Source organism: Flavobacterium sp. AED, from assembly GCF_000812945.1.
GTDB lineage: Bacteria > Bacteroidota > Bacteroidia > Flavobacteriales > Flavobacteriaceae > Flavobacterium.
The window spans coordinates 1-57671 of the sequence record NZ_JSYM01000007.1; the positions used below are offsets into that span (position 1 = coordinate 1).

Below are 57671 nucleotides of genomic sequence, written 5' to 3' on the forward strand. Positions count from 1 at the left end.
GAAAACATTTTTAAAGTCTCCAAAAACTTTACTGTTACTCCTGGCTTTCGATTTGAATATTTAAGAAGTACTGCCAAAGGACATAAAGAAGTAGAAGGCGACATTCAAATTACAGATGAAGTTAGAAACAGAACTTTTGCATTAGCGGGGCTTGGATTGGAATTAAAACCTGGAAAAAACACCAGTATCTATGCCAATATTAGTCAAGCTTATCGCCCGATAGATTACAGCCAATTAGAACCTTTTGGAATCAGCTCTAAAATTGACCCCAATCTAAAAGATTCAAAAGGATTTAACAGTGATTTAGGCTACAGGGGTACCATTAGAAACTACCTGAATTTTGACATTGGTGGATTTTATATGGCCTATAACAAACGTATTGGCGTTACTTTGGCGACAGACCCTATCACTGGGGATTATTATTCTGTTAGAAAAAATATTGCCAATAGTGTACACCAAGGTCTCGAAAGTTATATCGAGTTTAATATTCTAAAATACTTCAATTCACAATCTAGTTTTGGTTTAAGTATTTTCAATTCCTTTGCCTACGTAGATGCAAAATACACCACAGGAGAATTTAAAGGAAAAAGAGTCGAAGCCGCCGCTAAAACTATAAATCGTGTGGGTTTAATTTTTAGCACTAGTAAATTATCGACTACTTTACAGGTTAATTCCGTTGGAGATGCTTATGGAGACGCTTCAAATGCAATGAGCAGCGAAGATCCGGTTGCGGGCTATATTCCAGCTTACACTGTTTTAGACTGGAGTGCTTCCTATAAATTAAATAATTTTGCAATCAAGTTAGGTGCCAATAATTTAACTGATAAATCATACTTTACCCGTAGAACAGATGAATATCCTGGACCGGGAATAATCCCTGCGGTAGGAAGAAGTTTTTATTTAGGTTTTACAGCTAAATTTTAATAAAAAAGACACAATTGTCTAGTCCTGAAAAAACCGATAGAGGATTAATAACAAAAAAAAACAATTTTTAAACAGTGGTAAGCAAAAGTTTACTGCTGTTTTTTTTGTTTTATAAGTCCTTATTTTAATTTGGTCTTGTAAATGCATTTGATTAGTGTCATTTAGATTTTATTTAAAAATCAGACTTAATAATAACAAATTAGCAGGTGCTTGCGTAAACTACCGCACCCATAGGTGGGGTAGTTTACGCAAGCACCTGCACCGCTTTCAACCGCCGAGCAATTGTTCTTACGCAGGAAGAACAATTGCTCGGCGGCGGGAGTCAGGCCACCAATATAGGCTGTGACCTGAAGTTGGCAAGATTAAGAAAGAAGCCTCTATATTCCGTCATACCTTCACGAAACAACTTCCATAGCAAAGATGCTCCCATATTGGCAAGAGTGGAATTAATAAACAAGTCCTGCTTTTCCAGTGCTTCAGCAAGGGAGCAACTCGGTTCTCTGTTATCAGTCTGTGCTTCTAATAGTTCCTTAAATTCATTCGTGACCATAGGAAGATTGGATACTGTCCTGTATAGATTGGAATTTGGCTGTTGGATTTCTTCTATTGTGGACAGTATACCTTGTCCTGTATTTCGGGCATTACCAATATCCAACCAGTACAGGGATTTATTGCGTTCCCAATTGCTGTGTACTGCACAATCCTGTAAGGCGGTTGCAATATCGAACCTTGCCGATACGGTATCCACACAGCTGATATAAATGTTTGCCCTGCCTTGGTTAGGCAGGGATTTTAAATTAACTGTGCTAAACTGCTCTGTTACCGCTTTCCAATTCGTTCCAAAAAAGCGATTGTTTCGGTTAATGAGTACCACGGATTTGGGCAGTCCCACCTCAGCATCAGCAAAGAGTTGTCGTCCCTGATTGGCTGTGGTTACAACATCATCATCGAATAGATTGACTTGTAGTCCTGCATGTCCCAAAGCAATAAGACTATGGTTCATTCTCGCAAGTTCCGTAAGCATTCTGCTTCCTGTTCCTCCCGCACCAATAAGGTTCACGGTAACAGGATTGGTTGGATTTATCAGGTAATTATCTGCGTAATGCATGGCTTTTTGCGTGTTCATGACAGTAGTTTTTTAATTGTTAAACTATTTTTAAGTAAGGATTTCATGGGAAACGGTTTTCCGCTACATACAAGGTTCTGCCAAAGTTGAATTATGTTTCCTTTTATGGGACTTGTATCTTCAATCAAATGACTGAAATAACTATTAAAAAAATACTGTTCCCACTCTTGTATGAATTCCTCTAAAAGACAATCCGCCTGTATGTTGACCGATACGGTACCCATGCAAACCTTACCATCAGCATATAAATTAAAAAAAGGCGCATGGTATAAGATAGTTTGTTCGTTTATTTCCATGTCTTTGTCCATTGCATAAATGTATAAGTTGCTTTTGGAGGCTTTCCATAGCAAGGGCGGTACAAATGCTTTGCCGTTTGTGATGGCTAAACTATCCACGAAAAATAAATTGACTTTTTGTGCAGGCGTGTACCAAATGGCATAACCATCATGCTCGGGATTGATGTACAGTACATTTTTAGGAAGCAATCCTGATGGTTTTAAAAATTTGCGCATGAGTTTGTCGGAAGTGTCCAAGGCATTGACGAGCTGATTACTTTCTTTTAGGTTTAAGGGGTGGGCATTTATGGGATAGCTATTTTTATCCATATCATAGGCTTCTACATAAATATTCTTATCAGCGGTATCTTTCTGATAAACTACAAAGGCTTTTATTGGGTGGTATAATGCTCCGAATTGTGTGGTTATATCTTTCATGGTGTATTATTTAAAAGGGTACATAGGTCGTTAATTAAAGGAAAAAGTCTGTATTCAAAATCCAATCCTTTGTTGGATGGTTGGTTTTCGGCATCATAGATTTGTAGTAAAGTCGGCTCTTCCATTTCGGAGCATTCATTGAATTCGTCATTGACCACACGGGCTATATTCTCGTACAGTAATCCATTGCTATCTGCTATGAAAGAAATGTACTGTTCTGCTTTGATGACTGTGTCATCATATTCAAATTCACGATTGGACGTATTCTGAAAAATAGTATAGTCAGGATATTCGAGCAGTAGTGCCAATGCTTTTTCTGCGACTGTAAGACAATCTTTTTCAAAGAAGGTTCTTGGTCTGTAACTCTCAGTTCGCTGTTTGAAATAATTCAGATGATAGAGGTTGTATATTTTACGGAGCATTACATCCCCATAATAAATAGCCTGATTAAATTCTGAAAGTGTACTATTGCTTTCCTCGGTTTCATCATTCTCAAAATCATCGATGAGCCATTCCTCCATACATTCATACTGATAAAAAAGATAACTACTGTTTTCCCTGTAATACGGAATCCCTGCAATATGGTACAAATAGGCAAATACAGATAACAATAGTTCTGCGGTTTGTTTGTGCTTCTTGTTTTGCAACAATCGGTACAACGGCAGTATAGGAATATAATACAATGTATTGCCTGTGTTATAGGTGTGATTGGTTGCTAGTTTTACCATACCGCTATTACCCTGTAAGATGGTGAGTTCAATGTCCTGTCCTGATTTTCTGAGTTGCTTTTGAACGTATGAATGCGTTAACAGGATATTGTACGGATAGGGTTTGTTTTCTACATCCATTATCTCAAAACCATACAACCCTGTCAGGATAGCAAGCGAATTAAAAAATTCCTTTTGTGTCTGTATGCTATTTGGTAATTTTTCGCTCTGTTCAAACAACGGTAAAAACTGCTGTTTTAGAAAACCATCGGTAAGAGTTCCAACGGTGCAGAATTGTTCCTGTACTTTTTTACTTCCTGTGCATCGGGCAATCTGTTTGCATTTTCTGCCCATGTGCCTAACTGCTCGTATAGTTTGCATAGCTTTTTGTTTTTAGGCAATCTGATACTGCCTGTTATAGTTTTCGTTTTCATGGTTTATCCTTTTGTGCCGATCTGTGATACAAATTTGTATTGCACCGCATCGTCATTTATAAAAGGCCCCTCAATGGTTGCCGTAGTTAAAATCGGATAGGTTTGTGCATAAAAGTTCAAAACCGCTTCGGGACTGAATGATGGTGAAGGGTCAGCGAGTTTAATATCCTGCTCCCTGTCCCTGAAAGTAAAAATGCGTACTAATGTGGTAGCTATTAACATGGTTCCTCTGTATTAGGGTCGTTGAAAAGGTCGATGGGAAATTTATCGGAGAGTTCCGCTTTGCGTTTATGAATGATGTCTTTGTATTCGGGATAGACATCCGCCTGTGGCACTTTCATCCACGCTTCCTTAAATTTACCTGCTGTTTCGAGTTCGTCAGCTTTCTTCATGCCTTCCTCATATTTTTTCTGCATTTCGGTTTTTTCTTTGCCTATCTTAAGAGCGTTGCCTTTTTCCATTTGTGAAGCGATTTTTGCTTGTTCCTTTTCTTTAAGGAACTGGTCCATATTGGCAAAAAGTTGTGCCGTTTCTTTAACAGGCTGTTCAATAGCCTCAAAAAATCCCTCGTCGAGTTCCTCTGCCGTACCTTTTAGCAAAATGGGCGGTACTTTTTTTCGGGCATCATCGCCGATGCTGTCATTAAAAAACAATACAGATACAATGAGTTTGTCTGTATCTTCTTTGGCTATGTTTATTTTCCAGTTTCCTGCTACCTGCAAGGTTAGAATAGATTTAAAAAAATTGGTTTCCATTGTTTTACAGTTTAGTTCGTTTTATGTCTAAATCATTAATTTTTACTAACTTCTCATAAAGGTCTTGCCAATACGCTTGCCGTTCTTGGTCAAACCGCTTAAAGGCTTTATCTGTATGGGCGAAATCTCTGAAATAGTCTGCCTGTTGCAAGGCTTCGGGTAAATTGGTAACGGTAATGTTTTTCCCGTATTTATCTGCTACTTGTATCATGGCGCAAGGATTTAAAAGGACAGGCAGGATGTGTGCCTGTCCTGATTGGTTAATTAAGAATTAAAGCGTCCGAACCTTTATTGGCAAACTCCAAACAAAGATTAAAAGCAGACTGTGTGCGGAGTTGTCCCGTGCCACCCATCAAAAGAGAGGTTAGTTTAGCTTCATCATCCTTATAATTTCTAACATTTTGAAAATACCCAGTCACGGAATTATACGCTCCGAACACCGTTCCTTTTGTCGTATCCATCAATTGTGTAGGATCACTCATGGCATATTCAAAAGCACTATCTACCATGTTGGTAAAGCAGGTTGAGAGTTCCTCTTCCCTGCCCTCCTGTATGGATTTCAGTACTTCCTTATTGGGAACTAGAGCAGACCGTATCAGTTTTTTTACTTCGCTGTCCGTAATGCGTACTTTTGTCCAATGGTTGAAAATGGTTTCCATCTGTGCCGATAACATGTCGGATATCCCCATAACTTTATGTGCCTGTTCCAAACGCTGTTTGGCATTGGAGGTATGACGAATGCGTACCGTATTGGTTTTGTTGTTCATTGCAGCATTAAGGGTATTGGCGCATACGATGCGAATTGGTGTAAATGCGGCGGTTATGCTTCCACTTCCATCATGTGAGGTGGTCAGAAACAAGTACTTTTCGATAAGGTCCTCATTTCCGACCCGAATATAGTCAGGCAGTTTTGCGGTTATAAATATGCGTTCCCCTTTGCCCAAAGCCCCTGCAGTTTCGTATAAAATCCCGTCACCGCCCACAATGCTGTCAAAAAAAGAAAAGGCATCCCTGTTCTGCACGATTTGATAGTCTTTACCCACCACACCCAACACGGCATCGTTGTCAGTACGTACGGTGCTGAAATAATTTGGTACTTCAATTTTGTTGTGAATGGTTTCTCCATCAATAATGGTTTCTCTCGAAGGTGTAAACAGTTTGCGTTTTTCTACCTCATAATCCAATCCTGCATGTTTGATTGCTTCTGCGCTCGTGGAATAGTCCTGAATGATTTGCCCCAAATTGTGCCAAGCTTTTTCCTTTACGCTGAAAAAACTGTGTTTTCCTGACTGCTCGTTGTAATTTATATTATGTGCCATGATATTAAAAATTTAAATGATTAGTATATTGTTTGGACTAAAAAGGCAAATCGTCTGCTGTTTCAGATTTATTCCCCTGTGCTATGGAAGACATTACACCGTTTTCTGTTTGCTCCGTTTTTTTTGCAAAAGCCAAAATTTTAATATTATTGGTGTGAAACGTAAGGCTACCTATAGGTTTTCCTTCGTGGTTGTTATACACATTCAACCCGATACGCCCAAATAATTGTACGAGTGCTCCTTTTTTGAGCCACTCAGCTGTCTTTGCATTTAACCAATAGGAACAATTGATATAGGTAACTACTTCCTTTACCTCGGTACTTCCTTTGGGTTTGTAATTGTCATTGATGGCGATACTAAAATTGACCACTTGTTTGTCGTTGCTCACTTTGTGAACGACTGAATTTGCTGTAATTCTGCCTGTGATTTCCATAATTTTAATTTTTAATGATTCCTATTATTTACTTTGTCTTTAACCCTCCATCCCGCAAAAAATATTTTCAAAACGAAAAAACGGGAAAAAAGAAAGCAAGAAATAAGTGGCCTAAGAATGCGGAGCGCTATAAGTCCCGAAGGGTGGCGCAGCCATTATGCGCGTGCAGCATACGACGGACACTATCTTAGCTGCCCTTTTAGTCCGTTTCGAGTGGAAATCTGATTAAATTTTTTTTAATTTTTTAAGCAAAAAAAAATCTGATATTCATAATATCAGATTAAGTGGTAAATGTTTTCGGAATGTGGGAATAAGCAAACTATTATTGATAGTTATCTAATAGCTCTAGTAGAAGAATATATTTTTCAAATTACAATATTTGCTTTGGATTAGGATCTTATCAAGTTTAGTAATTGTAGTGTGAGTTCATCAGGTAATCCATTGAAATATTTTACCAATACCTTCTGAAATACAGGATTGGTATTTTCAACATTTGCAAATAATGTCATGCATGATTGTAATTTCATGTCGTCAGGAGTTCCAAATATCTGTGTTACTGTTTTTCCTTTGAGATTTAATACTTCCTCAGCAATTTCAACCAAATGCTTACCCAGAATGGGATGCTGTAAGTATGCAGTGGCTTCATTCAAATCCTTGATTCCGTAATACTGTGCAGTCTCACTGGAGCCCAATCCTTTGATTTGAGGAAAGATATACCACATCCAATGGGTATCCTTTTTGCCTTTTTTGATTTCTGAAAGGGCTTTTAGGTACACCTGATTTTGTGCGTCTAAAAATTTGATTAATTCGTTGTTATTAGTCATTTTTCTATTTTAGGTGCTAGCGATAAACCCTATCACTAAATTAATACTTTATTTGTTATTTATTCAAGGATATTATATGTAATTTATTACAAATTATTGTTTATTTGCCTGAAAGTAAGGTTAATTCTGGGGAGGACCTGTTTAGCAGTTTTGGGAACCTGGTGCTCCCAGAAGCTATTTGTTGTTCCCGCCATTAGTAGTAAAGAGCCGTGATGCAAAGGGATTTCTATTTGTGGAACATCGTTGCGAAATTTATGACGTAAACGAAACATACGAGTTTCACCGAATGTAACCGATGCAATATTCATATTTTTATTGGTACTACGTGTCTTATCACTGTGCCATGCCACACCGTCTTTGCCATTCCGATAAAGATTAAGTAATACAGCATTAAATTTCATGTGCGTTTCATTTACAACGCGTTGGTTGATTGTACGCAATTCGGAAGGCCAATCTGGACAGTCTGGGTTAATTATATCTTCGTACCATGAGATCATCCGGGGTGCTGTTACCGTTTTGTCATACATAGGCATCTGATATTCATGCCATGGTGTGTTGTTGAGTAGGGTAGTGTAATAGTTATCTGATTCTTCCTTGGTGAAAAAATTATCATATAACATGAGTTCGGTATCTGGAAGGTCAAAGATTTTTTTTCCGCCAGTGCCTGATGTAAATATTTCTGTGTCATTGAAAAGTATCATTTTGAATAAGTGTTACTAGTTATCATGTATTCATTTTCTGCCTTGGTAAATTAATTTCATGCTCCTGAGGATATGGAGCCCGATGTGTCATGCTGATGTCTTCCCGAATATGTTCGTGAACTTTATATTGCCTGTCTTTGGTATTTGAATATCGGGGATCAGGAATAAAAGGCATTTTGGCCATTTTGGTAACAGTAATGGTAGGAAAGTGATAATCTACCTCAACATTTCCCAAGAGTAAATAACAGCCACCGCCTTGGAAAGGGTATTTTTCAAGACTATCCGTAAAGTGAGCAGTGTCGAAATATTCCCCTTCTATGTCTATCCAAGTGCCAAAATACATGGTACCTCTTTTGGTAGGCACGTGTTTTCGGGAAATCAGATAAGCGAGCATTTTTACAGTTTTTTTGTGGTGTTTTACCAAATCCTTTGCCATTACATCACCCTTGTATCTGGTCTGCAACAAATCGAAAGGGGAGCAGGACACAGGAAAACTTAACAATTCTATTTCATCAAAGGCATCTTCAAAAGGAGAGCGTTCCAATACAGGTAGCTTATACTCTTTGACCGGTTCTTGAAGTAACATCATGTTTCGGTTTTCGGGTTTGAAGTTTACCAGAATTAATCGAGCTATCACCAGCAATTGGTTTTTTGTCTTACCGGTAAAGTGAAATGCACCAATGAAAATTAGAATCTGGATTCCTTCAATTCCTATGGGGATTCGATTTATAAAATCTTCTAATGATTTGAATTCGCCATGTTCTTCACGCTCTGTAATTATAGCATGTGCAATTTTAGTTTCCAAACCTTCAAGGTGCATCAAACCTAGGTAGACATCGATACCATAAACTGTAGTTTCGTATTCACTCTTATTGACACATGGATTGTGTACGATAGCTCCAGACATTCGTGCCTCATGAACATAGACTTCAGTACGATAAAAACCACCCTGATTATTGATGACCGCCACCATAAATTCGATAGGATAATATACCTTCAAGTATAGGCTTTGGTAACTCTCCACGGCATAAGATGCGGAATGCGCCTTGCAGAAAGAGTATCCGGCGAAAGATTCAATCTGACGGTATATTTCTTCACTCAATTTTAAAGGATGCCCTTTTTGAACACAGGAGGCAAAGAAATTATCTTTCACTTTTTGCAATGCAGTTTTCGAACGGCCTTTGCCACTCATTGCCCGACGCAGAATATCACCATCAGCAGCTGGAAGTCCTCCATAATGCAAGGCAATCTTAATTACATCTTCCTGATAGACCATAATACCGTAGGTCTCGCCCAGCTGTTCTTTAAAAACATCATGGAAATACTCGAACTTGTCTGGATTATTATGACGGAATATATATTCTTTCATCATTCCTGATTGTGCGACACCCGGACGAATAATTGATGAAGCTGCCACAAGTGTTTTGTAGTTATCGCATTTAAGGCGACGGAGCAGTCCGCGCATGGCTGGGCTTTCAATGTAAAAGCATCCGATTGTTTTTCCGCGTTCTAAAAACGTATTGGCTTTGGCTTCATCTTTGGATAATGACGTATCTCTGATGTCTACTTTAATACCACGGTTCTTTTGAATCAGCTTTACGCTATCATCAATATGCCCAATACCACGCTGACTTAAAATATCGAACTTTTCAAAGCCAATATCCTCTGCAATATGCATATCGAAAAGAACAATAGGGAACCCTTTTGGAGGCATTTCCAGAACTGTATAATTGGTAATGGGCTCCTCCGAAATCAATATACCGCAAGAATGCATACTTCTCTGATTTGGGTATTTTTCGAGCATCATTCCGTATTCCTGAACGTACTTGACTACTGAATTTTTATCATGTAAAGCCATTGGGTTTTTAGCCAGCATATCCAATTCTTCCTTTGGCAAACCAAACACTTTTCCTACTTCCCGAAATATTGATCGGTACTTGAACTCTACATTGGTTCCACAGAAAGCCACATGATCAGCACCGTAGCGATTGAAAATATATTCGAGTATTGTATCGCGTTCTTTCCAGGACCAGTCGATATCAAAATCGGGTGGACTTTTACGATTCAGATTCAGAAAACGCTCAAAATACAAATCCAACTCAATAGGACAGATGTCTGTAATGCCAAGGCAATAACTCACAATACTGTTGGCACCGCTTCCACGACCGATATGTAAAAAACCCTGACTATTGCTGTATCGGATGATATCCCATGTTATTAAAAAATAGCCACTGAATTCCAATTCATCAATCACTTTCAATTCCTTTTCCACTCTGGCTTTTGCCTGAGGGTTATTGTTGCCGTATCTCCAAACAAGTCCTTGGTGTGCAAGGCTAGTAAGTAATGCCATATCACTCTTCCTGCTGTTGGTGTAAAACTTTTTATTTTTTGGGGTTTTGAAATCGAATTCAAAATTACATTCTTGAATTATTTTTTCGGTATTCGCCACTATCTCTGGGTACTCGTTATATTTTGCCAGTAGTTCTTCTAAAGGTTGCATCACTTCAGAAGTTTTGCAGTAGTCCTCTTCAGTAAGTTTGGATAAAATGATATTCGTATCGATAGCCCGAAGGATCTTATGCAGATTGAATTTTTTTTTTGTGCGGAATGTTACCGGTTGCAGAATAACCATTTTACTCTGTTTATTTTTCCATTCCTGTAGGTATAATTTAGTGAGCTGTTCTGGACGAATACCGATATATTCGTTTTCTTTTAAAACAGAGGGTACATTTGCAAATGGATAAATAATAAAAACATCTCTAAATTCAGGTGCTTCTAAAGGTAAAGTTGTATCCTCAAAATTATGTTTGGTCAGGAATCGGTTCATTTCTGCAAGACCTTCAACATTTTTGGCCAGACCTATATAACGTAATTTATGATTGCATCGAAATTCCATACCGACCAATGGTTTTATCCCAACCTCATTGCATGCTTTTATGAAATCGTAAATACCAGTAACCGTGTTGATGTCTGTCAATGCCATAGCTTTGACATTAGATGCAACAGCTTGTTGTATCAAGTCCATCAACGGGATAGTGCCGTAGCGCAGGGAGTGGAAGGAATGGCAGTTGAGATACATTATGAATTAGAATTTGCGTTTTAAAATTTCTGCTTTGTTGTTGGGCTTGAACGTTGCACCAGCGCATCGCATTACAGCATCAAAGCCATAACGGCTTTTCATTTTGTCCATGGCTTGATATAATGACAGCATTTCTTCTGTGTCCTCAAACATATTTATTTGGTATGTGCCTCTGACTAGTCCACTGAAACGAATTCCGATCAATCGGAGGCGCATGCGGCGCTGGTATAATTTATCAAATAAATCGGTAACATTTTTAGTCAGGATGTGATCGGCAGATGTATATTGTATTCGGCATTGTTTGGTTTCCGTATCAAAATTAGAATACCGTATCTTGATGACTACTGTTGAGGTGAGCCATTCTTCGGAACGTAGTTGAAAGGCCAATTTTTCGACCATACCGATAAGTATTGATTTCAGTTTTTGAATATCGATTGTATCCTGTGCAAAAGTATGTTCTGTTGAAATTGATTTCCGTTCCGTGTAGGGCTCCACTGGATTGTTGTCTATTCCGTTGGCTTTTTTCCATATTTCGATACCATTCTTACCAATCATTCGTTGCAGCACTTCCGTTGGCATTTCGGAAAGTGTCTGAATGGTACGAATACCAATTCTTGACAATAATTGAAATGTAACATCGCCCACCATAGGAATTTTTTGGATGGACAGTGGATTTAAGAATGGTTTTACCATGTGTTCCCGTATTTCCAAATTCCCCTTTGGTTTTCCTTCTCCAGTTGCAATTTTAGAAACGGTTTTGTTAACCGATAAAGCAAAACTTATTGGTAAACCAGTTTCATTAGTAACCGATTGTGCCAGCTCATTGGTCCATTTATACCCACCATAAAATTTATCCATGCCGGTAATATCGAGATAGAATTCATCGATGCTGGCTTTCTCCATTATTGGGGCTTTCTCTTCAATAACTTGAGTAACATCATGGGATAATTTAGAGTATAATTCCATATCGCCTTTCATCACTTTTGCCTGCGGGCAAAGCCGAAGCGCCATTTTAATTGGCATAGCGGAACGAACGCCGAACGTTCTTGCTTCATAAGAACATGAAGCCACTACGCCACGGTCACCACCACCAATGATCAAAGGGATACCTTCTAATTTTGAGTTGCCTAACCTTTCACAGGACACAAAAAACGTATCCAAATCCATATGTACAATTGCTCTTTCCATAGTCATCCCATTTTATACACTACAAAATTAGTACAGGTTGTAACAAAATTAATTATATTTGCTGTTACAAATTGTAACAAAATAAATATGTCTTTATTTTCAGACAACATCAGGAGCCTTAGGGTGAATAAAAAAATTTCGCAGGAAAAGCTCGCTGAAAGCCTTTTAATCACTCGGGGTCGGTACGTAAAATACGAAGACGGAAGCTCGGAAGCACCATATGAAATACTGAAGAAAATAGCGCATTATTATCATATCAGTATTGACCTGTTGCTTTCTGTGGACGTGCGGAAAATTCCGATGGATGATTTGTTGAAATTGGAAAATAACAGATTGGTACTGCCGATCACTGTTGATAAGGACGGGGAGAATTTTATTGAAGTCGTTACACAAAAAGTTAAAGCTGGCTACTTAAATGGTTATGCCGATCCTGAGTATATTGAAAGCCTGCAACATATTTCATTGCCTTTTTTGGGTCCAGGAAAGCACAGAGGGTTTCCAGTTGAAGGAGATTCGATGCCTCCTCATGAAGACGGTAGTATTATCGTCGGGCGTTATATTGAAAAATTGGGCGAAGTCATGGATGGCAAGACCTATATATTTATAACCAAAAGTGAGGGTATGGTGTATAAGCGACTGAATAAAAACAAGAAAAATGTACTGGTTGTAGAATCAGACAACCGTTTTTATCCCGCTTACGAAGTCAAGGCTTCGGATATTCTTGAAATTTGGGAATACGAGTGTAATATTGGGCGGAATGACAGGAAACAAGAAATCTCTGAATCTGTAAGTGTGAAAGATATGTTTTTGGAGTTGAAAAGGGATATTCTGGAAATTAAGGCAAAGACATTCAATTATAGATGATTGTTTATAGATGATTGTTGTCTATATTTTTATAGATCTATTAGTAGTAATTTTATTTGTAAAAATAAGTTTTTCAGAACCATTTAAAATTATAAATTTACACAGCTTGAACATTTTTAAGTAATCATAATAAATTTACAACTATGGGAGGAGAAACAATTTCAATTATCGCTAACATATGCGGTATACTTGGTTTTTTTATAAGTATTTTTGCAGCTTCAAAAGTAATTACTTTAACAAAAACAATTGGAGATAAAAATAGTCAATTCACATTAGGGAAAAAGAACAAGCAAAAGATAAGTACTGGTGACAAAAAATAATCAAAGTATTTTCGGGTTTAACAATAAACAAGAAATCACGCAATTAATTGTTGATGATAAATACATACATCGTTTAATATCACTACCAAATAATCCCGCTGATTTGAATAAATTGGTATTGCATATTTACAATGGTATTGTTGATAATGAAAACCAGTATGAGAGACGAAATTTGCCACCTGATATTGATGAAAAACTTGATTTTAATAATGTCCTTACATATCGATTTTTAATTGAGTCAAATTATAGTGAAAATGCTTATTATTTGGAAAATGCATATGATTCTTTAAATTCTGAAACGCCTGGAAGAAAGAAAGTTTTTTTGAATTATATAAATTCATTGTATTTACAAGTTTTGGGAGATTTATTAAAAAAAAATCAAGGAATGAAAAGGATGGAAATCGTAAATCAATTTGCTGATACAATTATTTCCGATGTAATTAGTTCTTTATTAATTAGTATTGCATCCAATACCAAAGAAATTTCACATTTAAGTTCAGAAAGTGTAAATTTAAATGTATTTACGATTGTTTGTCATGCATTTGTAGACTGCAAAGTTTTAGAAAATCCAAACAGCTAATGTTACTACCACAAGATGTTGCCCCAGAAAAAAGCCTTTATGTTATTGGAGGAAGAATTATAGAAACATTTAATTCTATTAATTTAAGAACTATTGACACAAAAACTTTATATACTTCTTATGTCTCAATGTTTAGACAACAAGATTTGAGTTTTAGCTATTTTTTATACGCTCTAGACTGGCTGTACATAATTGGCTTTGTAGAAATATATAACGATACAAAAATTAAAAGATGTTTCTAAAAAAGCTAGTTATAAATAGAAATGGAAAAATAATTAGAGATATTCCTTTTATAGAAAAAGGCTTAAATTTAATTGTTGATTCGACACCATTGAGAATAATGAATTCTGAATCAGGTAATAATGTTGGTAAAACTACATTTATTCGGGCAATTGATTTTTGTTTGGGCTCTAGCGGCAAAGATTTATATAAGGATAAAGAAACTGGAAATGACAATGAAGAAGTCAAAGATTTTTTATTCAAAGAAAATGTTGTTTTTGAATTAGAATTAATTACTAATGACAAAAAAATAATTAGATTAATAAGAAGTTTTAATTCCGAGAACGACCTTTTTATAGACAATGAGAAATACAGTGATTTAAAACGATATTGTTTTAAACTAAATGAGTTATTTTTTGGTATTCCTTCTACACAAACAAAAATCAGTTTTAGAACAATAATTAAAAAATTTGTTAGGTCAGATCAATATTCGGAAGCAAACTTATTGAAAGTCTTATCAACATTTAAAAATGATAATGATTACGAAGCAATGTATCTATATTTGTTCGGTTTTCCTGAACAAGATATCATTAGTAAAAGGTTAAATGTTTCTGCTGAGATAAAAAAATTGACTAGCCAACTTACTAAAATGAAAGGCAAAAGTAATTTGCCAAAATTAGAAAGCAGACTTACTCAAATCGATAAATCAATAGCTGAGCAGGAAAATATTATAAAAACTTTTAATCTTCCAAAAACATATGATGATTTATTGGAAAAATTGAAAGATGTAAAATCTGAGAGTGCTGAATTATCATCTCATATTGCTAATATAGACTTAAAATTAAGTTTAAGCTATAAAAGTAAGCAAGAATTGACAGAAAGTAAAAGTAAGATTGATCCGAACGTTATTAAAGGTTTATATGAAGAAGCAAAAGTTTTAATTCCACAAATTCAAAAAACTTTTGAAGAGGTTTTGAATTTTCACAACAAAATGGTTTATAATAAATTAAATTATGTTGAAAAGCATATAGAAAAATTATTAAAAGATAAAAATCAAAAAGAAAAACTTATAAAACCGATTTTACAAGAACAATCAAGAATCTTGTCATTGCTGGATAATAGTGGAAGTTTTGACGATTTAATAAAAGTGCGAGAAGAGCTAAATGAACTTTATACAGATAGAGGTAAAATTGTTGGTCAAATAGAAACTATCAAAGAGCTTTTAAAATCAATTGATGATAATGTTGACATTTTAGATGATTTAACCGAGGTTTTCAATACTTATCTGGAAGCACTTAATGAAAATATTCAGGAAATATTTAATAAATATTTTAAAAAGTATACTTTTTTAACTCACGGAGAACAAATCTATTTATTATATAATCCCGAATCTAGAAAATTTGAATTTGATAACATAAAAGGAAATGTTGGAGATGGTTATAAAAAAACTGATATTATTGCTCTGGATTTTGCATTTATTAATTATTTTGAAGAATTGGGCATAAATTTTCCGCGTTTCGTTGTTCATGACAAAATGGAGATAATTCATAAAAATCAAATACAAAAAATCTTTGAAATTGCAGATAATTTAAATGGACAATTTATTGTTTCTGTGTTAAAAGAAAGAATTATGTTTCTTGGACAAAAATATATTGAAGATCATACAATCCTCGAGCTGTCAGAAAATGATAAATTTTTTAGATTTTAGATTTAAATGATTAGTAGCTATAAAAAGTAATGGGTACATATAAATGCGAGAGAACAAAAGGGCATATCATTTTTTAATATAAATAGTACTATTTCAATATTTCATTTAACTTTTGCTTTAATAAATGCTTGTCTGGAAGCTGAATCTTATATTCAGTTACCATTGTTGGCGAAAGACTTCGGCTTAAGGCATATTCAACAACTGCATGATCCTGATCTTTGCATAACAATATTCCAATACTTGGGTTTTCATTTTGTTTTCTTACGTCTCGATCCAATGCTTCTAAATAAAAATTTAGCTGACCTAAATGTTCAGGTTTAAACTTATCTGATTTTAATTCAAATGCAACTAGACATTGTAAGCCTCTGTGATAAAACACCAGATCAATGTAAAAATCACTGTGACCCACCTGAACTTTGTACTCCTCACCAATAAATAAAAAATCTTTGCCTAATTCAAGTATAAAATTTTTCATTTGTTTGATTAAGCCTTTTTGTAAATCACTCTCGTTATACGACTCAGAAAGATTAAGAAAATCAAATATATAACTGTCTTTAAATGTGTTTGTGATATCAGGATGTAATTCTCTCATCACTGATGAGAGTTTTGTATTTCCTATAATAGTTCTTTCAAAAACACCACTGTTTATTTGTCTTTCTAACTCTCTTGAACTAAATTTTTCTTGACTCGAAAGCCTCAAATAAAATTCTTGTTCTTCGATTGACTTTGCCCTGCTCAAAATAATAAGGTTGTTTGTCCAGCTAATTTCCCTCAGCAGTGCTGAGAGTTTTGGAAATGCATTATAGGTCTGATAAAATTGCTTCATCCTCCAAAGATTCTTATCCGAAAAACCTTTTATTTCGGGTTCATTACTTTGTAAATATTCAGCTAATTCCTTAACAATAGACTGGCCCCATTCTGCGCTTTCAATACGATTATGGATGTATTGACCAATGTTCCAATAGAGATTGATCATTTCAGTATTGATGGCAGTAATTGCTTTTGATCTGGACTGCTTTATTAATTGAATAATATCGGTAAATTGTTCTTGTAGCATCATTTCTATGTTTTAAATTAAATCTTATTTTTTTACCACTAAATGAGCCTGTGCAGGATCATTTAAAAGTCGTTCCATTTCAGAATGGATAATCTCCTTGATATCCTGTTTTATTTGGAGATAGTTTCGTTGGACCATTGTGTTGTCAAGTTTACGTATTGCAGGTATCTCCTTATAATTGTCTTCCTCTTTTTTAAGCGCTTCATGATCATTCACAATTTCGCAGTGGAATGTTTTCAACTCAATTTTGCAATCGGGATCATCGGCTACCATACCTACAAATTCACCAGAACTAAGTCCGGAAATTTTGGAAGGAGGCACCGCAGATTCCAACTGTTTTGAGCGGCTAATTGAAGTATCTCCACTATTAATAGAAAGACTTTCCCTGTCCTGCATGATCTTTCCGAAACGCTCTGATAATTGTTTAGCTGTATCCCCGGTAACCTGTCCGCTGATGATGTTTCCGGTGATGTTCATGATCACATCGGCCTGCTCACGTCCATAGTCTTTACGCAACTGGCTGAAGTCCTGAATACCCAAACAAGTAGCTACCTTATTACTTCTAGCAGTAGCAATCAAACTATCCATATTGTTCAAATATATAGTCGGAAATTCATCGAATATCAGGCTGCTTTTCTGTTTGCCTTTTTGGTTGACCAACTTTACCAATCTGCTTACATAAAGTGATAATACAGCACCGTAAATTTGTATTTTCTGTGGATTATTCCCCATACATACAATTTTTGGTTCCTCCGGATTATTGATGTCCAATGTGAAATCATTACCTGATAAAACATAATACAATTGCGGAGAAGAAAGCCTCGCCATTGCGATTTTTGCCGAAGCGATTTGACCTTCCAATTGGTCCATTACATTATTGAGGTAGGCATTTACAAAAGGATTGATGAGTGCCTCAATTTCTTTTTCAGTTCTAAGCAAGGTAAACAAGCTATCATAGTCTGCTTGCATGAGTTCTATAACATGGGGAAGCGTACAAAATTCGCCGTCTTTATATTTTCTTAAATACCATATTATGGCTGAGAGAAAATTGATCGGTGATTCCACAAAAAAATCTCCCTGACGTTTGATCCATTCCCGATTTAATCCTAACAGAATGGTGCGTGCAGATTCAGAAGCATCGGTAATATCACTCATGGCTGAAGGCTCCAATGGATTGCATCGGTGTGTTCGGGTCAGGTCGTCAAAATTAATAACACAAAATTGTGGTGGTTTCGGATAAAGATGTTTGTATTTGAGCCAGGTATTATAAGCAATTTTGGAAAGGTCATCGAACTTAAAATCATAAATAAACATAGTAAAACCTTTGCGTATATGCTGGGTAATGACATGACGTATGACGAAATATGACTTACCAGAACCTGGAGTCCCCAGAACCATCAGAGCACGAAAGGGATTAATGATGTTTATCCAGCTGTTTCGCACCTTATCTTTTAAATGATATCTGGCTGGAAGGTTGATGGAATATTCATTCTCCAAAAGTCTTTCTTCTTGAGGAAAGGTCTCATTTTCGGTATTAAAAATATCCTTTTGATTGAGCCTGTTTTTTATAATACGCGAGAGCAAAGTACCTCCGGAAAGCACCAAAAGAAATCCAACTGAACTAATAGTTATATAAGCAATCGCTGCCTGTACTATTTCTATTTTCAGATATAATGAAAGATAGCTTATAAAGTAAATTAGGATACCCGTAATTATATAAGCAAAGGCCGTTTTATAATTCAGTTTTTCATCTTTACGTCCTTTAGCACCTATTAGGGAAATTATCAAAAAAAACAATGCAAAGATTTTGGATTTGTAAAAATTACTGAATAATCCTGTATGGTGAATGTTGCCCATAATTTTATCACTGAATCCACTAACAAGATGCCACTCCCGAAAGGCAGCGTAGCAGTAATAATAAAAATGAATCCCCAAAACAATGATGCTGATTAGTCTGGTCATGTCGAGTATCTTCCTCAATGCCTGTTCGTTTTCTCCGGTCTGCATAGCCATAATTTTAAATTTTATTGATTATTAGATTGTCCTCTTCTTTTTTTCTTTTTGCCTTTGAGTTGATACGGAACGTAATTAGCAGCCTGTTCGGATTGCGTAAGCATATCCAATAATTGCCCCCCTACTAAATCGGATCCAACTGATTTATTACTTTGAAAATCATCACCAAACGAAGTTGTATTGATTTTCGAATGAGTCGTTTGAGATGCAATTCCCTGTGATTTTTCACTATCTGAACTTCCCATTTTTTGTTCCACTGGGCTAATTGATTCACAGCGTTCCTGAATTGCTTTAGCACTGTATTGTTTGCCCAGCGTACTACCGTTAAAAACACATTTTGTGGTATGGTCTACATAAGTAATCCCATAAAGTAATCCTTCTGCATTTTTTCTAAAAACAGTATTGATTCCATCTTTTTCCAGTAGTTGCACCATTTCCGTAAGTGATATTTTCGTTCTTAAAAATGCCATATCAATAGCGTTTTTTACCCTTCTCCTATCGGAAATTTGACCAGTGGTGTTGGATGCAAATTTTCCTTCTAAAAATTTCAGGGTTGGCTTGTTGTAAAAGAGACTGGCCTTTATGGGTACACCGATAAGTTTGCCATTTTCATCCAGTATCCGGTACATTAATCCTTTTGTCTTAAACATTCTTGAATTTTCATTGCCTCTGTCTGCCAAAACATTGTATTGTTGTAACACTGCATTCAGCTCCGGAAGGCTGGTATATTTATACGATGAAAGCACCTGGGCCAATACATTTGCAATGGCTTTTTTGGATTCGTTTCGCCCATAGTGAATCTTTCCTGAGATGATAGGTTGGAGTTCAAAATCTTGATTATTTATACGTCCTTGCGCTTTAACAAGTCCAAAAAGTTCTTCGATTTCTTTTCGCGCTGGTTCAGATCGGTTTCGACCGATATTTTGCATGTCGATCCGCTTACCATCCCTCTCTACATTTATGGATACCAGATGGAGATGCGGATGCCCGGAATCGTGATGCTGGTATACCAGATAAGGTTGTTCTCCAAAACCTATTTTCTCCATATAAGTATCTGCAATAGTCATTAATTTTTCTTTGGAATAATTTTCCGAAAGATGAAAATTCAATGAGATATGTACACTGTTTCGCTTTACATTTTCATTTAATTCCAACTGTTTCAAAAAACGATTCAGTTTTATAGTACCGCTCATTTTATCCACATCAATTGGATAATTTCCGGCACCAACACACTCTGCTACACCCTCTTTTACTTTGTTTTCATTATAATAGAAAACCTTGTGGATTGAGTGTCCTGTTTTTATGATTGCAACCATTTTTCTGAGATTTTTTGGATGCATATTTTGATTTCATCAACCTTGTTCAAAAGGATTTTTTTATCTTGTTCAGAACTGATAATCCAGACTTTAAATTCAGGAATTTGGTCAAGGGTATGTAGTTTTTTTACCGCCTGATTAAAGTTGTTTCCGATGGCATTTAATTGCTTATATAGCAGCGTCATTTCACAGGTCATATCATCTAAAGATTGATTCCTGTAATTGGTGTTTATTGGTTTATTAAATAGGTGTTTACGAATGTAATCACTCAGCTTACGGCAAGTACTTGCTTTCCATTTACGTTCAATTTTCGCATACTCTTCGGGTGTAAACCGTAACCCAACAATGCGTGTTCTGCTTGAATTTTCTCTTTCCATCATCTCTCATTTTACTCATTAATTCAATTTGTTTCTTATCGGTATTCGTGAATTCGCTACATTTCATTTCATTATTATCAAACTCTTTTGATCCTTTCAGTGTCACTGCTAACGAGTCCCGAGTATAGAGCAGCAAGAATCTGTTGTTAAACAACAGGACATCTTGCCGATTGCAGGAACGTTGCAATCTTACAGCCACTTTAAATGTTTTTTAGATATTCCAGCATTTCTAAAATATTCAAAACTCAATTTCCCCACTTATAGCTCTTTTTATAATATGTAATATATTAATATTGGTATTTCAGCCATTCATAGGAACTATCAATTCAGTCATTAAATCTCGATGACTTATATAAAGGGGTATTTTATCATCACTTTCGGTAGTCAAGGAAAGTGCACACTCCTATAATTTAAAAACCATTGCAACCGGATAATTATAAGTCCAAATTTTACTCACCAATTTTCCATAAAAGGTAGTGCTCTTTCCAAGCAATAAAACAACTTTAAAACAACAAAATCCTGACTGTTTTTAGGAAGGTTTTTGGTTGTTCATTTTAAAGGGTAACAGTTGTCATTTAATACTTAAATGAAATCATCTTTCCAGAACTTTTTTATCTTTCCAGAACTTCCCTTTGACAAACCGCTTCTTTTGAAATAATTGTCAAATTTTATACTCTTGAAAATCATTTTTTAAACCATTTTTAATTGACACATTTTATATCCAATTCAAAGCACATTTCTGTAACTCTGTTTATCTAAAATCCTATCGTACATTTTAATGTTCAGCATTTAAATCAGATACAAAATTAAGTAAGTGGTATGGATTCTACCTATCATAGGTAAATTTTACCTATCAAAATTCATAAACGACTTTATACCTTTACAGAATAAATTATTAATTAAAAACGTGAAGATTATGACAACAAATGATGTGGCCAAGGTTTTTGATACTGTACTCAGTATCCCTGGAATGAATGACGTAGTGAAGATTGATTTGAAAATTTCACGAAAAAATGTGCTGTTATTAAACCATGTCATTGAACGTGGATTAGCTGCTAAAGACGATGATAAACCATCGATTCTCATGACAAGTGTTCCAGAAGAAAACCTTCAGGAATTAAAACTGTTTGGGGATGAGTGTTTACAAAAAGCCGGACTTATAGAACTCAATGAAAAATTGAAGACATTGAGCGAAACCGGGAAGTAATAACAAATTATATAAGAAGAAAATAGCTGGGTGCCAAATAAACAAATATTGTTTATTTGGCACTTTTTTTATTCGTCAATTTTATTCCAACGATGCTTTTTTAAAACTTTAACTAAAATTGCGGATTTTGACAAATTCATGCCGGATTTCGGTAACACGTTATCAAACAGACTATTGTAGTTTTGTTTCAGTTTCAATTCCAAATAATTAAATCATAAATAAAATGCTTTTTTTCATTTAATGGAATTTGAATACGATGCTAAAATTTATTGCCTCAATGCAGTAATAAAAATGGATAATAGTGTATAAAAATTATAATTATAGAAGTTCCTCAAACTAAAAATCAGACAAATGAACCAGATTAAAAACATAAGAAATACGTTGATGATTACAATTTGCTATCTAACGGCATTACTTTTTATTTATGCTGCTACAAGTAAAGGACTTGATTATGAAAATTTCATCATTCAATTGGGTCAATCACCATTACTTAGTGCATTTGCACGCTGGGTCTCCGTGACAGTACCATTGGCTGAAATAGCTTTGGCTCTTGGACTGTTTATTCCAAGACTACGATTCGTTTCATTATTAGGTTCTTTTACACTAATGGTAATGTTTACGGCCTACATCTACATTATCCTTAATTACAGTGCTTTCGTTCCTTGTTCATGCGGTGGTGTACTTGAAAAAATGACATGGAACCAGCACCTTATTTTTAACCTCCTATTTGTTGTGCTTATAGGAATAGCGATAATTTTTGTACCGATACAAAACACAAAAACAATTACAAATAAAAACCAATCATGAAAATTAAGAACAAGATAGTATTGATGTTTTTTTGCGCAATTGCTGGAACAGCTATAGTGATATTACTTTTTAATAGGTCTGAAAATATCATCCATTATGCAAATACATTTATCCGAAGATTTCCACAACATGTGGCGCAGGAAAAATATAAGGCAGATTTGGGATACAACTCCTACTATTTTGCAGGGAGTAGCAATGGAAAAATCTATTTAGGAAACAGCACTGCTCCTTTACAAGTAATGGAATTGGATACAGCTTTAACAAACCGAAAAACCTATAAGATAATTCCAAACAACAAAAAACTGCCCTTCCATACCCCTATGGTTAAAGTACTTGAGAATAACTTTTACCTATTTGAGGGAAATGTTCCTTATATATTTAAGGGAAATATTCATGACTGGAATGCAAAATTAGTTGTAAGCACCGGAAAATATTTTTCACATCTGGAGCCAATTGATAAAGACAACGTTGCGGTCCGCTTTATTGATCAGAAAACAGGAAAAAGTATCCTTGGTACAACAAGCCTCAGCCATCGTTTAGAGAACAATTCCGAAGAACTTCTCCAAACACAAATTGATGGAATTTTCGATGTAGATGGATCCTTGCATTTCGACAACAATAATAATCGCATTGTATATGTGTACCGTTACCGTAATCAGTATATAGTTGCTCATAAAAATCTCAAACTTGATTACAGAGGCAATACCATCGACACTATAAGCAAAGTACAAATTAAAGTAACGGAAGTGAAAAGCAAGAACATCAACACTTTTTCAAACCCTCCATTAATAGTCAACAAGATGAGTGCGGTAAGTGATAATTTACTGTATGTAAATTCCACTATATCCGGGCAATACGAAAGGGATCAACTATGGAAGGAAGCGAGCATCATTGATGTATATGATTTAAGGGACCATTCCTATAAATCAAGCTTTCCGATTTACAAGATAGGTAAATCTAGTATGAACAGTTTTATTGTAATGAATAGAAAACTGTATGCCATAATCGATGATAAAATTGTTTGCTACAAATTACTGAACTATTTAACAACTAGGGCAACACTAAAAAATGACAATTAATATTGAAAATATACTGCGCAGTATCAGGAGTACGATCGAAAACCTGTAACAGAGTAGATCATAAACATTAATACTTTTTATTATGAGAACAAATTTTAAAAAACTGATGATGCCTTTGGCAGTCGTTATTTTGGGATCGCTAGGAGCATTTGCAACAATGTCAATGGGTACTGTAAAAGCAGCACCGGGTGATCAGCGTGGTTACTTATTTGTGGATGCCCTGCATCCTTGTGTTCAGGACATCATGTGTAGTACCATTTTAAATGACATCTGCAAGACACCATCGTTGCAGACATTAAAAGGCAAAATAAATGAAAGTGATGCCTCTTGTCCACAAACACTTTACAAAAAAGTATAACGATCTTCGTTGTATTTTAAAAGTACGATGCGGTTAATCAATGATTAACCGCATCGCTTTTTAATGCAAATTCTATTCCGGACTACTCCAGTCTGGTTTGGGACAATCTTTAAGATAATGATTAAACCAATCCATAATTTTTGAACTCAGGTCAGCCTGACGAACCATATCCACAATAACATGGCCTTCTTTGGGATACCTCAGCATAACATGATTCTTTTTCAATCTTCTCATTGCCATATAGAAGGTCATGCTTTGTTCTGGATTGACTTGCTTATCAGAATCCCCTGTCCACGACAAAATCGGGGTTGAAAAATCACGGGCAAATGTAATAGCCGAATTTCTACTATAGCCTTCAGTATCTTCAAAAAGTGTCTTCCCCATGCGAAACTGTTGGTGTTCAAAACGCCATGCATCAGGTGTGCTGTAATTCCATCCCATTGAAAGATAAAAACTGCTCATATCAGAGACGCCGGCACCAGCTATAGCAGTCGCAAATAATTTCGTTTGCGAGGCAATAAAAAAAGTTTCATAACCTCCAAAGGACTGCCCAATCAGGCCTATTCTTCCAGAATCAATGCACCCCTTTGAAATAACAGCATTGGTGGCAGCAATCACACAATCTGCCGCTGAAACACCCGGATTACCAATGGTATAATTGATATCGGGATGCAGTACAAAGTATCCTTGGCTTGTTAGGTTTGAAGTATTGTACCCCGTTGTATTATACAAGGAGGGAGCAATGTAGGTATGCAGAGTGGCGCCTTGTTTTTCATAAATCCGCACAACCATTGGGTATTTTTTTTCAGGATGATAGTCAAAAGGATAAAATAAAACCCCTTTCAAAGACTCACCTGCACTATTTCGATAGGAGATTAATTCAGAATGCCCCCATGAATAATGCCTATGTTGCGGATTGCTTTTAAAAACAACATCATCTTTCCATTTATTGCCATGGGCAACTACAATTTGTGGTGGCAAATCATAATCTTCCTGCCTATAAATAAAGATATCCTTATTTTTAGCTTTTTTAAGTCTGCTTAGTTTCTTATCCCTAAAAGTCTTGATGTTTACCTTTCCATTTGGAGATAAAACGGCATAACCACTCTTGTCGTTGTCCTCGCTCTGGGCATCCAATAGAATAGCACTGGCAGGATAAATCTCTTTCCCTGTTTCGAAAAGCCACGATTGATCTATTGAACGAGCATTGCCAATGTCAGCAATACGAAAAATGATTCCCTCTTCCCTTCCCCTGGTCAGTCGTTTGCTCTCTTTACCATCTATTGAAAACGACCAGAGGTCAAATTGGTCATACAACACTAAGCTGTTACCATCTCCAGTCCAGCCTGCAAATCCGTAAGGACTTCTTGGTGCACTATAATCTCCTTCGTACGCAAGTGGTACTGTAGATGGCATCGTAATATGGGTCTTGTCGGCAAAATTATATACTTTCCATTCGTTTTCCCTAAAGTAGGCAACCGACTTTCCATTTGGCGAAAATACCAAAGCAGCATTTTCGAAAGGTACCTGACGTAAAAAAAGCGAGGCCTCTCCAGTAAGCAGATTGGTAACATAATAATCTGCTTCAGGCCTTTCCTTGTCACTCGGCAAATAAGGAAATACATCACTTGTGATAGCATACTGTTGATTTCCATTAAGCCTATAAACATCCTGCTTTCCTTTACCTGCAATCAGTATCCTCCCGCTAAGAGGTTCCCAAACACCCAATTTAGTATACCACTGTCTACCAGATTGCTTTAGATATGGATACAGGTTTGAATCTGATGCATTCCATACCTCAACATCTGATGCACGTTCCTTATTGCTGCTTTCCTCTTGATCCTTGAGCGTAAAAAAGACCCGCATCCCATCATCCGAAACAATAAGGGAAGAACTGCTATAGCCATTGAAATCAAATCCTTTAAGAGAACTATTTTGCGTCATGCTGAAACTATAACTTTTATCTTCGGGCACGGTATAGAAAAAAACTTCAGGCCCCGATGAACCAGTTTTTAGGATTGGCTGCCCTAAGAAAGCTACGGCATTGCTGTTAGGTTGCCAGACTGGATTGAAATAGGCATAGTTGCCTGATGCTATTATTTTCTTTTGAACTTTATGATCTAAAAAGGCCAACAATGTTACTTTCTTATTTCCACCGTCAGTATGGCAATACACAAAAGAGTTGCGATCTGGACTAATCATAAAGGAGCTGACACTTTTTATCGTTTCGATCACCGTACAATCTGAATCTAATACCTTTATGGTTGTTGTACCGTCTTCTTCATTGGAAGTAAGTAACAGAAAACCACCGTTGTCCGCAATCTGATAATTTCCAACACCTTCAATCTTCTTTTCCCTTCCATTCGTTAGGTTTGAAATTCCTATTTTTTTATCAGGAAGCATATAAACAAACGAGTTGCCGTTAAAAAATTGGCCATCATACCCTTTTGCAGCAGCCAAAACCTTTTTGCCTTTCAAATTCCTTACAAACAACGTATCATTCCCTGAATCATAGACCAATTGATACTGCACCCAATTCCCATTATCAGAAATACCCTCACGGATCATTTGGCTCCACTTACCATAGTCATCCTGTGTCAATAGCTTTACTTTCTTGACCTGCCCAAAAAGCGGGCAGGCAGAAAGAAAACAAATTAACCAAATCAAGATGAAATTTTTAATGTTATAGATCGACTCCATTAGTATCCTGAATTTTGAGGTTCCAAATTCGGGTTCAAATTTATTTCCGTTTCCGGAATTGGAAACAAGACGTCATTGGTATCCCAGCCGGGCTTTACAGCAGAAAGTACCGGATTAATCACTCCAAATCGTTTCAGGTCAAAAAAGCGATGACCAAATTCGGTAAACAGTTCTACCCTTCTTTCGCGCAAGATAGCCTGCAGGATTTCCTCCTGCGAAATGGCATTGGTATCAGCAAGTCCTGCAGTACTGCGGATGATATTCAAATCTTCCTTGGCTCCAATCAGGTCTCCTGCCTTAGCCCTGGCTTCCGCCCTGATCAGGTAAAGTTCTCCGATTCTGAAAATGATAGAAAATTCCATCGAGGTAGATGTGTTTTCCTTTTGTTTGTATTTATAGGGATGGTACCAAGTCTGGCTTCCGTTTGTCACTGCTTTGGTCCATGTTGCTTTACGAAGGTCGCCTGGCTCAAAACCCGACATCAATCCCATGCTGATAGCCGAAAGCGGGGGTGTTCCGCCAGTAAAAATAAAACTGGCACCTTCATAGGTGTTTCCTCCTGCATTTTCCGGACTTAGTTGCCATATCGTAGTGGTACTGCTATTCAGAAAGATTTTCGAAAGATCGCTTTCAAATACATACAGTTGCGTATTATTCAGCACAGCAGATGCAGCGTTTGAAGCTTCGTTCCACGATCCCTCATAAAGCGCTACACGGGCGAGCAAGGCCTGTGCCGTGTATTTATTGGGACGTGTTCGGTCTGCAACAACATAGTTTTCAGGCAACAGTAAGATGGCTGTTTCCAAATCAGCTTTTGCTTTGGCATAAACGTCAGCTAGGGCTGTTCTTGTAACATTGCTGTTCGTCTTATAATCCGTCGTGCTTACATACGGCACGGCTCCAAAAACATTGGCAAGGTAAAAATGGATCAGGCTTCGCACGAAGAGCGCTTCGCCCTTTAGCTGGTCTTTGTATTCCTGCGGAAGTGTCTTGGACAGCTCTACTCCTTCTATAATGGCATTCACGGAATAAATTTGATTGTAACTGCTGTCCCACAAGTTTTTTACATCAACATTTGCAGCGGTTAGCGAATTATTATAATACGATAAAGTGCCAAGATAGGATTCACCATAAAAATCGAGCTCATCACTATAGTTGCCCAGTACAACCGAAAGTCCATCAGCAGAACCGGTCAATAATCCGGCTCCTCTAATTTTTGCATAAACTTCTGTCATCGCAGCATCGGCAGTCGACTTTTCTTCAAAGACGCCATTGGAGATAAGCTGGTCACTGGGAAGATCAACTTCCACAAAGCTATCACAACCGTTCAGCAAGAAGCAAAGCATAAGCACATAGAGTGATAAAAAAAGAGGCTTTCTACAGGCATATATTGAAAGCTCTGAACAAATATTCCTACTATATTTTTTCATTTTCATAAGATTTAAGTTAAAAGGTGATTTGTAGCCCTGCACTAAAGACACGCAGTGGTGGTAGATAGCCTGTTGATTTGAATTCTGGATCGGCACCTGCATATCGGGTAAAAGTCAACAGGTTCTGTCCTTCGACAAATACTTTACAACGCATATCTTTTACAAACTGGAGAGGAAGATCATAGGAAAGTGAAATGTTTTTCAACCGTATATAGGACGCGTCAGTGATTGCCGCATCACTGCCGGCGTATCGGCTTGCCGCATTAGCCGCCTCACCATTTGCTCCTGTAGTATACATTTGGTGTGAGGCGATGTCCCCTGGCTGTTTCCAACTGTCAAGAACGTTTGTAGGTTGTTGCGACAGCATACCAGCTGGGGCAAAAAAAGCAGTAGCGTTGTAATTCTCCTGCTTCACAAACTGGAATAAAAAATCCAATTGCAGTTTTTTATAACGAAAACTATTTTGAAAGCCTCCAAAAAATTGGGGGTTAAAATCCTTTACCAGTGTTCGGTCGCCGCTAAAGGTTATTTTTCCATCGCCATCTCGGTCCGCAAAAGTATAGAGTCCCGTTGCGGGATCGACTCCAGTAAACTGATACACCTTTTTGATATTTAAGGGTTCTCCAATAGAATAAATATTTTTGTACGTCGAGGATTCAAGATCTGGAAAGGCAATCAGCTTGTTGCGCGAAACGGTGATGTTCAGGTTGCTTGTCCAATTGAAATCTTGGGTCTGTACAATAACAGTTCTCAAAGTCCCTTCAAATCCTTTATTCTCCACCGTAGCGGCCAGATTGGATTGTATCGAGGAGAATCCCGTTGTTCCTGGCAGTGGCATTCCTGCCAGTTGGTTCGAGGACCGATTCTTGTAACAACCAGCCGTAATAAAAATACGGTCGTTTAAGAACCCTGCTTCCACCGCAGCCTCTAGTTTTCGGTTGGTTTCCCACCCAAACGCCGGGTTAAAGAGTCTTGTAGGCTCCAACCCTATGACACCTCCATAGTTACTACCGGTAGAACCATAAGTGTCTAGGTATTGATAATCACCTATCTGGTCACTTCCTGTCACGCCATAGCTTGCCCTGATCTTGCCAAAGCTTACTATTTTGCTGTCCTTCAACATATCTTCACGTGAAAAAAGCCACGCTCCACCTATAGCACCAAAACTGGCAAACTGCTTGCCAGGTCCAAATCGGCTGGAGCCATCGCGTCTTCCCGTCAAGTTCATTATATACTTGCCGTTCCAGTTGAGGTTTATCCTTCCAAAAAAGGCTGCATAGCGGTATTCCTGCTCTTGACTCAGCAATATACTTTTTACCGAGGCTGAGGCAAGGTTATAGATAAGGCTGTTGCTTGAAAAGCCCTGTCCAAGGTCATCCCTCATTCTTCCTTGTTGCGATTGAAAGCTGCTTCCTGCCAATACGTCCAAGCCCAATTTCCCAAACTGCTCCTTGTAATTAAGTTGCGGTTCAATAATCCATGATTTACGGGACATCGTTCCAACTTTCAAAGCCGAATAAGAAGCTCCTACTCCATAGGCAGGATCATACTGTGTGGAAGGCAATGCGGCAGTTTCATTGTTATCGGTGGAAGTATAACCAAAATTCGACTTGATTTCAAAATTTTTACTGATCTGATACGATAATACTGAATTGGCAATCAGGTCGTAGGTTTTTGCCTCATATTCGCCTTCAAGGCTGCTCAACGGATTGATCCATGTGCTATTTTCCCAGTTCAGGCTCCCGTCTCCTTTATAGAGTGCAGGCGCATTGGGTGCTAAAGACAAAGCCGAGGTCATCAGATCCTCACGGGGTTGAAGGTTATGCTGTATCGTGTAGCCTACCGTAAAGATCGAATGGAAGCGTTTGTTTTCAGATTCATGGTTTACATTCAGGTTAAAATTGGCTTTCTTGTAATTGAAAGCACCAGGAAATACCGTTGTCTGTTTGTTAAAACTTCCGCTGGCAAGATACTGTGTACCAGCTGAACCTCCCGAAACAGAAGAAGACAGCGTAGTGATTTCACTAGTATTGCCTAGCAGTGTTTCCTGCCAGTCTGTATAGCGGTTCCTGTCCCAAGTGCCGTTCACATCGTAGGCATTGTTAGGTAAAGGACTGATACCGTCATTCGCAAAGGCTTGTTCACGCATGGCAAGATACTGTGGGGTATTCAGCAAATCCATAAATCGGGTAACAGTCCCCACTCCTTTTGAAACATTGGCGGTAAATTGCGTCCCACCCCTCTTGCCTTTCTTGGTGGTAATCAATACAACACCGTTGGCACCACGAGAACCATATATAGCCGTAGCATCAGCATCCTTCAATACTTCGATACTCTCAATCTGTTCGGGATTGATGCTGTTCAGCGGGCTTGGTTGCCCGGGCAGTATTGGAGATGCCTGCCCGCTTCCTATCGGATCGGTAGAATAAGGCACTCCGTCGATAATAAAAAGCGGGTTGTTGCCATTAGTTCGTACACTGTTCAATCCTCGTATCTGGATATCAAATCCCCCTCCGGGTACGCCAGTAGTCTGCGTAATACTCACACCAGCCATTCTGCCCTGCATAGCAGCAAGCACATTCGTTACAGGTTGTTTTTCAATATCCTTTGCCGTGATTTTCGCAATACTACCGGTGCGTTCGCTTTCTTTTACAGAATAATAACCCGCATTGATTTTGACTTCCTGTAGCGCAGTTGCGTCTTCCTGCATTTTAATATTGATTATAGAACGGCCTTCAACCGGAATCATAACGGTCCTAAAACCAATGTAAGTAAAAATAAGAATGTCGTTGGGTGATACCGTTATAGTGAATTTCCCGTCGAAGTCAGAAACGACCATTTTTTGCTGCCCTTTTACCGAAATGCTAACGCCCGGTAATGGGCTAGTGCCATCGCTTACAGTACCATTGATCTGAGATTGTTGTTGAGAAACGGAAAACCGCAAGGTGTTGCGAGCTAAAGCTGAGGTACAGCATAGGCATAAGCTAAAAATAAGCGGATACCAAAGTGCTCCCAACCCTTTGTTTAATGAATTAATTTTCATAATATTGGTTTGGTTAAATGAAATGCGAATTTTGTTTTGCTATGGCCTTCTATTCTGGTTTCGGGACGAGTTAGAAGGCCTTTTTCTTTAGTCTTAAAGTCATCCAATCGAATGCCTTAAAGTCTTTAGGGAGGGTGTTTTTACTATATCATAAGTGCATAGGTTTATGTGTTAGTTTATGATTATTAGATATTACCAAATAACCGGCACCTTTTATTAATAAATTTAAATTAACTAGGTGTTTTTTATTCAAAGGACCTTTCGGTGTTTCCCAGTAATCATACTATAATCCTGCATTTGGGCTTAGCAGTCGGAAAGGGCTGCTGTACCTGTTTTTACATCTTTAAAAACGGCCGTTTTATTTCGCAACCATAAAGCCAAAGGCATATAAGTGCTATTAATCCCACTATTAATACAACTTTTATTTGTTTGTAGTATTTCATTTTATCAATTTTTGGATGCTATAAAACCAGTTGTATAACCATTGAGATCTGGCGTAATGGTGGTATGAAAAAGGAAGATTGATTTTCAGGATCGACTCCTAACCCTTTATTTAATGAAATAATTTTCATGTGTTGTTTTTTATCGGTCATATAATTCGCAAATAGTTATTGATGCTTGCATCGCATTAGCGTTATGCTCATTTCATAATATCAGTATAGTTAAATGAAACGTTAGTTTTGTTAGCAATGGTCCTCTATACTACTTTCCAGACGAGTTAGAGGGTCTTTTTTTGTGCATTGCCGCGAAGGCATAAGCCTTTATTTTGTCATAGGCGAAGGGTTGCGGTTAGTTTATGTTTGATATGTACAACTAAATAACCTGCACCTTTTATTAACAAATTCAAATTAAATTAACTAGGTGTTTTTATTCAAAGGACCTTTCGGTGCAGGAGTTTATAGTTATGAATGACTTATATAATCATAGGAGTTTTTTTTTAAAATTTTTAGTCCCAATTTTTAGTTGCCGTTCGGTATAAACGTTCACTTCCAACTAAGAAATTATTTTTTATTTGATAAATACGCGGTTTGTTTTTCGGTTTAAAAACCCCTTTTGCTCCCCTTCCTGAAACAAACTCTAAAGATTTTAATATACCATTTGGAAAATAGAAATAAAGACAATACTTTTAAAGTGCGAGTTTAAAGAGAAAAAGCTTAAATCTAAGTGCCAAAAGCATTTTAGGCTTGGGTTGAGGTTAGATATATAAGGGATAATTATTTTATATAGTTCCCTTTTTTATCAAGGTGGAGTTAAACACATCAGTACTAAAAATTCTGATGGAGGAAGTGCTCTGGTAAAAGTACTTCTCGGTGTTTCTCTATCCTAACACAATGTTTATTTCAGTTTTGGGATAACAAAAGGCTGTTTGCCTTTAGCAAGTAGTTAAGGTGGTTTGATAACGGTTGTACATAAAAAAATCGTTCTCATAATTTATAGGTTTATGGAACGATGTATTTCGCAGAATGAAGAGTACTTGCAGAAAAAAGCAAGGAGCGGCCTCACACTTTAGACTCATGGGCGACCAAACCCGTCTTCTAAATCTTTCGATTTAAAAGTTATCTTCTAAAGCTAACGTGAGAACCGCTCGCATGCCGTATGCAAAAGTAAGAAACTTTTTGACATGGAGCGACTTCACGATACTCTCGAAGATAAAATTGGTCATTTTGAGTCGAGAAAACATCGTTTTAATTATGCCAAAAAAGGCTAATTGTCAATTCGCTAATACAAATATAAGAAAATATTTAAACCATGCAAATAAGTTTTAAAATAAAAACCAAATAACATTAAAAATATATAATTCTAATGACTCAACAGTTTAAAAAAGAAGAGAATAAAGCGCCAATATACAGAGTAAAACTCGGTGTAAAACTAAAGGAGATTAGACTTGAGAAAGGTTTTTCAATTAAAGATATAATTGATATGACGTGTATATCAAAAAGTAGTATTTTAAAGATCGAAAAAGGAGAAGCAAAAAATATCGATAATTACGTTGAGTATGCAAAAGCTGTAGAATATCCATTGGAGAATTTAGTAGATTTTAAAATCAAGTTAGAGCCTTTGAATCAATTATCTACCGAACGAAAAGAAGCAACCAAATTAACTGCAAAAATTCGTAAGCATATTGTAAATACTGCTTTTTTAATCGATGGTAAAACGATAGCTGAAATTAGAGATGAACTTATCAGAATAAATCAAATTGATAGTAAAGTTAAATCTACAGATATTGCTGGTGTTATGAGAAACCTTGCCGATGATGATGTGATTAAGAAAGAAAAACTAGGAAATAAGAATCTTTATTTGAAGATTTGAGAGATAATTTTAATCATTTACGGAAAATCATTATAAATAAATTATGCTTTATTAGCTGAACAAAGGAACCTCACGGAATAGTTAATTCAAAATCCACATAGCAGAAATAAAAAAACATCAGTGGAACTCGCTCTATTAAGAATAGGATTAGAAAAAAAATAATATTGGGAAAATTGAAAGAGGTCAAACTAATACAAGAGCTGAAGCTTTGTTTGACATAGATAAAGAATTAAATATCAATATCAAATCACTATTCAATTTTGAAGATAGACGTAAGTAATGAATAATTAGTAAAGATAGAAGAAAAGATGTATTAGCATCTTTTTTTTCGCATAATACTTTTTGTATAATGTGGTAAACTAAATATATAATTAAAATATTTTGTATGTTTGGTATAGCACAGTAACAAGTCATTTTGAGGAACTGGGCCAGCCTAATTCGGGTGGATTGGAGTTAATTTTCGGCTGGTATAAACAATTCAACGACAAGCATAAATACAACCAATTATGAAAGTAGCTTATCATTTTAATTGCAGTGACATTAAAGAACGATACGACAGTTTATTTTATGACATTGTTTTTCGTAAACTTCTAAGATTAAACGAGCCATTTATTTCTTCGAAAATACTTGTTGGAGACCTCTTAATTTATGAAATGATTACTGAGGCTGACAACCCTAGCGACTTTTTAAATTACTTATTTCAAATAAAGGACGATACATGGAAAAGAATAATAAGCGATAAAGTTAAATACTTTGTAGAAGACACCGTGTTTATTATCTGTTTTGAAACTATTCAAAAAGAAATCGCAATTAAACTAAACGAAGCACTTTTGACCGAAGAACGATATTTAGGTGCTTATGAAATTGACAATTCAGTTGAGCTACATTGGTGGTTGTATGGAGAATGTATCGGTCCGAGATTCAGAATTTTAAACAAGGATATAAACATTCTAGTTGACAACGATGAGATTGAAAGCCAAGAGTATGTAAAAGATATTGAAGGGCGACTAAAAAAGATCCCCTTTGATAATATTGACACTGAATTTTCAAATTATAGATACAGTTTATTGGACGATAAGCATAATTATGAAAATGCGAGGAGAACAACGGAATGGAAAAAAGGGACAGAATCAATATTTTCGACAATAACAGATGAAATAATAGCAAAATTAACGGATACTGCACCAGATTTGACAGACAAGCTTTGGTCAATTAATAACACTTTTTCAAATGCTCAAACAGGGGAACAATATGCACAAGCAATGACTTCTTGCAGAAGAGTTTTTGAATATGTAACAGATTGTTTATTTCCAGCGACAAACGACATTATTGACGGACATTCTCTAAAAAAAGATAAATATAAAAATAGACTTTTAGAGTTTGCGAAAAGAGAACTTAAAAGCGAAACGAATATTGATCTAATTGTAACAAATACAACATCTCTTTTTGAAGAATGGAACAAACTTTACGAATTATCAAACAAAGGAGTTCACTCTGAACCTCATAGACAAGAATGCAGACGTTGCATTATTAGAACGATTTTGCTTCTTGATGATTTAATTGCAATAAAACGGACACCATTTGAAGTAAATATTAAAACTTACAAATTTATTAATAACTTTAAGGATAAACATAATGCCAGCCGCTAACAGGCTTGGCTTGACTAAGGATTTAGTGGAATTAGCATTTTTTTTCATATTTTCGCTTAGCCGAAAATGCTCTGCTTATAAATCCACAAACCGCTTGAAGCGTGGGAACGTTACAGCAATAATTTAAACTCTTTAAGATAATAATAATCTATGGTAAACTACTTAAACATTTTAGAAAATCCACAAATAAACTTCGAGAAAACATTCGAAGTTATGCGTGATTTCAGGATGGGCGGTATTAATCCAACTATGTATGATGAATTTCTTAATACAGTCAAAAAGTTACCAAACATTCGAATGAGAGGTCCATTGGCTTATAATGTTTTTGACAAATTCAATTTAACAGATATTACACAAGATAATTTTACGGTTATTCAAAAAGAAGTCATGAAAAGAGGGATTAGGACAAGTAAAATATGTTGGCATCCCGAAGCAAGTCCTTCCATGTGTAAAGTTGATGGATCTGGTGAAATAATTGTAAGTGCGGCACATTCCATACAGAATAATGGAATTTTAAGTGAAATATCTGAAAATGGTATAGTCATGGGCTACACATTTAAAAAAGGAAAAATTGTAGGCGAAGAAGTTCAAAAGAACTTTGCATCAACTTTCTTAGGTTTTTGCAATATACACGATTCGATATTTTATCCTATAGAAACTGTTGGCTATTCAAATTCTCAAGAACAAAATTTTTTATTTGCTTATCGTGGTTTTGTTATTGCCAGTCATAAAAAAAGAGAAGTTTCAACTTCACAAAATTTTGAAGATCAATCTGTAATTGATATAATAGAAAATAAAAAAAAATTTGATAAAGCAATTCAACTTAAAGATTATTCTATTATTGAAAGTGAAGTATTTGAATTGCCACAATTTTATCCTATAGCAGCATCGTCATCATTCTATTTAGACTTTGATTTCGAGGGTAATTCTATTCCGCATTCAGACAGTAGAATGGAAAATGTGTTTGTAACTTTACTCCCTAAACAAAAAGAAAACAAAACATATTTTATTTTAAGTTATTTCCAACAAGATAAACAATTATATAAAAACTTAGGTGAACAACTACGAAAAAGAGATAATTTAAAATCGGATATAACAATGATTATTATAGCACATACAAACAATGTTTATTTTAATCCAGTTTACTATAAAACGTTCATTGAAGAAATTCAAGATATAATCCAAAAGATAGTATTTCAAACTCAAATGGATCATGGAGTCATTGACGGAAATAATAAAATTCAACATCAATTTTCTATGACTCCTGAAAATTACTTAACAAACCCTGATAAAATTAGTATATTCGGTTATTAGTAATTATTACTAGTAACAGCTAAGTTTTCGTTGCGTGCGCAGCACGAACAATGAAGGCTGGGTTGAATGAAACCGGAGCAATAACAAAGTAAAGTTCGTTTTGAGGTTTTTAGACGAACTGACGTTGCCTGCCATTTCAGGACAGACCAACAAATAAGAAATACAGTAAGCAAATTGACAGAAAGTTATGGATATAAAAAACAGCTTAACAGAAGACATCAACGAAATATTTCGTCTATATAAAATTGCCACAGACTTCCAGAAGACAAGGTTTACTGTGCATTGGCCTGAATTTGAAAGAAGTTTGGTCGAAACTGAAATTGCAGAGAATAGACAATGGAAAATATTAATAGATAATAAAATTGCTTGTGTTTGGGCAACAACATTTAACGACCCACAAATTTGGGAAGAAAGAAATAATGATCCTGCACTATATATTCACAGAATTGCAACAAATCCAGACTTTAGAGGACAAAATCTTGTCGGACACATAATAGAATGGGCAAAACAATATGCCTTTGACAATAAGAAAAAGTTTATTCGTATGGACACAGTTGGCGACAACCCAGGACTTATTAGTTACTATTCAAAATGTGGTTTTGACTTTTTGGGATTATTAAAACTTCAGAATACAGAAGGATTACCTGCACACTATGACAATGCAACTGTTAGTTTGTTTCAAATGACATTAAATTAATCAACATTGACGAACATGAAAAACTACCGCTAATAGCTAGAGTTCCGTTGCGTGCTCAGCACGAACAATGAAACTAGTATTGAATGGAACCAGAGGTAGTTTTATTAAGGTGCGGGTTGTGAAAATAGTTTTGTATGTTTGAAAAGCATAGTAAAAAATGTATTTTTTGTACAAAGCCAACCTAATTTGGGTGGATTGCAGTACTTTATGGCTGGTTTAAATAAGTTGGTGGTAATTTTATGACAAACCCAATCGAAATGATGAACAACAATTTTCAGAAACATCCGTCACAAGCGTTAATCAATTTGTACAATGAAAGAAATTTTCAAGGTGCAAATCCTAGTGATGCGAAAGTTTTGTTTGTTGGTAAAGATCCGAACTGGGCAATAAATATTGAGGAATCGTTAATATTCGACCTTGTTAAAGAATACTTGGCTGATGGAGTAAAGTTTTGGAAGAAGTATAACATTCATCATCCTTTTTTACACCCAAAATACGACGGCGAAGGTAAAAAGTATCATAACGCAATTTCAAGATTGAACCTTGAAAATAACCTCGCTGACAAAATATCTTTTATAGAAATCATAGGATTTCCGACAACAGGAATGTCGTCATTAAATTATAAACAATTCAATGAATATCTTTTATCTCCAGAAAACAAAAATCATCTGATAGAACTGGATAAACTACTGAATGATCCCGAGAAGCAAATTTTCTTATTTTGGGGATTAATAAATTATCTAAAATATATAAATCGGAAGACTGGATTGTTTTTAAAATTCGCCAATTTAGATAAGCAATCGATGAATAGAACAGATTTAAACAAAGTTGGGAATATTTATTTTCATAAGCATTTTTCAATGGGAATTAGTCCAGAAACATTACGGAAAATATCTATCGAAATAATCAATAAATTTAGTTAAAACTAACAGCAAGGTTTCGTTGCGTGCGTAGCACGAATAATGAAACCTGTGTTGGATCGAACCGAATGTAGTTGTAAAAAGAGAAATAATATTAGTTCAAATCTCATATGTTTACTTTCTAATTAATAAAAATAAGTTTGAACGGAGGTTTTTGTCCCGATGCTTCAGGAGAACTGACGTTAGAAACAGACTGTTCTCAAAACTTAAAAAAACATAATGGAAAAATACTTAAGACAATTAATTACATTAGAATTTGATGACAAAAAAGAAATTTTTAGTGGTTTTCTTATTGATTGGACTGAAGATTGGATTTTACTAAAAAACAATCCTGTTGATTTTATAATTGATGGCTATACGATTTTAAAAAATACAAATGTAAAGTCAATTATTCAAGACAAAGATCATGAATTCACAGAAAGAGTAATTAAACTGAAAGGTTTAAAAACAAGCGCAGAAGAAATAATTCCGCTTAAAGATTTGACTTCAATTATAAGTTTTCTAGTGAATAAATATGAGATTTTTCAAATTGCAAAAAAGTCAGATAAAGCGGTTTATCTCGGTAAACTAATAGAACTAAATGAAAAAGAACTGGTAATAGATTTTTTGGGACCCGAAGGGAAATTTGAGGGTGAAATGACTTTTAAGCAAAACAAAATAAGAGTTATAGAATTTGATACTGATTATATCAATTCTTTGAAACTAATCGTTGACGAAGAAAAGAAAAAGTAATTGTATGCAAACAGCCCTTAACCGTTTCCACAACGGCTCCAAAAATCTAAATTGATTAAAAAACAGCTGTATTACTAACAGAAAAAAATATAAAAAGGCATCAAAAATAGTTACCGCAGAAATAAAATATGTATTGGCTATGTATCAATCCTCTATACAAGTACTTTCAGATATACCAGATTGAGCGATACATTCTCTAGTATGAGCGTTATCCTCTAGTAAAAATTCATTTATGTAATATCTTAGATTTTTAAGAGAGTCTTTTTTTAATTCCTCAGTGTAATTATCCTTGTTTTTAGCTTCTAAAAATATAGAAATTATCTCTTGCGCGATTATCTCTTTTTTAATAGAATTTTTTTCAGAAAGTAGCTCAATTATTTTTTTTAAAAACCTGACTTTATTTGACATAATTAATTTTAAAAAGTTAAATCGAAATTAAGAAAAATAATTGGTAAATCACAAAAAAAGTAATGCCGACTATACAATAAACTCGGTAAAAAACTAAATCGGCATAAAATAAAAACAGCCCCATTTATTCCGATTTTCCGGAAAATTTTATGCGAGATTTATGATAAACTACAACGACTATACATCAAATAACCCCGATTGCGCTGATATACCACAATCGCTAGCGCAGTTTTTTAAACTGTGCCCACAACAGTGAGCAAATAATCATTGATTTTTTCAATCTACAATATGCGCTGGATTTTAATCTGATTGACCCAAATCTACTAAAACACTATCTACGAAGGATTTTTTTTGTACTCTAAGAACACTTTTTAAGGCTTTTTACCACTCCATTTTTGAAAAGCTAAATGAAACTTCTTTTTTCAAAAAGAAAAATAATTGTAGTTTAAATCACATATATTTACATTCAATTTAACAAAAATTAGCTCGTTTAGAGGTTTTAGATGTACTGACGTTAGTGGCGAGCTTTAACCGAAATCTTAAATATAAAATATGGACATCGATTGGACTGAAATAATTAAGTATACGTTGTCGATCATTGCGATATTAATCTCAGTTATTTCAGCGACAATTGCGTGGAAAAATACTCAAAAGCAAATTCGAGAAAATAAACTAGAAGAAATTGTATCTATTCTTTATAATTTTCATAGAATGTACAATAGAATGTTTTGGCTTTTAATTGATTTACAAAAAGAACTTGATCCCAAAAATCATGATAGTCTTGGATATGATTGGGATGAAGAAAAGAAAGTATTTTTTGAAAGTACAAAAGAATATATACCTAAAGATAATTTTAATAGACTTAGGATACTAGCAAATGCATATTTACCCAATAATAATGTAAAGTTCAGATTGATGGCTATTGGAGGTCTTTATTCTGAATTATTCATGGCTCTCGAAACAAGAAGTGATTATAATATAATAGAAAAGTATGAAGGTAAAATCCCAAAGCCTGGTGCCGTTAGTAACTTTATACTTTTAATAGAAAAAGATTTGATTAAAGAAATGAATTTGGGATTTGATGGAATGACAATTAGTCTATACAAAAAATATAAGGAGAAACATTTTTTAGTAGATATCGGAGTAAAAGAAAAATCTTAAGAGCCAGACACCAATAGCTACTAAAACGGATTTGGACAATTGACTTAATGGGAAACTGGTTTTGTATTTGGGAGTTTAGTGATAACCGAAAACTGAATCTTAATTTGGTCCAAAAATAGTTATATTACCGGACGTCGGCAGGAAGCTTAAAAAAAAGGGCATGAGACCAAGAAAAATCAAAAAAGGTGATATTGTTAGAGTTATATCAGCTGGAACCCCATTAGAACATATCTACATTATCCTAGAAGATCGATCAGACAATAATCATGTACAATGCTTTTCTGTTTGCAATTTAACGGGAAGCAATATACAAGTGGTGAACATACTTTCGATCTTACGGATTATGATTTACCTGAAAGTTGGTTTAAAACTAAGAAACCGAGAACATGTTTGCGGTGTAAAGATTTAGAATGCATTTATAGTCTTGATGTAAAAGAAAGACTTGGAAATATACTTAAGTCATATCCAAAACTATGGAGTGAGATTTGCAGAGCTTTTCATAATTGTACAATTTCTGAAAAATTTGAAAACGTTTGTGATTGCGAATACGAAATAATAGAAAAGGAGATAAATTTAGGCTTGACGACTGAATCAGATTGTGGTTGTGAAACATAGCAGTTTTACAAGATTGGGCCTTTTGTGGAATTATCGTTTTTGATCATAATTCCGTTCAACCAAAAATACTCTGCTATAAAGTCCCAAACATTGCAAAGCGTGGGAAAGTTGTGAGCTAGGTTATCCAAATACCGAAACATAAAACCAATAAAAATGGGTCAAGAGGAATACAATAAAATATGTCTATTATATCAAGTGTTAACAAAAAGATTTGATTTTAATCAAAACTACAATTATGACAAATGGTATAAATGCTATAATATTGAATTTTATGGAGTTAAAGGTAATTATCTTGAAGTTTTGAAAAGATTTGAAGATTTAACTCTTAGACATATATATACCTTGGAATATATAAGTTCAGTTCCTTTTTCAGACGAATATTTAGATGATATTCTTGTCAAAATAAGTGGTGATAAGGTTGGCGTACATCCTGAATTAGGATTAGTAACTCTGTATTTTTTAATTTATAGATTACAAGAAGGAATAAGTAACTTTTTACTATTATTAGAAACTATAAAAAATCAATATGTAGGTTTTATAAAAACAGATTATGATAATAGAATTTATAAAATGAAATTTTACGCATATGATGAATTTATACCACAGTTTGAAAATATTAAAGATTTTAAATTAATGTTCCATTTATTCTCAAAAACTAATTCTAACTATATGTCATTGAATTGGAATAACGAAGTTGAAATTGATGTATTTAAAATAAATAAGACTTTAGAAAGTTTACAAAATTTTAACTTTAAAAATCTTGATGCGATTTTGGTCAAGTAAAGACCAGCGATGAAGCCTTTGTTATACGGAACCGGTGCTAATTAAAAAGAAAAATAATTGCAGTTTAAATCCTGTATGTTTACTTTCTACTTAATAAATAAAGTTCGTTTAGAGATTTTTGTCCCGATGCTTCAGGAGAACTGACGTTAGAAACAGACTGTTCTCAAAACTAAAAAAACATAATGGAAAAATACTTAAGACAATTAATTACAATAGAATTTGATGACAAAAAAGAAATCTTTAGTGGTTTTCTTATTGATTGGACTGAAGATTGGATTTTATTAAAAAATAATCCTTTTGATTTTATAATTGATGGCTATACGATTTTAAAAAATACAAATGTAAAGTCAATTATTCAAGACAAGGATCATGAATTCACAGAAAGAGTAATTAAACTGAAAGGTTTAAAAACAAGCGCAGCCGAAATAATTCCGCTTAAAAATTTGTCTTCAATTACAAATTTTCTAGCGAATAAATATGAGATTTTTCAGATTACAAAAAAGTCAGACAAAGCTGTTTATCTCGGTAAACTCATAGAACTAAATGAGGAAGAACTGGTAATAGATTTTTTGGGAACCGAAGGGAAATTTGAGGGTGAAATGACTTTTAAGCAAAACAAAATAAGAGTTATAGAATTTGATACTGATTATATCAATTCTTTGAAACTAATTGTTGACGAAGAAAAGAAAAAGTAATTGTATGCAAACAGCCCGTAAGGGTTGCCACAACGGCTCCAAAAATCTAAATTGATTAAAAAATAGCTGTATTACTAACAGAAAAAAATATGAAAAGGCATCAAAAATAGTTACCGCAGAAATAAAATATTTATTGGTTATGTATCAATCCTCTAGACAAGTACTTTCAGATATACCAGATTGGGCTAAACATTCTCTAGTATAAGCGTTATCCTTTAATAAAAACTCATTTATGCAATATCTTAGATTTTTAATAGAGTCTTTTTTTAATTCCTCTGTATAACTAACCTTATTTTTAGCTTCTAAAAATACAGAAATTATCTCTTGCGCTATTATCTCTCTTTTAATAGAATTTTTTTCAGAAAGTAGCTCGATTATTTTTTTAATAAAAGTGGCTTTATTTGACATAATTAATTTAAAATGTAAAATCAAAATTAAGAAAAATAATTGGTAAATTACAAAAAAAGTAATGCCGACTGTACAACAAACTCAGTAAAAATCTAAATCGGCATAAAATAAAATAAAATAAAAATAAGCTCATTTATCCCGATTTTTTGGAAATTTTATGCGAGATTTATTTTTAACTTATATTCTATTTTGTTAATATTTGTGTTTAATAACATTTTGCTGGTACTCTCGTTAATATAGGAAGCAATTCGATTTTTGTCATAGATATAAAAAAGATGCTTTAAAATGAGGTGTTTTTTTGTTTTTACATTTTTTTTCTGATAATGTGGAAAACCAGAAAGGATTATAGAAATGGTTTTGTAGGTTTGGAGAATAAAACTCAGCCCCAGTTGAGTGTATACAATAAAAAATAAACAGATTTAATAAAAAAGAGAGAACCAATTTCTGGGCTCCCTCTCTTCTATCATTTTTTATCAGGAATTAGTCTCTTTCATGCCCATCCCCATGTTTACTTCCATGACCCTCATCATTGTCATAATCATCATTGTCATATTCTCTTCGATTATCACATTCTCTTCGATTATTATAATTTATTGATCTTTGTGGTCTGCCATGATAACCTCTGTAATATCTCATTCTATCATTATCAAAATTTCTATAAGGTCTAGAACCATGATAATCATTCAAAACCACTTTGTATCCATTGTATAGGTCATAATTTCTATACTCTCTAGGCAAATATCTTGATCGTATCCATCTTCCTTCATCAAAATAAATAAATTGAGTAGCTCTTATATCATAATAAGCTTCAACATCTGGCAAATAATAATAGTCTGCCTCCTCATATCCTACAGGACCCCAAGATGGCGGTGAACCTATGTTTAAACTTACTGAAATTTGTGCATGAATTGAGTTGGATGCAAAAAGGATTATTCCAGCAGCGATTAATTTTAATGTTCTCATTTTTGAATATTTAATTTAATGATTTTATATTAACTCTTTATATAAATACTTTTTTTGCAAAACCAACAACTGTGCCAGTATAAATTAGTTAACATTTAATTAAGATTTTTGCTTTAAAAAAAAGAGAAGCTACTTCGGCTTCTCTTTTTTTTTAAATTTTAATTAGTCCTTGTCATCCAAGTCTGTTTCTTGTTCAAGTAGCGATTTTATTTGCTCCCCTAAATCATGGTGTGCATCATCATTATCAGTACTGATTTCTATAACTCCATCGCCATCGGTATCCTGAAGTAGATTTTGATTGGCTAATGTTGTTAACTTTGCCATTAGAGCGTCCAGTTGTATTTTAATATTAAGAGTTACATCATTACTATTAACTGTAAAATCTTTAGTTGGATCTGCAAAATCCATTTTAAGTTCAGTATCCTCGCCACTCCAAATAATAAAGTTTTTACCATTTATAGTACCTTTAATTAAAAAAGTTTTACCTTCCATTTCGCCAGGCTGAATACTTTTTTCAAACTTAAACTTAATTTCCTCATATTTCGCATTTGGAACATTTACAGAAGTGATAAATTGAGACAAAGTTTTGTTAGGATCAAGGAGATCTAATAAAAAAGGGCCTACAAGTTTAATGTCCTCATGTATAGAATCCTCGTTATGCCTAACATCTTCTTCATCAGTTTCTAATTTAATATTTCCAATGTTAATCTTAAAGTCGGTGATAGTAACGGAAGATGCCACACGAGCTGTAGTGGAAGTCATGCCTGTTGCAGACACAGCAGATGCTTTCAATGTAACATTTCCATTAACCGAAGGGTTATCTGTACAAGAACTTGCCATTATGACCAGTAAAGCTAAAATTGATAGTTTTTTCATATTTTTCATTTTTTTAAAGGTTAAGTAATATATAATTAGCATTACTTAAATTAATTAAGTAATGCTTTTGGCGAACGATACAGATCCAGTCCAAAGAAGAAATGCATTTTATTTTTTTTGCTCATTTTCTCCAAATACAGAGCAAGCTCCTGTGAGCATTAATAGATAGAATAGCCCGGGAAATTACCCTTGTTTTTTTTACAGGAATTGTTATGCATTAGGAATACTATTGTTTTTATCATGCCCAGCAGCAGTTGCTTCATCTCCTTGGTTTAGGTCGGTAGAGGAATTAATTATTTCATTTATTTTGCCAAAGGAAATTTTTCCTTTATTTATTACTGCTGGAACTTTCAATAGGCGTTTCATTGGTGAAATCAGCATCAGCGTAATTAATATAAAAACCAATGCATCATTGCGGCCAATAGAACTTGAAGATAATGACATTAACCACAATAAGATTCCGATTATTGAGTATTGAAGCAAAGTCAACAATGCCTGCAGCATACTCTCGAACTGATTATTATGCATATTAGCCGTATATAACAGGTCGGACATTCCATTGAAACGTTGTTTAGTTGCTTCTTCCATACTTCTTTCCTTAATGGATTTATGCCGGTGAAAGCTTCTTGTTACGAAAGCCAATAATTTACTTCTCTCATTTCGGCTAGCAGTAATCATGTTTTTTTGTAATTTGGATATGATAAAAATGATAACTATAAAAATCGCTGTCATGATCAGTAGATAGATGGCAAGCAGATGATGGATTATCCAAAGTAATACAAAGCCCATCAACACAAAGCATCCATCCTTTATGGCACCCATAATTCCTTTTGTAAGGTAATTTTGAACACTCTTCATGTCATTGGAGTAACGCAGCAGGTATTTTCCAAAATGTTTTTCCTGAAATTTCTCCTGACTCCAGCTAATTTGTTTAGGGAAAATTTTTTCGCGGATGTGCTTTGCATACAATTCTCCTTGCTGGTAACTTATCCACCGCTCTAAAAATTCAAATAGTGTCCTTATCAGCAACAGAATAATAAATAGTAAAAAAAATGCATAAAGGGTATGAGGTTTGATACCAAATAGATGTAATAATCGTCCTTTACTGCTGTGAGAATGGAAATGAATTTTAAAAAATTCACCTATTGAAACAGTTACTAAAAAAGCGGCACAGCTTTGTATCAGTCCAATAAAAATATACAGGGATAGCGCAGGTTTTATGCTACTGAAATATGCTCTTTGCAGATTTTTATTTTCTGAGGTCATGTTTTTCATAAAGTGCTGTTTACTGGAGTATTTCTGATATAGTTTAAAGAGCTTTCAATAGATTCCTTTTGTTTTCTAATAAACTTTCATTGTATTTATGTAGTATCTCTACGCCATTAGCAGAAAGTTCTCCAAGATTAAGTACAGGTATCGTTGTATAGTTTTTTATTTCCTTTATCAATAAAGGACTGGCTGTAAACAATCCGCTTAAAACAAAAGGAGGCAGCCCCCATGAAGTTAAGCTATTCACTCCATTTATAGCTGCAAGGCTGTCAGTAGCCGAAAAAATAACACTATGAATTGTTTCTTTGAAACGGGGATTCGTTAGTAACATAATCGTTTCCCGTTGGTAAAGGCCATCTGCAATTTCTATTACCGTATAGTCTGGTCTAATTGCAATTACTTTTTGAAGAAGAGATTCATATAAATCAAACAACTCCGGTTCTTCGCAGAGATAAGTAGACGGGAAGCCAAAGTCACTGAAATCGGCAGTAATATCTGCACCAAGGTCGTAGTTTAAATCACAGTCTTTAGTATAGGCTGTTCCTGTAAGTTTAATATAAGCCACCTTATATCCTGAATTCTTTAACCCGTTTACCATATAGGCAGCGGAAGTAGTTTTTCCGCTATCCATTGAAGATCCCACTGACAAAATAACTTTAGTTGAGGTAGCGACAGCTCCTGTAAAGGATATCATGTTAGGTTGCTGATTCAGTTTAGTATTCATAACATTACCTCCCTTATCTTTGACAAGGCCAACTAACTTAATGGTGGTAGGGCCAATATCAATATAATTGTAATGCATACTATGCACAACGCCTACAATACCCCCTGCACCAAGGATATGTAATTCTTGATTGCATTTATCAGGCACATATCCTTCAAACTGAGCTGTAGCATATCTGTTGCCAAATGCAGCCATCATCAAATCAGAAGAAATAATCGTTGCATTTCTCTTATCTTCATCCTCGACAGTTTTATGTTTCCCTATTTTTATTATTTCAAATATGCCAACATCTCCCACTTTAGGGTGGTAATCAGTCAAAATAGTTTCATCGATATTGTAGTCTTTTATATCCTTGCAGATATAAGTCTTTTTAATTCGCTTTTTCATGAGATCTGTATTTTATAGGTTTGAATCCTCATTTGCTTTTGTTGTTTTTACTTTTTGACTTCTTTTTATAAAGTCAAAATTGAATGTTGCAGTTAATCCTAATACATTATAATTATTAAACGGACGAACAATTCTTCCACTAACAGGATTCTCCACATTAATTTTATGATAGTCATCTGAAAAAAGATTGAATTCTCGTTGCATCATACCATACAACGACACAGATAAGTTTTTGGTAATCTTAGAATTTAGATTTAATGATAATCGGCCTCGATGAAATCCATCAGGAGTTTGTTCAACAGCGAAATTGTCATTTTGGTCATAATATTTAATCGGGTTTCCTCCAATATTATAATACAAAGAGTATGAAATTGACGGTCGCAATCGCAAAAAGTCGAAGCGCTTTTTAGTTGTAAGCTTTGTAATATAAAGAATGCGATACTTGTAGTGAGTCTCTTTGGAAGAATGTAACTCACCTTGTACAGAATTTGACCAGACCAATATATCGGCTACTGGAACTTTATAAGTTGATCGGATTGTCAATCGATTAGCTCCATCTGAGGGAGAAAATCCTCCTATTATAACGCCACTGGATACTGAAAATCTCCTAGTAAAATCATAACCAATACCTAGTGATGATTGGTTGAATTCGCTTGCAAAGCCGTTACTGATATTATAGGACCGAAGATGGCCAATATTCACGTCCATTTTTTTTGAAAGGGACAGATTAAGTTGCACAGAATTCCAGTTTTTTAAATCATTCTGGGCATAACAAGAACTTATCGTAATGATAAGTAAAGCTAAAATTGATGCTTTTTTCATTTTTTTTTGGTTAAGTAATAAATAATTAGGGGCTTATAATTGATATTTTTTGAGAAATAATTTTTATAAATACATTTATGAAAATCGGTTCCCACAATTTAAGTAACTGATTAAGGTTTGTATTTGGTTATAATTAGTTCTTAGTAAAATAAAGATAATCAGTGTCTCCATTGCTACTGCTTTCGTTTTTCAGTCTAACGTTAGTAGTTGTATATTCCGTAATATTCCAATCGTCCTCTAATTCATCTAGTTTGCTATCATCAAATTTTAACAACAATACATCTTGACCACTATTTACAAAAGTTGACCAAGTTCCGCCAATAGTACTTGTTCCCTTTACAGCCAAAACAGTTCCATTAGAATTGAAAGAAAAATTATAACCATTGTAATTTGAAGTTTCATCAATAGTGTTAAATAAGTAAGAAACATGCCATGTTCCATCTGTCAAAATCGAAGTGAAATTCGGATTTCCTCCATTACCGGAATTAGTATTACAATCTTTTATACTATCTTCAATACTGTTTTCAAAATCAGAGTTGTTTCTAATTACAACATTTTGACCATTCAGGTTCGTAATAGAAACTGGATAGTTGATAGAAATAAACACATTACTGTCCATATTTTCTAAAAAGTTATATAAGTCTTTATCGTTTTGAACAGTATTAGTATTTGCAATTTGATTATTTGCATTATAAATATTAATCTTTATTGGGTAATTTATATGTATACAGTCAATTTCATCAAACCCATCATCTTCATCACAATGATCAATAATCTCCTTTAATTGATTTGAATTAGTAATCATTTGCGTATTGAAATTTTGATACTGAATTGTTATTGGATATATAAAGTTTACTATATCATCATCATTTGAAAAAGCATCTAATGCAGCTTGAACTGTTGTATAATCATTTTGGCTAGATATTGTAATTTGCTTTCCATTTACAATAACAATAACTGGTAGCTGAACATTAAAGCAACTAGAATTATCCAAAACGTTATCTTGAGAAGTAGCGTTTTGGGACACCCTAGAAATCAAATTCGTAAGAGGAGATACGGCCGTTAAGTTTTGAGTGGTATCTTGAATAATCAATATATCCTCATTTTGACAAGAAATAAAGACTATTGCCGTAAAACTCATTAATAAATATTTAATTGTTTTCATATGTAGCTACTATTTGTTTTTTAATGGGATATGGAATTGATGACTTTCGTATTGTTTTTTTGTGTCATCGAACTCCGTTTCGTGTTTCTTCATCGGTATTTGTATCGAGTTTCTATTATCATATTTCATATAAAAAAACTAGCGGTTTAATAATAAAACAGTTTACAGTAACATTACCCTACTAAAATTTAAAAATAAATTTACCTTTGTAAGGTAAAAAATTACGAAATAAATGACAATAAATTCATTATCAGAAACTTGCGATAAAATTATATTTTCAACCTTTTTCAAAAGTCATGCAAAGTCACTTCGCAATTTTCTGTTTTATAAGTATGGAAATAAAGATCAAGCTGACGATTTAACGCAGGAAGCTTTTATTAAACTCTGGCAAAACTGTGCTGCGGTCCCCATTGAAAAAGCGAAATCCTATATCTATATAATTGCCAATAATAATTCTCTTAACGAAATTGCGCATCAAAAAGTAGTTTTGGAATATGAAAAGAATTTTGCCGGTTTTGATAAAACAAATGAAAACCCGGAATTTATACTCGAAGAAAAACAATTCAAAAGCAAGCTCTTAAAATCAATTGAAAATTTAAATGAAACACAACGAGTTGCATTTTTGATGCACCGCATTGATGGTAAGAAATATAACGAAATTGCAGAAGAATTAAATATAAGTGTTAAAGCAGTTGAAAAGCGAATACATTTGGCTTTAGTCCAACTAAGAAAAGAAATTGATAGTATAAAGTAGGGTAAATTTGTTTTTACTTGTTTTAAACATAATAAGATTAATACAATGGAAGAGAATCACATTTTAGCAAAGTGGCTAAACAACGATTTGACAGAAGCCGAATTAGCTGAATTTAAAGCTAATCCTGATTATGAAAAATACGAAAAAATTAAAAACTATACAGCTCATTTAGAGGCGCCGGATTTTAATGAAGAGAAGATTTTAGAAAATACGATTAGTCATAAAAAGAATGCGCCTAAAGTTATTCCTTTATTCAAAAAATGGCTGTTTAAAGCAGCTGCTGTTTTAGTTATCGGGCTAGGAATTACATTTATGGTGCAAAATTTTGCGTCACAAACCCAATATGCGCCTAATGGTAAAAGAACCACTTTTTTGTTACCTGATAATTCCGAAGTAGTTTTGAATGCTGGTTCAGAAATTGAATATAAAAAATGGAATTGGAACAATAAAAGAAATCTTAAATTACAAGGTGAAGCTTATTTTAAAGTAGCAAAAGGCAAAAAATTTGAAGTTGCAACTGATCTTGGAAAGGTTGCTGTCCTTGGCACTCAATTTAATGTAAAAGTAAGAAAAAGTCGTTTTGATGTAACTTGTTTTGAAGGAAGGGTAAAAGTAAATTACAAAGAAAAAGAGGTAATTTTAACCCACGGGCAAAGTGTTACTTTTGAAAATGGAAAGCAGATAAATACAACCATTAATGCTTCTAAACCAGAATGGCTAGAAAATGCAATTACTTTTAATAAAGAAAATTTACCCAACCTGTTAGATGAAATTCAAAGGCAGTACAACATTTCTATTGAAGTGAAAGCAAAATATTCTGACGAACTATTTACTGGTAAAATTCCTATTGACAATCTTGATGTTGCTCTCCGAATTATTGCAACAACCTATCATTTAGAACCGAATAAAATTGCTCCAAACAAAATAATTTTTGAAGGAAAATAAATGTTTTTTAATAAGCGTATTTATATCTTATTTTTTTGCTTTGTTTTTGCCGTGAGTATAACAGCTCAAGACAGAAGCAAAGCAATTCCATTAAAAGATATTCTGCAATCCATAGAAAAACAACATCACGTTTATTTTAATTATATTGATAATGAAATAGTTGTTTTTAAAATTGTACCTCCAAAAAAATCTTTGTCCTTGAACAAGAAGATTAATTATCTTCAAAAAAAAACCAATCTATTCTTTGAAAATATAGACAATAAATCCATTACTATTTTTAGCAATAATGCATTAGATACAAAAAATATATGTGGATATGTATTTTCGAAAGAAGATAATTCTCCACTGGAAAATGTGAATATTAGGTTTGAAAATGGTGTTGGTACCTCAACCAATAAAAAAGGATATTTTGAACTAAAAAAAGAAAACTTAACTGATTTGTTAGTTAGTTGTATTGGATTTACCACTAAAAAAATTTCTGTATCTGATTTACAAAATAAAAATTCCCAAAAAATTTATATTGAAGTTGAAGTTTCTAAACTAAATAATATAATAACTAATCATTTTTTAACCCCTGGAATTTCAAAAAAAAATGATGGGACATTTGAAATAAAACCAAAGAGACTCGGAATTTTACCCGGTTTAATTGAATCCGATGTTTTACAAACCATGTTGCAAATTCCCGGTATTTATAGTACAGATGAAAGCATTTCGAGTATTAATGTGAGAGGTGGCACCCATGATCAAAATTTATTTTTGTGGAATGGAATAAAAATGTATCAAACTGGACATTTCTTCGGATTAATTTCAGCGTTCAATCCTAATTTAGCCCATACTATCTCTATAACTAAAAACGGAAGTTCAGCTTTTTTTGGAGAAAGTGTATCGAGTGTTGTGGATATTTCCTCTAATCCCAATAAATTTGAAAAAAACAGTTTTGGTGCAGGAATAAATATGATTAATGCAGATATTTATTCAAAGTTTAATATCACTAAAAAAGGTTTCTTGGAAATTTCCGGAAGAAAATCTATAGCCGATCTAGTAAAAACACCTACCTATGAAGAATATTATAATAAGGCTTTTCAAAACACAAGTATCACTAATTTTTCCAATAATCAAAATGTTGATTATACAAGTGACGAGAAATTTAATTTTTACGACATTACGGTTAAATATTTTCAAAATATTGGACGAAAAGATCATCTTATTTTAGATTTTATAACTATAAATGACCAACTTAAAGTTTTTCAAAGCACTCGAATTAATACTATAATTCAGTCGGAAAATAATATTTTATACCAAAAAAATTACGGAGGCAATCTTTCATGGAAACGAAACTGGAATGCAAAAAACAGCAGTAATATCAATGTTTACAGTTCGTTCTATGAACTTGATGCAAAAAAAAATAAAATACAGGATAACCAAACTGTAAAGCAGGAAAACAAAGTGTTAGACAATGGTTTTAAACTTGAGAATAGTCATATAATCAATTCAAAATTTACTTTTAATAATGGATATCAATTAAACGAAATTGGCACTATAAATTTAGATGAAGTAAATAGCCCAATATATTACAGAAGAATTAAAGAAGTTCTGCGAACTCATGCGCTCATAGTTGAAGGAAAATTTAACGATACTTTATCCAAAATATATTTTAATACAGGATTGCGATTAAATTATATAGAGAAATTTAAAAAATTCCTTTTTGAACCAAGATTACAGTTTAATTATGCTATTACCAAACATTTTAATTTAGAAGTATTAGGTGAATTCAAAAGTCAAAATTGTTATCAGATTATTGATCTGCAGAAAGATTATTTTGGAATAGAAAAAAGACGATGGATATTGGCAAACAACACTACGATGCCTATTCAAAAAAGTAAACAAGCATCAATTAGTTTATCTTATATCAAAAATAATTGGTTATTTACTTTGGAAAATTTTTATAAAAAAGTAACTGGAATTAATAGCTCAAGCCAAGGATTTCAAAACCAATTAGAATTTGTAAAAACTAATGGTGATTATGAAGTCTTAGGAGTTGAAGTGCTAGTTCAAAAAAAAATAAATCATTTCATTACTTGGTTGAGTTATACTTATAACAATAATAATTATCACTTTCCGGATTTAGAGCAACCTGTGTTTTCAAACAACTTTAAATTAGATCAAATTATCTCTTGGGCTGGAATCTATGAAAGAAAAAATCTAAAAATAGCATTGGGTTCAAAATGGTATTCTGGAAAACCCGAGACAACTCCTATGAGTTCAGCAATAAATTACAGTAATTCCTCAAATCCAAAAATTGATTATAATACCCCTAATAATAAAGTTCTGGATGATTTTTTTCAAGTTAATTTTTCTACAACATACAAATGGGAAAGCTTGAATGAAATTCAATATAAACTGGGTTTCTCTTTATTGAATGTATTTAATCGGAAAAATGAAATTAATGAATATTATAGAATAAATACGATTACAAATTCTATTGAAGATGTAAAAATTTTTTCACTTCGACGAACTCCAAATTTAAGTTTTAGAATAACTTATTAAACCATTTTCATAACATTTAATAAATTCATTAGTTAACAATCGGTATAAATAAATGTAAATTAGTTTTAAAAAAAAAGCTCTGTCTGCAAGTGCATTTCAGGGCTTTAAAACAAAAAATAAAAAATGTACTATACTTTAACTGACATTAATTCATCATAATTTTATAATCATCGCCCAGAAAGTAACATATTTTATTAATTTGGTTTTTACCAGGAAAAGCCTTTGTAGAACAACACGAAAACATCACTCGTTTAGGAATTCGTTAAAATGTAAATCTCAATAAAGACACTGTCCTGAAAAGTGTTTAAGTTAATATTTAAATAATCCAATACTAGAGATTCCAATTTTCAATTATAATTTATTGCTCTTTTAAAAGCTCCTCAATAAAATATGATGTTGGCATCTTGGCTCTGGAAAAAAAAGCAGTAGCAAAACGTTGTGTGCTACTAAACCCAACTTCTTCTGCTAGTGCTTTATTTGTATAATTTCTCAACATCTTATCTTCTTTCAATAAGACAATCAAATAATCCACTTTTAGGTCATTGAGATAATCTACAAATTTTTTATCTCGGTAATGGGATATTATTTTTGAAATATACCTTGTGTTTGAATCAAAGGCTACTGCAAGCTTTGTCAGAGTCAAATCTTTTTCCAGAAATTTTTTATCCTTTTCAAATTTCTCCAATTGCTTTAAGACCGCTGCTACCGTGTCTTGATTTATGTCTTCAATACCATTGGCAATGTTTTTGGATTCAACTTTAGTAATAGCTTCACTTTTTTTCATCAATTCATCGAATCTTTGTTTATAGACTCTCTTGTTTCTAATATGTCTATAGATTAGAAATAATACAGATAAGAATAAAAAGACTATTACACCTGTAAAAATGAAATCGTTATACTTTCTTTTAGCTAGTAAGTTTTCGATTTTTTTCTTCTGTGTAAGCAGTTCTTTAGTGTCGTATTCTTTGTGGATTCTTCCAGATACATACCTGTATCTGCTATTTAGGACACTATCCACTTTAAGTAGTTTTTCAATATAATACAGTTGACGATCCGGATTGCTTTTGGATTTAAAGTAGCTGATTAATAATTCATAATTATTGCGAAGATCAGGACGAATGTATCCTTTATCATTAAAAATGGCATCTACTTTTTTGAAATACAGTACCGCCATTTGGGGATTCTTAAGGTCCCAATAACTTTTTCCAATATAAAAATACCCAACAGCTTCATTTGCAAAATCCTTGTTTTTAAGTATGTTTGGTAGCGAATAGGTTATTTTTTTAATCGCTACGGCATAATTGCCTCGAAAATACTGATTAACTCCTTCCGAGTAATTGAAGTACCCCTCCATTTCATCATTATTGAGTCTTCGCCCTTCTGCAATGCCCATCTCGTTTGTGTCTGTACATAACCCATAATTGCCAATGCGATTATAACACAAACCAAGTGAATGAAGAGAATTTAAATAACCTCTGGAATCTTCTTTTTCAAAATAACCAATGCATTCCCTAAACAAAGAAATCGCCTCATCATAAAACCCAAGATAGTATTTAATGTGTGCAATATTGTATTTCGTCTTATAGATCAAATACTTGTCATTGGTTTGGGAAATATAATTATTTGCGATAAGATAATTATCTAAAGCATAGTTATGCTTTTTCTGGGCATAGTATACGATTCCCTTTGACAGATAGGCTGAGCCTATCAAAGCATTGTCCCTCGATTTCTTCGCTGTATAGATCATACTGTCAGCATACACCAGCTTTAAATTTTCTGGTGAGCGACGTAAATAATTTTTATAACCATTTACGATCTCCTGCGAATTTTTTTCTGATTTAGCTTTCGATAAAAAGGATTGAAGGTAAAGTGTCTCTTTAACAGGATCATTTTCTGATTCCTTTATCCGTTCAAAGAGATAATCATAATCCTTATTTCGAATCGTGTCAGGAATTTTAAAATGGATTTCCTGCGCGCAAATTTGATCTCCCCAGCAAAGGAAGAGTAAAAACAGATACTTTTTAATCATAGGTCAAATTAAAATGAGGGACAATTTCTTCGGAAAAACCTTTTTTGGAGCCAAGTAATCGGCTTATTAAAGAGCCTTAGGATATTTTGCTAGAAATTACCTCAAATATAACATAAACAATTAATAATGAGCGAATTTTTGTCAGAAAACAGGGTATGGATTTTCAGAAAATCCATACCATAAATTATGAAAATCCATACACAATGTGTTGCGGGGTTGAAATTCGACTTCTAGATTTGCCTCGAATTCAAAAGCAAAAACATTTAGCATCGTGCTAAATTAAAGTTCTGCTTACCCGGGTGAAATGAACTGACTATAAAAGTAGTCGGACACATTTAACACATTTCAATCATGAAAAACATTTCATTAGGATTAGTGATTTTACTATTACTAATCGTCTCTTGTACCACTGACTCTATTGATAATACTGAAAGTATTAATGGCGAGGTTAGCAGCAAGAAATCAGAAAAATCAGCACGTTTGGTGCAAAATTTGACCCCAGAAAACCCGGCAAACATATATGACCTTGCGGGTAAGTTACATAATGACATCCTTGATATTTATTTGGCAGGTAATTATCAGTACAATACAATTGCACAAATCAGCCAACAAGTCGAAGCCATCGCAGCTGAGAATAATGATTTAATGCTCTTAAACGTAGGAACAAATCTGCCCATTAATCTTGAAGTAATACAAGAAATCGTAAATAATCCTCAGGTCAAACTAGATGAGGCTATTGCAAACTCTACAATGACAAACACAGCAAAAGGAAGTCTTTCCAGTTTTATGAACGATGTACTTTTAGTGGAAAGCAATTCCTATGAGGAAATTTATCAATTCATAATTTCATATGAATCATCCGTGATGACTAATCCTCAATTTAATAACGAGGATAAGAGAATTATCCTCACCACTTCATCTATAGTCAGGTATTCAGTCTATTATGATCTGCCTCGTAAAGATGAAGATTGGGACTCCTCTGTTGGTCATCGTGTCGGAGGACTTAGTGGTGCCATCGATAATTCATCTACTGGGGTAATCAGGTCACTTGTAGCAGGGATTATGATAAATAATCTTGTAACGGAGTGATAATGCACCGCATCCTACTCATTGAAAAGGAAATAATATGCACGTTTAGCGTGTTTTTGATTCTCTTCAATCTCGTTAGTCTTTATTTCATCGTAGATCTATTATCCTACGATGAAATGATTGACTACCTCACAAATGGCGAGATAAAAAGTAGTAACCCACGGAAAATCGCCTACTTATTTTTTGTGAGTGGTATGTCAAATTTACTTTTTGTTTCAGTCTCATTGATGGCCGGATTACTTTCTAAGCAGTCTCTCAAGCCACTTAAACCAAAGTAAAGTTTATTTAACTGATTGCAATTATAATTCTATAAACGAGTATTGTTTTGGTAAGTAAAAATTCAAAATATCGTCATCTAGGTTTGCAAATCTGCATTTTTGAAAGCTTTACATCTAAAATAGCTTTTAGCGAGCTACTCATGCTGGATCGTTTTTCTATACTGATCGTAAATTCGGGTTCTTTATCTATACGAATAAATGATAGAGAAGTTACTGTCAACAAAAATGAGCTGTTAGTGGTTCCAATGCGAAGTTCATATGAAATTTTGATTATGAGCGACCAATTGCAAATTTGCCTGCTATCATTCACACCAGAGTTTGCTTTTGAGAATAGCATTAGGAGACCTCATATTGGATATTTTGAATTTTTTATTACCAAATTATCTTCCAAAATCTTTCTCAAGAATAAAGATGTGGTATTACTTACTGATCTGTTTAAATTACTTAATAGTAAAGTACTGCGTTCCAGTATCCATATTTTTAAAAATGAGACAATCCTTTTTAGTTTTAATCTGTTACTGTATGAATTAGCAGGAATGTATCACAGATCCTCTTGGTATATACCCGTAAAACACACAAAAAAGGAAAAACTGGTCATGCAATTTATTACGATTTTAGAAATGAATTGCAGAAAACAACATAGTGTAAAATTCTATGCAGATACTTTACTGGTTACGACAGACCACCTTAGTAAAACTGTCAAACAAGTTACCCAGAAAACTGCGAAACAATTTATTGAGCAGGCCATTGTTCTGGAAGCAAAAATTTTGCTTCAAAACAACCATTTAACCATTTTATATATTACAGAAGAATTGCAATTCAGCAATTCTTCTTTTTTTAGTACTTTTTT

At 34.2% G+C, this 57671-nt stretch carries 53 protein-coding genes (1 of these 53 running past the window's edge); 25 read left to right on the top strand and 28 right to left on the bottom strand.

All coding sequences use genetic code 11. From position 1 onward, the window contains the following. Positions 1-924: TonB-dependent receptor domain-containing protein (locus OA85_RS16090; RefSeq protein WP_039110873.1), on the top strand; the 924-nt coding region annotated here is incomplete at its 5' end. 322 nt (positions 925-1246) lie between these two features. Here OA85_RS16090 and OA85_RS16095 read toward each other — a convergent pair. The 12 genes from OA85_RS16095 to dinB form a co-directional block, all read right to left on the bottom strand. Next, positions 1247-2050, bottom strand: a complete 804-nt coding sequence (locus OA85_RS16095; RefSeq protein WP_039110874.1) for a PRTRC system ThiF family protein — start codon at positions 2048-2050, stop codon at positions 1247-1249. Then, positions 2047-2763: a PRTRC system protein B gene (locus tag OA85_RS16100; protein WP_039110875.1), complete on the bottom strand. Its 717-nt coding sequence runs from the start codon at positions 2761-2763 to the stop codon at positions 2047-2049. Before OA85_RS16100 ends, OA85_RS16095 begins: the two co-directional genes overlap by 4 nt. Continuing rightward, the gene (locus tag OA85_RS16105; protein WP_052257285.1) at positions 2760-3851 is read right to left on the bottom strand and encodes a hypothetical protein; all 1092 of its coding nucleotides are present in this window, start codon (positions 3849-3851) and stop codon (positions 2760-2762) included. The genes OA85_RS16100 and OA85_RS16105 overlap by 4 nt, the downstream gene beginning before the upstream one ends. A 56-nt stretch (positions 3852-3907) precedes the next feature. Further along, positions 3908-4126 (bottom strand): PRTRC system protein C, encoded by a 219-nt coding sequence (locus OA85_RS16110; protein WP_039110876.1) that lies wholly within the window; start codon positions 4124-4126, stop codon positions 3908-3910. Continuing rightward, the gene (locus OA85_RS16115; protein WP_039110877.1) at positions 4120-4659 is read right to left on the bottom strand and encodes a PRTRC system protein E; all 540 of its coding nucleotides are present in this window, start codon (positions 4657-4659) and stop codon (positions 4120-4122) included. The genes OA85_RS16110 and OA85_RS16115 overlap by 7 nt, the downstream gene beginning before the upstream one ends. Positions 4660-4663: 4 nt before the next feature. Next, positions 4664-4870 (bottom strand): hypothetical protein, encoded by a 207-nt coding sequence (locus OA85_RS16120; protein ID WP_052257286.1) that lies wholly within the window; start codon positions 4868-4870, stop codon positions 4664-4666. A 49-nt stretch (positions 4871-4919) separates the two neighbouring features. Then, positions 4920-5978 carry a DUF932 domain-containing protein gene (locus OA85_RS16125; protein WP_039110878.1) on the bottom strand — a complete coding sequence of 353 codons (1059 nt, stop codon included), beginning with the start codon at positions 5976-5978 and terminating at the stop codon, positions 4920-4922. 37 nt (positions 5979-6015) lie between these two features. Continuing rightward, positions 6016-6411, bottom strand: coding sequence for a single-stranded DNA-binding protein (locus OA85_RS16130; protein ID WP_039110879.1), 396 nt, complete (start codon positions 6409-6411; stop codon positions 6016-6018). A 389-nt stretch (positions 6412-6800) separates the two neighbouring features. Then, positions 6801-7235, bottom strand: coding sequence for a DUF1810 domain-containing protein (locus OA85_RS16135; RefSeq protein WP_039110880.1), 435 nt, complete (start codon positions 7233-7235; stop codon positions 6801-6803). 86 nt (positions 7236-7321) lie between these two features. Further along, positions 7322-7936 (bottom strand): alpha-ketoglutarate-dependent dioxygenase AlkB, encoded by a 615-nt coding sequence (locus OA85_RS16140; RefSeq protein ID WP_039110881.1) that lies wholly within the window; start codon positions 7934-7936, stop codon positions 7322-7324. Positions 7937-7958: 22 nt separating this feature from the next. After that, positions 7959-11015, bottom strand: coding sequence for a DNA polymerase III subunit alpha (locus OA85_RS16145; RefSeq protein WP_039110882.1), 3057 nt, complete (start codon positions 11013-11015; stop codon positions 7959-7961). 6 nt (positions 11016-11021) lie between these two features. Continuing rightward, a complete protein-coding gene (dinB, locus tag OA85_RS16150) occupies positions 11022-12203 on the bottom strand; it encodes a DNA polymerase IV (RefSeq protein WP_039110995.1) in 1182 nt (393 codons plus the stop codon). Between the two features lie 87 nt (positions 12204-12290). Here dinB and OA85_RS16155 point away from each other — a divergent pair, with 87 nt between their 5' ends. The 5 genes from OA85_RS16155 to OA85_RS16170 all read left to right on the top strand — a co-directional run bounded on the left by OA85_RS16155 (position 12291) and on the right by OA85_RS16170 (position 15894). Further along, a complete protein-coding gene (locus tag OA85_RS16155; protein ID WP_039110883.1) occupies positions 12291-13067 on the top strand; it encodes a helix-turn-helix domain-containing protein in 777 nt (258 codons plus the stop codon). A gap of 143 nt (positions 13068-13210) precedes the next feature. Beyond that, positions 13211-13387, top strand: a complete 177-nt coding sequence (locus OA85_RS17430) for a hypothetical protein (protein ID WP_156129477.1) — start codon at positions 13211-13213, stop codon at positions 13385-13387. Continuing rightward, entirely contained in the window at positions 13374-13967 is a 594-nt protein-coding gene (locus OA85_RS17115; protein ID WP_052257287.1) for a hypothetical protein, read from the top strand. Before OA85_RS17430 ends, OA85_RS17115 begins: the two co-directional genes overlap by 14 nt. Next, entirely contained in the window at positions 13967-14209 is a 243-nt protein-coding gene (locus tag OA85_RS17785; RefSeq protein WP_039110884.1) for an ABC-three component system middle component 6, read from the top strand. Before OA85_RS17115 ends, OA85_RS17785 begins: the two co-directional genes overlap by 1 nt. Then, positions 14200-15894: a DUF2326 domain-containing protein gene (locus OA85_RS16170; protein ID WP_039110885.1), complete on the top strand. Its 1695-nt coding sequence runs from the start codon at positions 14200-14202 to the stop codon at positions 15892-15894. Before OA85_RS17785 ends, OA85_RS16170 begins: the two co-directional genes overlap by 10 nt. An 88-nt stretch (positions 15895-15982) precedes the next feature. On the opposite strand, the gene OA85_RS16175 is transcribed toward OA85_RS16170, so the two are convergent. From OA85_RS16175 to OA85_RS16190, 4 genes are read right to left on the bottom strand one after another with little or no spacing between them, the layout of a single operon-like run. After that, on the bottom strand, positions 15983-16954 hold the full coding sequence (locus OA85_RS16175) for a YhcG family protein (protein WP_231557119.1): 972 nt from the start codon (positions 16952-16954) through the stop codon (positions 15983-15985). Between the two features lie 21 nt (positions 16955-16975). Next, a complete protein-coding gene (gene mobC, locus OA85_RS16180; RefSeq protein WP_039110997.1) occupies positions 16976-18958 on the bottom strand; it encodes a conjugal transfer protein MobC in 1983 nt (660 codons plus the stop codon). Between the two features lie 17 nt (positions 18959-18975). Beyond that, positions 18976-20280: a relaxase/mobilization nuclease domain-containing protein gene (locus tag OA85_RS16185; RefSeq protein ID WP_039110998.1), complete on the bottom strand. Its 1305-nt coding sequence runs from the start codon at positions 20278-20280 to the stop codon at positions 18976-18978. Continuing rightward, a complete protein-coding gene (locus OA85_RS16190; protein WP_082014184.1) occupies positions 20265-20660 on the bottom strand; it encodes a mobilization protein in 396 nt (131 codons plus the stop codon). Before OA85_RS16190 ends, OA85_RS16185 begins: the two co-directional genes overlap by 16 nt. 913 nt (positions 20661-21573) lie before the next feature. Here OA85_RS16190 and OA85_RS16195 point away from each other — a divergent pair. From OA85_RS16195 to OA85_RS16205, 4 genes are all read left to right on the top strand, one after another. Further along, positions 21574-21864 carry a hypothetical protein gene (locus OA85_RS16195; RefSeq protein ID WP_345959476.1) on the top strand — a complete coding sequence of 97 codons (291 nt, stop codon included), beginning with the start codon at positions 21574-21576 and terminating at the stop codon, positions 21862-21864. Between the two features lie 351 nt (positions 21865-22215). Next, on the top strand, positions 22216-22671 hold the full coding sequence (locus OA85_RS17120; protein ID WP_197056095.1) for a MauE/DoxX family redox-associated membrane protein: 456 nt from the start codon (positions 22216-22218) through the stop codon (positions 22669-22671). After that, a complete protein-coding gene (locus OA85_RS16200; RefSeq protein WP_052257289.1) occupies positions 22668-23750 on the top strand; it encodes a hypothetical protein in 1083 nt (360 codons plus the stop codon). Before OA85_RS17120 ends, OA85_RS16200 begins: the two co-directional genes overlap by 4 nt. A gap of 82 nt (positions 23751-23832) precedes the next feature. Next, a complete protein-coding gene (locus OA85_RS16205; RefSeq protein ID WP_039110887.1) occupies positions 23833-24108 on the top strand; it encodes a hypothetical protein in 276 nt (91 codons plus the stop codon). 72 nt (positions 24109-24180) lie between these two features. On the opposite strand, the gene OA85_RS16210 is transcribed toward OA85_RS16205, so the two are convergent. The 3 genes from OA85_RS16210 to OA85_RS16220 are packed head-to-tail and all read right to left on the bottom strand — an operon-like array spanning position 24181 to position 31281. Continuing rightward, positions 24181-26808 carry a prolyl oligopeptidase family serine peptidase gene (locus tag OA85_RS16210; protein WP_039110888.1) on the bottom strand — a complete coding sequence of 876 codons (2628 nt, stop codon included), beginning with the start codon at positions 26806-26808 and terminating at the stop codon, positions 24181-24183. Next, on the bottom strand, positions 26808-28238 hold the full coding sequence (locus tag OA85_RS16215; RefSeq protein ID WP_039111001.1) for a RagB/SusD family nutrient uptake outer membrane protein: 1431 nt from the start codon (positions 28236-28238) through the stop codon (positions 26808-26810). Before OA85_RS16215 ends, OA85_RS16210 begins: the two co-directional genes overlap by 1 nt. Positions 28239-28254: 16 nt before the next feature. After that, positions 28255-31281 (bottom strand): SusC/RagA family TonB-linked outer membrane protein, encoded by a 3027-nt coding sequence (locus OA85_RS16220; protein WP_039110889.1) that lies wholly within the window; start codon positions 31279-31281, stop codon positions 28255-28257. A 1803-nt stretch (positions 31282-33084) separates the two neighbouring features. On the opposite strand from OA85_RS16220, the gene OA85_RS16225 reads away from it, so the two are divergent. From OA85_RS16225 to OA85_RS16250, 6 genes are all read left to right on the top strand, one after another. Continuing rightward, complete coding sequence (locus tag OA85_RS16225; RefSeq protein ID WP_039110890.1) at positions 33085-33591, top strand: RodZ family helix-turn-helix domain-containing protein; 507 nt, start codon at positions 33085-33087, stop codon at positions 33589-33591. Between the two features lie 506 nt (positions 33592-34097). Then, positions 34098-35240 (top strand): hypothetical protein, encoded by a 1143-nt coding sequence (locus tag OA85_RS16230; RefSeq protein WP_039110891.1) that lies wholly within the window; start codon positions 34098-34100, stop codon positions 35238-35240. Positions 35241-35390: 150 nt separating this feature from the next. Beyond that, positions 35391-36554 (top strand): hypothetical protein, encoded by a 1164-nt coding sequence (locus OA85_RS16235; RefSeq protein WP_039110892.1) that lies wholly within the window; start codon positions 35391-35393, stop codon positions 36552-36554. A gap of 187 nt (positions 36555-36741) precedes the next feature. Further along, positions 36742-37251, top strand: a complete 510-nt coding sequence (locus OA85_RS16240) for an N-acetyltransferase (RefSeq protein WP_039110893.1) — start codon at positions 36742-36744, stop codon at positions 37249-37251. A gap of 257 nt (positions 37252-37508) precedes the next feature. After that, positions 37509-38174, top strand: coding sequence for a hypothetical protein (locus OA85_RS17125; RefSeq protein ID WP_156129478.1), 666 nt, complete (start codon positions 37509-37511; stop codon positions 38172-38174). A 216-nt stretch (positions 38175-38390) separates the two neighbouring features. Next, complete coding sequence (locus tag OA85_RS16250) at positions 38391-38903, top strand: hypothetical protein (protein ID WP_039110894.1); 513 nt, start codon at positions 38391-38393, stop codon at positions 38901-38903. 144 nt (positions 38904-39047) lie between these two features. Here the strand turns inward: OA85_RS16250 and OA85_RS16255 are convergent, their stop codons facing one another. Then, positions 39048-39311, bottom strand: coding sequence for a hypothetical protein (locus OA85_RS16255; RefSeq protein ID WP_039110895.1), 264 nt, complete (start codon positions 39309-39311; stop codon positions 39048-39050). Between the two features lie 552 nt (positions 39312-39863). Between OA85_RS16255 and OA85_RS16260 the strand changes: the two genes are divergently transcribed. The 4 genes from OA85_RS16260 (at position 39864) to OA85_RS16275 (ending at position 42565) form a co-directional block, all read left to right on the top strand. After that, on the top strand, positions 39864-40472 hold the full coding sequence (locus tag OA85_RS16260; protein WP_039110896.1) for a hypothetical protein: 609 nt from the start codon (positions 39864-39866) through the stop codon (positions 40470-40472). A 273-nt stretch (positions 40473-40745) separates the two neighbouring features. Further along, positions 40746-41087: a hypothetical protein gene (locus tag OA85_RS16265; protein WP_039110897.1), complete on the top strand. Its 342-nt coding sequence runs from the start codon at positions 40746-40748 to the stop codon at positions 41085-41087. 153 nt (positions 41088-41240) lie between these two features. Next, positions 41241-41870: a hypothetical protein gene (locus tag OA85_RS16270; protein WP_039110898.1), complete on the top strand. Its 630-nt coding sequence runs from the start codon at positions 41241-41243 to the stop codon at positions 41868-41870. A 182-nt stretch (positions 41871-42052) separates the two neighbouring features. Continuing rightward, a complete protein-coding gene (locus OA85_RS16275; RefSeq protein WP_029286547.1) occupies positions 42053-42565 on the top strand; it encodes a hypothetical protein in 513 nt (170 codons plus the stop codon). Positions 42566-42709: 144 nt separating this feature from the next. Here OA85_RS16275 and OA85_RS16280 read toward each other — a convergent pair whose 3' ends face one another. The 7 genes from OA85_RS16280 to OA85_RS16310 form a co-directional block, all read right to left on the bottom strand. Further along, positions 42710-42973: a hypothetical protein gene (locus OA85_RS16280; protein WP_039110899.1), complete on the bottom strand. Its 264-nt coding sequence runs from the start codon at positions 42971-42973 to the stop codon at positions 42710-42712. Positions 42974-43453: 480 nt separating this feature from the next. Continuing rightward, positions 43454-43936 carry a hypothetical protein gene (locus OA85_RS16285; RefSeq protein WP_039110900.1) on the bottom strand — a complete coding sequence of 161 codons (483 nt, stop codon included), beginning with the start codon at positions 43934-43936 and terminating at the stop codon, positions 43454-43456. 162 nt (positions 43937-44098) lie between these two features. Further along, positions 44099-44776 carry a hypothetical protein gene (locus OA85_RS16290; protein WP_231557120.1) on the bottom strand — a complete coding sequence of 226 codons (678 nt, stop codon included), beginning with the start codon at positions 44774-44776 and terminating at the stop codon, positions 44099-44101. Between the two features lie 246 nt (positions 44777-45022). After that, a complete protein-coding gene (locus OA85_RS16295) occupies positions 45023-46087 on the bottom strand; it encodes an ABC transporter transmembrane domain-containing protein (protein ID WP_039110901.1) in 1065 nt (354 codons plus the stop codon). Between the two features lie 34 nt (positions 46088-46121). Then, the gene (locus tag OA85_RS16300) at positions 46122-47123 is read right to left on the bottom strand and encodes a hypothetical protein (protein WP_156129480.1); all 1002 of its coding nucleotides are present in this window, start codon (positions 47121-47123) and stop codon (positions 46122-46124) included. Between the two features lie 81 nt (positions 47124-47204). Then, positions 47205-48014 (bottom strand): DUF2490 domain-containing protein, encoded by an 810-nt coding sequence (locus OA85_RS16305; protein ID WP_039110903.1) that lies wholly within the window; start codon positions 48012-48014, stop codon positions 47205-47207. 133 nt (positions 48015-48147) lie between these two features. Continuing rightward, positions 48148-49179 carry a hypothetical protein gene (locus OA85_RS16310; protein ID WP_039110904.1) on the bottom strand — a complete coding sequence of 344 codons (1032 nt, stop codon included), beginning with the start codon at positions 49177-49179 and terminating at the stop codon, positions 48148-48150. A gap of 232 nt (positions 49180-49411) precedes the next feature. Between OA85_RS16310 and OA85_RS16315 the strand changes: the two genes are divergently transcribed. Genes OA85_RS16315 through OA85_RS16325 form a run of 3 tightly spaced genes read left to right on the top strand, consistent with a single transcriptional unit; the run spans position 49412 to position 53425 of the window. After that, positions 49412-49933, top strand: coding sequence for an RNA polymerase sigma factor (locus tag OA85_RS16315; protein WP_039110905.1), 522 nt, complete (start codon positions 49412-49414; stop codon positions 49931-49933). Positions 49934-49978: 45 nt separating this feature from the next. Then, positions 49979-50878 (top strand): FecR family protein, encoded by a 900-nt coding sequence (locus tag OA85_RS16320; RefSeq protein ID WP_039110906.1) that lies wholly within the window; start codon positions 49979-49981, stop codon positions 50876-50878. After that, on the top strand, positions 50879-53425 hold the full coding sequence (locus tag OA85_RS16325; RefSeq protein WP_039110907.1) for a carboxypeptidase-like regulatory domain-containing protein: 2547 nt from the start codon (positions 50879-50881) through the stop codon (positions 53423-53425). Between the two features lie 358 nt (positions 53426-53783). Here the strand turns inward: OA85_RS16325 and OA85_RS16330 are convergent, their stop codons facing one another. Continuing rightward, positions 53784-55454, bottom strand: a complete 1671-nt coding sequence (locus tag OA85_RS16330; protein WP_039110908.1) for an AraC family transcriptional regulator — start codon at positions 55452-55454, stop codon at positions 53784-53786. Positions 55455-55805: 351 nt separating this feature from the next. Between OA85_RS16330 and OA85_RS16335 the strand changes: the two genes are divergently transcribed. After that, positions 55806-56543, top strand: coding sequence for a hypothetical protein (locus OA85_RS16335; protein ID WP_039110909.1), 738 nt, complete (start codon positions 55806-55808; stop codon positions 56541-56543). 325 nt (positions 56544-56868) lie between these two features. After that, positions 56869-57671, top strand: the 5' portion of a protein-coding gene (locus OA85_RS17130) for an AraC family transcriptional regulator (protein ID WP_156129482.1). It continues 58 nt past the right edge of the window; only the first 803 of its 861 coding nucleotides appear in the window; the start codon lies at positions 56869-56871; its stop codon lies beyond the right edge, outside the window.

Bases quoted from the DNA above. Each gene is read 5' to 3' on its own strand.
- OA85_RS16095 (WP_039110874.1), bottom strand. From the start codon at position 2,050: ATGAACACGCAAAAAGCCATGCATTACGCAGATAATTACCTGATAAAT.
- OA85_RS16100 (WP_039110875.1), bottom strand. From the start codon at position 2,763: ATGAAAGATATAACCACACAATTCGGAGCATTATACCACCCAATAAAA.
- OA85_RS16105 (WP_052257285.1), bottom strand. From the start codon at position 3,851: ATGCAAACTATACGAGCAGTTAGGCACATGGGCAGAAAATGCAAACAG.
- OA85_RS16110 (WP_039110876.1), bottom strand. From the start codon at position 4,126: ATGTTAATAGCTACCACATTAGTACGCATTTTTACTTTCAGGGACAGG.
- OA85_RS16115 (WP_039110877.1), bottom strand. From the start codon at position 4,659: ATGGAAACCAATTTTTTTAAATCTATTCTAACCTTGCAGGTAGCAGGA.
- OA85_RS16120 (WP_052257286.1), bottom strand. From the start codon at position 4,870: ATGATACAAGTAGCAGATAAATACGGGAAAAACATTACCGTTACCAAT.
- OA85_RS16125 (WP_039110878.1), bottom strand. From the start codon at position 5,978: ATGGCACATAATATAAATTACAACGAGCAGTCAGGAAAACACAGTTTT.
- OA85_RS16130 (WP_039110879.1), bottom strand. From the start codon at position 6,411: ATGGAAATCACAGGCAGAATTACAGCAAATTCAGTCGTTCACAAAGTG.
- OA85_RS16135 (WP_039110880.1), bottom strand. From the start codon at position 7,235: ATGACTAATAACAACGAATTAATCAAATTTTTAGACGCACAAAATCAG.
- OA85_RS16140 (WP_039110881.1), bottom strand. From the start codon at position 7,936: ATGATACTTTTCAATGACACAGAAATATTTACATCAGGCACTGGCGGA.
- OA85_RS16145 (WP_039110882.1), bottom strand. From the start codon at position 11,015: ATGTATCTCAACTGCCATTCCTTCCACTCCCTGCGCTACGGCACTATC.
- dinB (WP_039110995.1), bottom strand. From the start codon at position 12,203: ATGGAAAGAGCAATTGTACATATGGATTTGGATACGTTTTTTGTGTCC.
- OA85_RS16155 (WP_039110883.1), top strand. From the start codon at position 12,291: ATGTCTTTATTTTCAGACAACATCAGGAGCCTTAGGGTGAATAAAAAA.
- OA85_RS17430 (WP_156129477.1), top strand. From the start codon at position 13,211: ATGGGAGGAGAAACAATTTCAATTATCGCTAACATATGCGGTATACTT.
- OA85_RS17785 (WP_039110884.1), top strand. From the start codon at position 13,967: ATGTTACTACCACAAGATGTTGCCCCAGAAAAAAGCCTTTATGTTATT.
- OA85_RS16170 (WP_039110885.1), top strand. From the start codon at position 14,200: ATGTTTCTAAAAAAGCTAGTTATAAATAGAAATGGAAAAATAATTAGA.
- OA85_RS16175 (WP_231557119.1), bottom strand. From the start codon at position 16,954: ATGATGCTACAAGAACAATTTACCGATATTATTCAATTAATAAAGCAG.
- mobC (WP_039110997.1), bottom strand. From the start codon at position 18,958: ATGCAGACCGGAGAAAACGAACAGGCATTGAGGAAGATACTCGACATG.
- OA85_RS16185 (WP_039110998.1), bottom strand. From the start codon at position 20,280: ATGGTTGCAATCATAAAAACAGGACACTCAATCCACAAGGTTTTCTAT.
- OA85_RS16190 (WP_082014184.1), bottom strand. From the start codon at position 20,660: ATGATGGAAAGAGAAAATTCAAGCAGAACACGCATTGTTGGGTTACGG.
- OA85_RS16195 (WP_345959476.1), top strand. From the start codon at position 21,574: ATGACAACAAATGATGTGGCCAAGGTTTTTGATACTGTACTCAGTATC.
- OA85_RS17120 (WP_197056095.1), top strand. From the start codon at position 22,216: ATGAACCAGATTAAAAACATAAGAAATACGTTGATGATTACAATTTGC.
- OA85_RS16200 (WP_052257289.1), top strand. From the start codon at position 22,668: ATGAAAATTAAGAACAAGATAGTATTGATGTTTTTTTGCGCAATTGCT.
- OA85_RS16205 (WP_039110887.1), top strand. From the start codon at position 23,833: ATGAGAACAAATTTTAAAAAACTGATGATGCCTTTGGCAGTCGTTATT.
- OA85_RS16210 (WP_039110888.1), bottom strand. From the start codon at position 26,808: ATGGAGTCGATCTATAACATTAAAAATTTCATCTTGATTTGGTTAATT.
- OA85_RS16215 (WP_039111001.1), bottom strand. From the start codon at position 28,238: ATGAAAAAATATAGTAGGAATATTTGTTCAGAGCTTTCAATATATGCC.
- OA85_RS16220 (WP_039110889.1), bottom strand. From the start codon at position 31,281: ATGAAAATTAATTCATTAAACAAAGGGTTGGGAGCACTTTGGTATCCG.
- OA85_RS16225 (WP_039110890.1), top strand. From the start codon at position 33,085: ATGACTCAACAGTTTAAAAAAGAAGAGAATAAAGCGCCAATATACAGA.
- OA85_RS16230 (WP_039110891.1), top strand. From the start codon at position 34,098: ATGAAAGTAGCTTATCATTTTAATTGCAGTGACATTAAAGAACGATAC.
- OA85_RS16235 (WP_039110892.1), top strand. From the start codon at position 35,391: ATGGTAAACTACTTAAACATTTTAGAAAATCCACAAATAAACTTCGAG.
- OA85_RS16240 (WP_039110893.1), top strand. From the start codon at position 36,742: ATGGATATAAAAAACAGCTTAACAGAAGACATCAACGAAATATTTCGT.
- OA85_RS17125 (WP_156129478.1), top strand. From the start codon at position 37,509: ATGATGAACAACAATTTTCAGAAACATCCGTCACAAGCGTTAATCAAT.
- OA85_RS16250 (WP_039110894.1), top strand. From the start codon at position 38,391: ATGGAAAAATACTTAAGACAATTAATTACATTAGAATTTGATGACAAA.
- OA85_RS16255 (WP_039110895.1), bottom strand. From the start codon at position 39,311: ATGTCAAATAAAGTCAGGTTTTTAAAAAAAATAATTGAGCTACTTTCT.
- OA85_RS16260 (WP_039110896.1), top strand. From the start codon at position 39,864: ATGGACATCGATTGGACTGAAATAATTAAGTATACGTTGTCGATCATT.
- OA85_RS16265 (WP_039110897.1), top strand. From the start codon at position 40,746: ATGCTTTTCTGTTTGCAATTTAACGGGAAGCAATATACAAGTGGTGAA.
- OA85_RS16270 (WP_039110898.1), top strand. From the start codon at position 41,241: ATGGGTCAAGAGGAATACAATAAAATATGTCTATTATATCAAGTGTTA.
- OA85_RS16275 (WP_029286547.1), top strand. From the start codon at position 42,053: ATGGAAAAATACTTAAGACAATTAATTACAATAGAATTTGATGACAAA.
- OA85_RS16280 (WP_039110899.1), bottom strand. From the start codon at position 42,973: ATGTCAAATAAAGCCACTTTTATTAAAAAAATAATCGAGCTACTTTCT.
- OA85_RS16285 (WP_039110900.1), bottom strand. From the start codon at position 43,936: ATGAGAACATTAAAATTAATCGCTGCTGGAATAATCCTTTTTGCATCC.
- OA85_RS16290 (WP_231557120.1), bottom strand. From the start codon at position 44,776: ATGGCAAGTTCTTGTACAGATAACCCTTCGGTTAATGGAAATGTTACA.
- OA85_RS16295 (WP_039110901.1), bottom strand. From the start codon at position 46,087: ATGAAAAACATGACCTCAGAAAATAAAAATCTGCAAAGAGCATATTTC.
- OA85_RS16305 (WP_039110903.1), bottom strand. From the start codon at position 48,014: ATGAAAAAAGCATCAATTTTAGCTTTACTTATCATTACGATAAGTTCT.
- OA85_RS16310 (WP_039110904.1), bottom strand. From the start codon at position 49,179: ATGAAAACAATTAAATATTTATTAATGAGTTTTACGGCAATAGTCTTT.
- OA85_RS16315 (WP_039110905.1), top strand. From the start codon at position 49,412: ATGACAATAAATTCATTATCAGAAACTTGCGATAAAATTATATTTTCA.
- OA85_RS16320 (WP_039110906.1), top strand. From the start codon at position 49,979: ATGGAAGAGAATCACATTTTAGCAAAGTGGCTAAACAACGATTTGACA.
- OA85_RS16325 (WP_039110907.1), top strand. From the start codon at position 50,879: ATGTTTTTTAATAAGCGTATTTATATCTTATTTTTTTGCTTTGTTTTT.
- OA85_RS16330 (WP_039110908.1), bottom strand. From the start codon at position 55,454: ATGATTAAAAAGTATCTGTTTTTACTCTTCCTTTGCTGGGGAGATCAA.
- OA85_RS16335 (WP_039110909.1), top strand. From the start codon at position 55,806: ATGAAAAACATTTCATTAGGATTAGTGATTTTACTATTACTAATCGTC.